This window comes from Microbacterium sp. ER1 (genome assembly GCF_023383675.1).
Lineage (GTDB): Bacteria > Actinomycetota > Actinomycetes > Actinomycetales > Microbacteriaceae > Microbacterium.
On sequence record NZ_QCXO01000135.1, the window covers coordinates 1 to 55,061 of the forward strand.

Consider the following 55,061-nt stretch of genomic DNA (forward strand, 5'->3'; position numbering starts at 1 on the left):
CCCCAGGAGGCCTCCCATGACGACGCCTGACCCCACCCGCACCCCTCCGGCCACCCTGCGCCGCGCACGACGGGCCTTCGTCCTCGTGGCGCTCGTCCTCCCGGTGCTCATCGTCGCGATCTCCGCTCTCGTGCTCACGGCCTGGCTGCCGTCGTTCCCCACCGACGTCGCGATCCACTGGGGCGTCGACGGGGCGGACGGTTTCGGCCCGGCCGCCACCTACCTCTGGGTGCTCCTCGGCGTCGGTCTCGGCCTCCCGGTGCTCCTGACCGTCACGACACTGGTCGCCGTCGGGGTGCACTGGGGCGCGACCGCCCGTCTGCTCGGAGCGACCGCGGCCGGCATGTCGGCGTTCGCGGGCGTGATCTGCCTGGGCTCCCTCGCGATCCAGCGCGACCTCCCGCCCTCCGGTGAGGTCCCGGGCATCGCGGGAGTGATGGCACTGGCCTGGGCGGCTCTCCTCGGCGTGGGCGCGATGGCGTGGTTCGTGCAGCCGCGCGTGCAGTCGGTGCCCGGCGCCGCTCTCGAGCCCCGCCACGACGTGCGGGTCGGCGACGGCGAGCGGGTCGTCTGGGTGGGCACCACGACCATGCCCACCGGTGCCCTCGTCTTCCTCCTGCTCGTGCTGCTCGGGCTCGTGGCGCTCGCCGTGGCGATGCTCATCACGGGCACCCCGCTGGCCTGGGTCTCGGGTCTGGTCGCCCTCGTCGTCGGGTTCGCGCTGGCGGCGACCGCCTCGTTCCGGGTGCGCGTCACGCCGGACGGCATCGACGCCCGTGCCGTGATCGGGTGGCCTCGGAAGACCATCCCGGTGGCGGAGATCGCGTCGGCCAGGGCCGTGCGCATCTCGCCCTTCGGCGAGTTCGGCGGCTGGGGGTGGCGTCTCGCTCCCGACGGCCGCAGCGGGATCGTGATGCGCCAGGGGCCGGCGATCGAGGTGCATCGCCGCGACCACGGACCGTTCGTCATCACGATCGACAGGGCGGAGGAGGCGGCGGCGCTCCTGCAGGCGTACGTGGACCGATCCGCGGGGCCTGCGCCCTCCGGAGGAACGGAGAGGACGGCATGATGAGCGCTCTGACGCCGACCCGCGTGCCCTGGCGCGCGGTCCTCATCTTCACCCTCACGGCCTGCGGGCTCGCGGCTCTCGTCTGCCTGCCCCTCTGGCTCGGCGACGGCCTCGCCGAACCCTTCGCGGGAGCGCTCCTCCCCGTGATGATGTTCACGCCCGCGGCCGCGGTGCTCGTCGTCATGCTCACCACGGGCGTACCGGAGAAGGGCAGTCGGGCGCGCTTCCTCGGGATGTGGCCGCTGCGGCCCGCGAAGCGCGTCGTCGGGCTGCTGGTCGCGGCCTGGCTCGTGCCGTCGCTGCTCGTCGCCCTCGGCGTCCTCCTCGCGGCCGCATTCGGGTGGGTGCGGCTCGACCTCACCTTCTCGACCTTCGCGGATCAGCTCGCCCAGGCTCTTCCCCCGGGGACACCGGTGCCGCCGGTCGGAGTGGTCGTGTTCGCGCAGCTCGCCGCGATCCCGGTCGGGGCGCTGGTGAACAGCGTGCTCGCCTTCGGTGAGGAGCTCGGCTGGCGCGGCTGGCTGCTCCCGGCGCTGCGTCCGCTCGGCACCTGGCCGGCGCTCCTGCTCAGCGGGGCGATCTGGGGGCTGTGGCACAGCCCCGTCATCCTCCTCGGCTACAACTTCGCCCGGACGGACGTCACCGGCGTGCTGTTCATGATCGGCGGCTGCGTGGCGTGGGGGGTCCTGTTCGGCTGGCTGCGGCTGCGCTCCGGCTCGCTGTGGCCGGCGGTCGTCGCGCACGGGGCGCTGAACGCCGCCGCGGGCCTGGTCCTGATCGTCGCCGCCGAGCAGCCCGACCTCGCCCTCGCCGGACCGCTCGGCGTCGCGGGCTGGATCGTCGCCGCCGTCGTGGCCCTCGTCCTCGTGCTCACGGGGCAGTTCCGCCGCCAGCCGGAGCTCGCCGCGCCGCGCACCCCGCCGACGCTTGACGGCCGGCCGGCGCCGGGGGTTGGCTGAGCACATGGAATCCACTCCCGCCGCCTGGGCCCGCGCCGACACCTTCCTCGCCGACATGCTCGTGGGCCCGGACCCGGCCCTGGCGTCGGCCTTGGAGGCGCAGCGGGCGGCGGGGCTGCCCGAGATCGAGGTCGCGCCGGTCGCGGGGAAGCTGCTGAATCTCCTCGTGCGGATGAGCGGTGCCCGCCGCGTGCTGGAGATCGGCACCCTCGGCGGCTACTCGACGATCTGGATGGCCCGCGCGGTCGGACCGGCGGGACAGGTCGTGACGATCGAGGCGGAGGCGGACAACGCCGCCGTCGCCCGGGCGAGCATCGACGCGGCCGGAGTGGGGGACCGCGTCGACATCCGGATCGGTCGGGGAGCCGACGTGCTGCCGACCCTCGCCGGCGCCTTCGACCTCGTCTTCATCGACGCCGACAAGGAGTCCAACACCGTGTACCTGGACTGGGCCGCGAAGCTCGGTCACCCGGGCACCGTTGTCGTGCTCGACAACATCGGCCGCGACGGCGAGATCGTCCGCGACGACTCGACGGACCCCAAGGTGAACGGCACGCGCGCGGGGCTGCGGATGCTCGGGGAGGACCCGCGCTTCGACGCCACGGCGCTGCAGACGGTCGGGATCAAGGGATGGGACGGCATCGCGCTCGCCCTCGTCGTCTGACGCGGGCGGATCCCCCCGGCTCGTCTCCGGGTGCGGTCCGACGCCGGGGATAGACTGGGCGCGGATCGACGACGCTCCACACACCCTTCCATCCTGAGCAAGGAGCACATCAGTGGCACTGATCGAGGCTGTAGGCGCACGCGAGATTCTCGACTCGCGCGGAAACCCGACCGTCGAGGTGGAGGTGCTCCTCGACGACGGCATCGTGCAGCGCGCCGCCGTCCCCTCCGGTGCCTCGACCGGCGCCTTCGAGGCGTACGAGCTGCGGGACGGCGACAAGAGCCGCTACGGCGGCAAGGGCGTGCTCAAGGCCGTCGAGGCGGTCATCGACGAGCTCGGGCCGGCCATCGAGGGCGTGGAGGCGAGCGAGCAGCGCATCGTCGACGAGATCCTCATCGAGGTCGACGGCACGGACAACAAGAAGCGCGTCGGCGCCAACGCCATCCTCGGCGTGAGCCTCGCGGTCGCGAAGGCCGCCGCGGACTCCGCCGACCTGCCGCTGTTCCGCTACCTCGGCGGTCCGAACGCGCACGTGCTGCCCGTGCCGCTGTTCAACGTCATCAACGGCGGAGAGCACGCTGACAACGGCATCGACATGCAGGAGTTCTTCCTCGCCCCGATCGGCGCGGAGACCTACTCCGAGGCGCTGCGCTGGGGCGTGGAGACCTACCACGTGCTGCGCGCGGAGCTGAAGGCCGCCGGTTACGCGACGGGTCTCGGCGACGAGGGCGGCTTCGCCCCCGACCTGCCCAGCAACCGCGAGGGCCTCGACTTCCTCGTCAAGGCGATCGAGAAGGCCGGCTTCACGCCCGGCACCGACATCGCCCTCGGCCTCGACGTCGCCGCGACCGAGTTCTTCAAGGACGGCGTCTACCGTCTCGACAACAAGGACTGGGACGCCGCCGCACTCACCGAGTACTACGTCGGGCTCGTCAACGACTTCCCGATCGTCACGATCGAGGACGCGCTCGCCGAGGACGACTGGGACAACTGGAAGCACCTCACCGAGGCCCTGGGCTCGAAGGTGCAGCTGGTTGGCGACGACCTGTTCGTCACCAACCCGCAGCGTCTCGCCGACGGCATCACCCGCGGCGTCGCCAACTCGCTGCTCGTGAAGGTCAACCAGATCGGCACGCTCACCGAGACGTTCGACGCCGTCAGCCTCGCGCAGCGCTCGGGCTACACGGCGATGCTCTCGCACCGTTCGGGTGAGACCGAGGACACGACGATCGCCGACCTCGTGGTCGCCACGAACTCGGGCCAGATCAAGGCGGGTGCCCCGGCGCGCAGCGAGCGCGTCGCGAAGTACAACCAGCTGCTGCGCATCGAGGAGGAGCTGGGCGACGCGGCGGTCTTCGCCGGCCGTTCCGCCTTCCCGCGCTACCAGGGCTGAGCGCCCGCGACAGCGACCACGCCGCATCCGCGGCACGACCGCGCCGCCCGGATGGCGGCTGACACGAAGGAGGAGCCGTGGCACGACGACCGGCTCCTCCTTCGCCGTCCCCCGGGGCGGCGACGACCCGATCGACGTCCTCGTCGCGACAGCCGCGGAGCGGCGCCCCCGCCGCACCCCGCGTGGACGTGCGCGAGTGGGCCTCGGGCATGCGGCTCTCGGCCTTCTCCGTGATCATGCTCTCCCTCGTGGTGCTGGGAGCCTGGGTGCTCGTGCCCACGCTGGGCACCTTCATCGACCAGCGGCAGAAGATCGCGGCGCTGGAGCAGTCCGTGCAGGTGAGCGAGGACGAGATCGCCGCGCTGACCGCGGAGCGCGAGCGCTGGGACGACCCCGCGTACATCACGACCCAGGCCCGTGAGCGCCTGTACTACGTCAAGCCGGGCGAGGTCGTGTACCTCATCGACAACGACCTCGATCCCTCCACCCTCCCGCGCGAGCAGGAGCCGGTGAGCGACACCCTCGAGGAGAAGCCCGCCGACTGGATGCCGCAGCTGCTGCGCACCCTCGTCTCCGCGGGACTGAGCGACACCGCCGTCCCCGCAGGCTGAACCCGGGCTCCGAGCATCCTCCCGGACGGCTCCCCTACGCTGGTGGGGTGACCACCCCGCCGTTCCCCGCGCCCACCTCCGCCGAGCTCGCCGTCGTCTCGACCCAGCTCGGACGCCCCGCCCGCGGTGTCGTCGGCATCGCGGCCCGCTGTCGGTGCGGGAACCCCACGGTGGTGGCCACCACCCCGCGCCTGCCCGACGGCACGCCGTTCCCCACGTTCTACTACCTCACGCATCCGGCGGCGACCGCCGCGATGTCGACGCTCGAGGCGAACCAGGTCATGCCCGAGCTCGCGGCGCTGCTCGCGGAGGACGAGACGGTGGCCGCCGCTTATCGGTCCGCCCACGAGGCGTACCTCGCCGACCGTGCGCAGTTCGGCGAGGTGCCCGAGATCGACGGGATCTCCGCCGGAGGCATGCCCACCCGGGTGAAGTGCCTGCACGCCCTCGCCGGACACGCCCTGGCGGCGGGAGCCGGTGTGAACCCGATCGGCGATGCCGCGCTGGCCCGCAGCTCGTGGTCTCCCGAGGTCTGCCGCTGCGAAGAGCCCGGCGCCGCGCTCCGCGACGATCCGGCACGTTCGGCATGACGCGGCGGCGGATGCTGCGCGGCGCCGTCGCCCTCGTGGCGGTGGCGGCATCCGTCCTGCTCCTCGGTTCCACGGCGACGCCGACGCCGACGCCACCTCCGGTCGCCGACGACCCGGCCGATCCGGTGCGGGCGGCGGAGTACTGGCTGGACGGTGCCCGCATCCGCGACGCCTGGCAGACGACCCGCGGGGAGGGCGTCACGATCGCCGTCATCGACACGGGCATCGGCAAGGTGCCGCAGGTCTTCGACGAGGCGGTCGTCGGGGGGACGGACGTGTCCGGAGCCGGGACGCCGGACGGACGCACGCCGCTCGGCGCCGTCGACGGCAATCACGGCTCGTGGGTGGCGTCGCTCGCGGCAGGCCGCGGCCAAGCCGACGGCACCGGCATGATCGGGGTCGCGCCAGAGGCGGAGCTCCTCTCGATCTCCGTGGGGTTCGGCGCCGCCGCGGCGGTGCCGTTCACCGAGCAGGTGGCCACCGGCATCCGCTGGGCCGTCGACCATGGCGCCGACATCATCAACCTCTCGTTCACGACGAACACGCTCGACTGGGATCAGAGCTGGGACGACGCCTTCCTCTACGCGTTCGAGCACGACGTCGTGGTCGTCGTCGCGGCCGGCAACCGGGGGAGCGGCACGAACATCATCGGCGCGCCCGCCACGATCCCCGGTGTGCTCACGGTCGGCGGCGTCGACCAGACCGGCACCGCGAGCATCGAGGCCTCGACGCAGGGCATCACCATCGGCATCTCGGCGCCGAGCGAGGGCCTGCTGGGGGTGTCGGCGGACGGCGAGGTCGTCTCCTGGAGCGGGACCAGCGGCGCGGCTCCGATCGTCGCCGGCGTCGCGGCGCTCATCCGCTCGGCGCACCCCGACATCTCCGCGAACGACGTCATCAACCGCATCATCAAGACGGCGATGCCGGTGGCGGATGCGAAGAAGCCGCGCGATCCGCTGTACGGCTTCGGCCTGGTGGACGCGGAGGCGGCGATCTCGGCGAACCTGCCGTCCGTGAGCGAGAACCCCATGGGCGATCTCGCGGAGTGGGTGCGGCTGTACCGCCGTGCCGACAGCGAGCCCACGCCCGAGCCGTCGCTCGCCCCCGTGGAGGTGCCGCCGCTGCCGGACGCGGATGCCCCTACCGACCCCGGTTCACCGCTGCTTCCCAGCGCCGACTCCCTGCGCTACGGTACCCTGCCGCTCATCGCCCTCACGGTCCCTGGTATCCTGGTAGCGCTTGGCGTCACCGCAGCTGCCCGGCGCATCCGATCGGCGCGCGTTCCCGTACGCCACAATCCCGACTCCGAGGAGTAGTTCTTCTGTGCCTCAGAACAGCACTGTGCCCAAGATCCTGATCGTCGGCGGAGGGTACGCAGGTTTCTACACCGCGTGGAAGCTCGAGAAGCATCTGCGCAAGGGCGAGGCCGACGTGACCATGGTCGACCCGCTGCCGTACATGACGTACCAGCCGTTCCTCCCGGAGGTCGCCGCCGGATCGATCGAGGCCCGGCACTCCGTCGTCGCGCACCGCCGTCACCTGAAGCGCACGCACGTGCTCACCGCCAAGGTGACGAACATCAACCACGCGCAGAAGGTCGCCACCATCACGCCGCCCGTCGGCGAGCCGTACGAGTTCGCGTACGACCAGATCGTCGTCACCGCGGGCGCCGTCTCGCGCACGTTCCCGATCCCCGGCATCGCCGACAACGCCATCGGGCTCAAGACGATCGAAGAGGCCGTCGCCATCCGTGACAAGGTCATGTCGAACTTCGACAAGGCCGCCTCCCTCCCGGCTGGCCCCGAGCGCGACCGCCTGCTGACCGTCGTCGTCGTCGGCGGTGGCTTCGCGGGCATCGAGGTCTTCGCCGAGCTCCGCTCGCTCGCCTCGTCGCTGGTGAGCAAGTACCCGCAGCTGACCTTCGACGACACGCACTTCCACCTCATCGAGGCCATGGGCCGCATCATGCCCGAGGTCTCGCTGAAGACGAGCGAGTGGGTCCTGAAGGACCTCGCCACGCGCGGCGCGAACGTTCACCTCGACACCCAGGTCACCGGTGCCATCGACGGCAACGTCGAGCTGTCGACCGGCGAGGTCATCCCGACGGACGTCATCGTCTGGACCGCGGGCGTCATGGCCAACCCGACCGTCGTGCGCGGCGGCGACCTGCCCGTCGAGGAGCGCGGTCGCATCCAGACCCGTGCCGACCTGCGCGTCGGTACCCCCGAGGCGTTCGTCGAGGGTGCCTGGGCCGCGGGCGACGTCTCGGCCGTTCCCGACCTCTCGGGCGGCGGCGTCGGCGGATTCTGCGTCCCGAACGCGCAGCACGCCGTCCGGCAGGCGAAGCTCCTGGCGAAGAACCTCGTCGCGGTGCTCCGCGGGGAGACCCCCAAGGAGTACTTCCACAAGAACCTCGGTGCCGTCGCCGGCCTCGGCCTGTACAACGGCGTTTTCCAGTCCGGCAAGATCGCGCTGAAGGGCTTCATCGCCTGGCTCGCGCACCGCGGCTACCACGGCTTGGCCATGCCGACGTGGGAGCGCAAGTGGCGCGTGCTCTGGGGCTGGTGGAACAACCTGTGGCTGGGCCGCGACCTCGTGAACCTGCAGACGGTGCAGAACCCTCGCTACGTCTTCGAGGAGTTCGCCGCCCGCCCGCGTCCCGCGGCACCCGCCGACGCCACCCCGGCCGCCAAGGCGCCGGCCGCTGAGAAGCCGGCCGCTGCGCCCGCGGCGGAGACGCCGTCTGAGATCAAGAAGCCGGCCGCCAAGCGGCCCGCAGCGAAGAAGGCTCCGGCCTCCGTTGCGAAGGACTCCGCGGAGACCGCTGCGGCGAAGTGACCGTCCGGTTCTGAGGAGAAGGCCCTGAGCGCGTGAGCGCCAGGGCCTTCTCCTATTGACCGGGGACGGGAGTTGGTCGCGTAACATCTCACATTGTACGCTCGCAGGGGTGCTCGGGAGGGGTGTGTGCGAGGCACCCCCGATGCGGGGAGGAGGTCCGGTGAGCGCGCACGGGGGAGAATCACCGACCGTCAGTGTGTCGATCCGGACGGGTCCGGGCGAGGACGCGCATGCGGCACAGCTCGCGGCACGGCTCGACGGCGCTCCCGTCCGCATCTGCCCGACGGGCGCCGCGGCATGGCGGCCCTGGACGCGACGAGCCACGCATCATCTCGTCCTCGACGCTGCGGTGCGCCCGCACCCTCACCTTCTCGCCCAGGTGCAGGAAGCCGTCGCCGCGCAGCCCCGGGCGGTCCTGAGGCTCTTCACCCGCAGTGACGGCTACGCCTCGCATGCGTCCCGGGTGGCGGCGTTCTCCGGGTGCTCGTGGTTCGTGCCGCCGGGCCCCGATCCGTCGTCCGTCGCCGTCGTGCTGCCGATTCCCGAGGCGGCGGAGTTCGCGCGTTCCGTCCCGGGTGCCGATCTCGAGCCCGTCGGGCTGCTGCTGCAGCGGTTCGCGGCGGAACAGGGCCTCAGCCTGCTCGCGAGCACGGCCGATCTCGTGCAGCTCGAAGGGGCGGGGGCGCACGCTCCGGCCACCGCCTTCTTGTCTGCGGCGATGGCGCCGGCGGACTGGTGGCGGCGGCCGTCGCTCGTGTCGCCGTCGTCGATCCCGGTGGTCCATCTCCGGGACGGCGAGCCGCTGTCGTACGAGTCCGTGCCGGGCACGCCGGATGGTTGGCGTCTCCGCACACGCCGGGAGGTGCCGACGCCGCACGCCCGACGGCTCGCACGAGTGATGCAGGAACGCCTTCTCGGCACGGAGGTGGCCCGCAGCCATCTGCGCGCAGCGGCCGTGCTCCTCGGGGTGGCGGGAGTGCTGCGCGACCAGCTCCTCCTCGCCGCGGGGTGGGGCCGGCCGTCCGATGAGTTCGGCACGGCGGTGGCGCGGGAGGCCGCGGCGACTCTCGCCCTCGGGACGCTGGCGGAGGCGGTCCCGGCTGCGAGTCGACCGGATGGTGCCGCAGAGCTCCGCGACGCCTTCCGGGTGCTGTACGACGAGATGACCGCGATCCTGGGCACGGCGCCTCCCCGGCCGCGCGTGGAGCCGATCCATAGGCCGCCTCGCTAGCGTGTCGACCGCAAGGGGAGTACTCCCGTCTGCAGCGACGTCGTCATGACGGGCATGTCATCGTGCCCCGGCCCGCTGGCCCGCGAGGGTGGAGGAGACCTTGGCACCCGAATCGCGGGCTGCCCGGAACCTTGCGTCGACAGAGGTCGCGGAGAACGGCGGTCCGTCCCACGAAGGGACCCCCATGTCAAAGCTCTCCCGCCTGATCCGCCTCGCCACCGACGCCATCGACGCGAAGGGGGGAAGCCCCGGGGTGCGCGGCGGCGAGGGCGCGCGTGCCTCCACCGACTGGAGCGGGATGATCCGCGGCGCGGTCGACGCCGTGCGGGGCACCGATCCTCAGGGGCAGCGCCCGACCGCGACTCCTCCCGCGTCCCCGGCGCCCACCCCTCCCGCCGGACGAGCATCCGCCGCAGGGGCGTACGCCCCGCCGCCCGCTCCCGCGTCCGGTGGTGCGTCGGACGTCTCCGCGGCGGACCGCGCGGCCATCGCCCGGTACGACTACCTCCTGCAGACAGCGGATCCGCATCGGATCGAGCAGATCCATCGCGAGGCCTTCGCGCGCCTCACGCCGTCGCAGCGCGCGCACGTCGACGCCCGCATGCGGGCGGAGCTTCCCGGTGGAGGAGCGACCGCGCTCGTCGTCTGCGGACGACCTGGCCCGCGCGGCCGGACGGGCCGAGGCGATGCAGCCCGGCCGCCTGCGCGGACTCCTCTCCCGCGCCCGCGGCGGCGGGGCCGCGGTCGCGGCGGGCGGCGCGGCGGTCGGTCTCCTCGGCGTGGTGGCCGGCGGAGCCGTCGTGAGCACCGTGGCCGCACCGCTCCTGGAACAGGCGGCGGGGCTCGGGGTGGACTTCGACGCGCTGGCGCAGGGCATCGACCTGGATGCGCTCGCCTCCGGCGTCGACATCGACGCGCTGGCCGGCGGCGCCGACGAGATGCTCGGCTCGGCCGGCGAGGCCGTCTCGGGTCTCGGCGAGACGGCGACCGGCTGGGGGGAGCGGCTCGGCGATCTCGGTATCCCCGGGATCGGCGACATCCTCGGCCGCTGACGGTGCCCCCGCTGGGACTCGAACCCAGACTGAGGCGATTTTAAGTCGCCTGCCTCTGCCATTGGGCTACGGGGGCTGCGCCGCCAGCCTATCGTCGGCGGGGTCGTGACCCGGCGGGGCTCAGGCCGTAGGGTGGGGGAGTGCTCGACCTCACCGACGAACTGAGCCCCGTCCCGGGTGGCCCCGCGGTCGCCCCCGAATGGGAGGACCCGGGCCGCTACTGGCCGCGCCTGTCGGCCGCGACCGGGCACCTTCCGGCGCCCGTGGCGGTTATCGATCGCGAAGCGCTGCGCTACAACGCCATGGACCTGCTCGTCCGTGCCGGCGGTCTGCCGATCCGCGTGGCGTCGAAGTCGGTGCGGGTGCGTGCGGTCCTGGATGCCGTGCTGCGACTCCCGGGTTTCCGCGGGATCCTCGCGTTCACGCTGGAGGAGGCGCTCTGGCTCGCGGAGACCCACGACGACATCGTCCTCGGCTACCCGACCGTGGACCGCGCGGGCATCGAACGGCTGTGCGCCGACGAGCAGGCGGCGCAGCGCATCACGCTCATGATCGACGACCCCGTGCACCTGGACCTCGTCGACAGCGTGGTGGCCCCGTCCGCGCGCCCCGAGCTTCGCGTGGCCATCGACGTCGACGCGTCCTGGCGATCCGCGCTGCTCGGTCACATCGGCGTCCGCCGATCGGCCCTCTTCTCCGCCGGGGAGGTCGCCGCGTTCGCGCGGACGGTCGTCGCACGCCCCGGCTTCCGCCTCGTGGGGCTGCAGATGTACGACGCCCAGATCGCAGGACAGGGCGATGCCGGTCCCGATGGACCGCTGATCCGTCGCGTCCAGGCCCGCTCGCGCGAGGAGCTGCGGGAGCGAAGGGCGGCGATCGTCGCCGCGGTCGGCGCCGTGACGCCGCTCGAGTTCCTCAACGGCGGGGGCACCGGATCCCTGGAGTTCAGCGGCAGCGACGAGTCGCTCACCGAGGCCAGCGCGGGCAGCGGTCTGCTCGGCGGACACCTGTTCGACGGGTACCGGTCCTTCCACCCGGCGCCGGCCGCGGCCTTCGCCTTCGACGTCGTGCGCCGTCCCGCTGCCGACATCGCCACGGTGCTGGGCGGCGGCTGGATCGCCTCGGGTCCGGCGCTGGCCTCGCGACAGCCGCGCCCGGTGTGGCCGGCGAACCTCCGCACGCTTCCGCGAGAGGCTGCCGGCGAGGTGCAGACGCCGCTGCAGGGGCCGACAGCGGCGACGCTCGGCGTCGGCGATCGTGTCTGGTTCCGTCACGCCAAGAGCGGCGAGCCGGCCGAGCGCATCGCCGCGTACCAGCTCGTGTCCGGCGACGAGGTCGTGGACGAGCTGCCGACGTACCGCGGCGAGGGGAAGGCGTTCCTGTGACGAGAATCGGCGGCACCTGGCAGAACTGGGGCCGGTCGGCGTCCGTGCGCCCCGTGCGGGTCGAGCGCCCGCGCAGCCCCGAGGGCGTGCAGCGTGCGGTGCGGGCAGCGGTGCGACAGGGGCTCACGGTCAAAGCCGTCGGCGCCGGTCACAGCTTCACCGGGATCGCCATCGCCCCCGGTGTGCTCCTGGAACTGGACGACCTGCAGGGGCTCGTGTCCGCGGACGTCGCGAGCGGACGGGTCACGCTCCTCGCCGGTACCCGGCTGCACCGCATCCCCGGGCTGCTCGCCCGCTACGGCCTCGCGATGGAGAACCTCGGCGACATCGACCGCCAGTCCATCGCCGGTGCGATCTCCACGGGCACGCACGGCACCGGCGCCGGTTTCGGCGGACTCGCCACCCAGGTCGTCGGGGTGACCCTCATCACCGCCGACGGGGAGTTCCTCCGCATCGACGAGGCGCACAGTCCGGAGCTCCTGCCCGCGGTCGCTCTGGGGCTGGGCGCGCTCGGCATCATCGTCGAGGTCACCCTGCAGTGCGTGCCCACGTTCGTGATGCATGCGGTCGACGAGCCGCTGCCGCTGGACGAGGTGCTCGGCACGATCGACGAACGCGTCCCCGCCGCCGACCATTTCGAGTTCTACTGGTTCCCGCATACCGACGTCGCGCTCACCAAGCGGCAGTCGCGTCTGCCGGAATCGACGCGACGGAGGCCGCTCCCGGTCGTGGGCCGGTGGGTGGATGAGACCCTGCTCGCGAACGGCGTCTATCGCGTCGTCTGCGCGGCGGGACAGGCGGTGCCGGCGATCACGCCGCCGTTCAACCGGCTCGCGGTGCGGCTCACCGGCGACCGTGAGTACACCGACCTCTCGAATCGCGTGCTCACCCAGAGCCGGACCGTGCGCTTCCGCGAGATGGAGTACGCGCTGCCGGCGGCCGAGGTGGTGCCCGCGTTCCGCGCCCTCCAGGAGCTCATCGCCGAGCGCGGCTGGCGGATCGAGTTCCCCGTGGAGGTGCGCTTCGCTGCCGCCGACGACCGCTGGCTCTCCACCGCGTACGGCCGCCCCAGCGCCTACATCGCGGTGCACCGGTACTGGCGCGCGGACCCGACGGCGTACTTCGGCGCGGTCGAGGAGATCATGCGGGCCCACGGCGGCCGCCCGCACTGGGGCAAGCTGCACACCATGACCAGGGAGACGCTGCGGGAGAGCTACCCCCGCTTCGACGACTTCGTGGCGCTGCGCGACCGCCTCGATCCGGATCGCCGCTTCACGAACCGCTATCTGGAGCGGGTGCTGGGACGCTGATCGGGGGCGCTGGTCCGTCGCATCCCCAGTCCACGTGCAGGCACCGCGTCTAGGATGAGAGAAATACGGGAAAGGGTGGGGCACTGATGGAATGGCTCGTGCCGGTACTGATCGTCGTCGGGGTGATCCTGCTCGTCGGCGTCTATCTCTGGGCGACGTACAACTCGCTGGTGCAGCTGAACGTCCGCGTGGACGAAGCCTGGAGCGGCATCACCGTCCAGCTCAAGCGCCGAGCCGACCTCATCCCGAATCTCATCGAGACGGTCAAGGGCTACGCCTCGCACGAGAAGGCGGTGTTCGAGAACGTCACCCGCGCCCGCGCCGAGACCCTCTCCGCCGGCAGCCCCGGCGAGGCGGGGATCGCCGAGGGGCACCTGCAGCAGGCCCTGCGCAGCCTCTTCGCGGTGGCCGAGGCCTACCCGCAGCTGCAGGCCAGCCAGAACTTCCTCCAGCTGCAGCAGGCCCTCGTCGACACCGAGGACAAGATCCAGGCCGCGCGGCGCTTCTACAACGGCGGCGTCCGCGAGCTCAACACCAAGATCAAGGTGTTCCCCAACAACCTCTTCGCCAAGGGACTCGGCTTCACCGAGCGCGAGTTCTTCGAGGTCGCCGACAGCGGCGCCATTTCCGAGCCGCCGCGCGTGCAGTTCTGATCCTCGCCCTCACCACACGGTGAGGGCGAGTTCGTCTGCGGTGATATCCACGCCACCGCGCACGCTCCACGCGGTGCTGCGGTAGGTGACGGTGCGCGCGGCGCCGTCCTGGCCGGTGCCGGTAACGGTCGCCTCGAGGATGCCGTCGTCCGCGGTGAACCCGCCGGCGGAGAGCGTCACCGCAGGGAACCGCTCGACGCGGAACGCCACGTGGGAGACGTCCCGGAACTCCGTGCCCCACGGGATCCGGATGCCGCAGTTGTCGGGAATCGCGTGGCCCTCGGCGGTGCAGGTCTCCAGGTAGCCGTCGAGCTGCGTCTGCGCGGCCTCCGTCGCCTCCGGGCGGAGTTCGGCGGTCACGCGTGCGGTGGCGTCGTCGCCGGGGAGGACGACGGCCTCGGTCGTGCCGGCCAGCAGCGCCCGCGGCGCGGCCGCGACCGGGTACACGCCAGGGAGCAGAGCGGTGTCTTCGGTCACCGGGAGGACCGCATCGCCGACCTGGACCGCCGTCCCGATCGTCGTCGTGGCGCGGAGGGCACCGAGTCCGGAGGCGTCGACGGTCCAGCGGCCGCTCTCCGGCGTCAGCCGGACGCGCGCCTGGTGCTCGTCCCCGTCGAGTCGGAAGCGCACCGTCGCGGACGCGTCACCGTCTCCCTCACGCACAGCGGTGACCTCGGCGTCCGCGATGGTCGACGAGGCTCCGGCGAACGCGGTGAGGGCGGCGTCGGACACCGCGGTCCCCGTCGCCGCGACCGCCTCGGGATCGCCCGACTCCAGCGCCCGGAGATAGGCCAGCGCTGCGTCCTCCGCGGTCGACGAGCGGAGCGCGGACAGCCCCCACCACACCGCCCCCGCGACAGCGACGGCCACGACGACACCGCCCAGGAGCCACCAGCGACGACGGCTCACGCGACGGCCTCCCGGACGTGGACGTGACGACGCACCGTGTCCGGGGCGGTGGAGGCGAGCGCGGTGTGCACGGCAGCGGTCGCATCGCCCCATCCGGAGACCGACACCTGTTCGAGACCCTGCCACCGCGCGGCGCGGAGGAGCTCCGCCGCGATCGCCTCGGCGTCGCCGGGACGCGCCTGCGGCTCCCACCACGCCGACTGCACCTGCAGCGTGGACGTGCCGCGGTCGGCCTTGAGGTCGACCCGCGCCACGATCCGGTCGCCGACGAGCACGGGCAGCGAGTAGTAGCCGTAGCGGCGCTTCGCCGCCGGCACGTAGATCTCGATGCGGTAGTCGAGCTCGAAAGTGCGCAGCGCCCGTTCCCGGAACCACACCACCGGATCGAACGGGGTCAGCAGGGCGGCGGTCTCGACCCGGCGCGGAAGAACCGCGTCGCGATGCCGCCAGGCGGGGAGGGGCCGGCCGCCCCGCTCCCAGCCGCGGACGGTCACGGGCTGCACTTCGCCGGCGTCGACGAGATCGGCGATCGCCCCGGTCACCGCGGCACGGTCGCGGAGGCGGTAGTAGTCGGCCAGGTCGGCCGCCGTCCCGACGCCGCTGGACCGCGCGGCGCGTCGGACGAGCTCGCGGATGGCGTCCTCGCGCGGGATCTCGCGGGACCGGATGCGCTCGGGGATGACCTGCTCGGCGAGGGCGTAGGTGCGCTCGAACCCCCGGCGCCCGCTCACAGCGACGTCGCCCGTGCGCCACAGATGCTCGAGGGCGAGCTTGACCTCGTCCCAGTCCCACCAGGTGCCGCGCTCGCGCGGGGCGTCGGCACGGAGGTCGACCGGGCGGAGCGGTCCGCGCGCACGGAGCTCGTCCTGCACCCACTGCACCGTCCGGGCGTTCGTACGGAGCCAGGAGTCCTCCGCGGACCAGCGCCGCCGGAAGTCGTCCATGCGGAACCGCCACAGGGGCCAGTCCTCGACGGGGATGAAGGTCGCCTCGTGGGCGAGGTACTCCACATAGTGCGTCGTGCGCGACAGGAAGAGGCGGTCGAGGAGTGCGGGATCGTAGGCGCCGAGCCGGGAGAACAGCGGGACGTAGTGTGACCGGGCGAACACGTTGACCGAGTCGATCTGCAGCACGCCGAGCCGGTCCATCACCCGGTGCAGATGGCGACCGGAGACGGTGGCCGGGCGTGCGCGGGTGAAGCCCTGAGCGGCGAGGGCGATCCGTCGTGCCTGGGCAGGACTGAGGGTGTCGGTCACGCCGCCAGCGTATCCCCGCTCTCCGACATCGTCCTGGCGTGCAGGATGCGTCGAACGGCATACGGCATGACCGTAGACTGAGGCGATGAGCGAGGACCAGCGACCCCGGCTGCGCGATCTGTTCCGTCCGCGCCCCGTGGTGACCGATCGGACCGTGACCACCGAAGCCGACGAGGCGGTGCCGCTGCCCCTGCGCATCACGGCGAGCTACGCCTGGCGCCTGCTGCTCATCGCAGCGGCGGCCGGCGTCTTCATCTGGTTGGTGATGCTGCTCAAGCTCCTCGTCATCCCGCTGATGGTGGGCATCCTCATCACCGCCCTGCTGTGGCCGGCGTTCTCCTGGATGCTGCGTCACGGATTCCCGCGCTGGCTCGCGATCGCTGTCTCCCTCATCGGCACGATCGCCATCGTCACCGGGCTGATGTGGCTCGTGGTCTGGCAGGTGCGCGCCCAGCTCCCGGACGTGCAGCAGCGCACGACCGAGGCCTTCGACCAGTTCCAGGTGTGGCTGCACGACGGTCCGCTGAACCTGTCGGACACGCAGATCGCGAACTACCTGCAGCAGGGCCTCGACTTCATCAGCGAGCAGGCGCAGGTCCTCTGGACGGGTGCCCTCGCGATCGGCACGACCGTCGGGCACGTCGCCACCGGCGCGTTGCTGTCGCTGTTCATCCTCATCTGCCTCCTCGCCGACGGCGCCGGCATCTGGCGCTGGACGCTGCGCATCTTCCCCCGGAAGGCCCGCCCCGCCGTCGACGGCGCCGCGCGCAACGGCTGGACGACGATCGTCAACTACGCCAGGACGCAGCTCTTCGTGGCGACGATCGACGCGATCGGCATCGGCCTCGGCGCCTTCCTGCTCCAGGTCCCGCTCGCGCTGCCCGTCGCCGTTCTCGTGTTCCTCGGCTCGTTCATCCCCATCGTCGGTGCGGTGGTGACCGGTGCCGTGGCCGTCTTCCTCGCGCTCGTCTACAACGGGCCGTGGATCGCCCTCTGGATGCTCGTCGTCGTCCTCGCCGTCCAGCAGATCGAGGGCCACATCCTGCAGCCGATCATGATGGGCTCCGCCGTCAAGGTGCACCCCCTCGCCGTCGTCCTCGTGGTCGCGGGCGGCGCGATGATCGCGGGCATCCCGGGTGCCCTGTTCGCCGTCCCGCTGGCCGCGTTCGTGAACGTGGCGGCGGTGACCATCAGCTCGGGATCCTGGCGCACCGGCGTCGGGCCGAGTGGAGATCTGATCTGGAGCACAGTTCCGCGTGAGCGGAGACGGAGGAATCGATGAGCGCAGTCCCCAGCCTGACCGAGTTCCAGGACGCGGCTCGAAGTCTGGCTGAGGTGATCTCGCACACCCCGACGCTGCCCTCCCGGGCGCTGTCCGACGCGCTCGGTGCCCCCGTGCTGCTGAAGATGGAGAACCTGCAGCGCACGGGGTCCTTCAAGATCCGCGGCGCGGCGTACCGGCTCTCCCGCCTCAGCGCGGAGGAGCGCTCCCGTGGCGTCGTGGCGGCCTCGGCCGGGAACCACGCGCAGGGCGTCGCTCTGGCCGCCCAGGCGCTCGGCATCCCCGCGACGATCTTCATGCCGCTCGGGGTCCCCGTGCCGAAGCTCCTCGCCACCCGCGGCTACGGGGCCGAGGTGGTGCTCGAGGGGGAGACCGTCGCCACGTCGCTGCGCCTGGCCGCCGAGTTCGCGGAACGCACCGGCGCCGTCCTCATCCACCCGTTCGACCACCGGGACATCGTGATCGGGCAGGGCACCCTCGGTCTGGAGCTGCTGGAGGATGCGCCCGAGATCGACACCGTCGTCCTCGGCATCGGCGGAGGAGGGCTGATCGCCGGCGTCGCCGCCGCGGTCAAGGCCAAGGCCGCCGAGCTCGGACGGACGATCCGCGTGATCGGCGTGCAGGCGGAGAACGCGGCCGCGGTGCCGCCGTCGCTCGCGGCCGGGGAGCCGGTCGACATCGTCACGCGCCCGACCATCGCCGACGGCATCCTCGTCGCGCGCCCGGGAGCTGTGCCGTTCGAGATCATCAAGGACCTCGTCGACGAGGTGGTGACCGTCTCGGACGACGACCTCGCGCGCGCCATGCTCGTCCTCCTGGAGCAGGCCAAGGTCGTCGTGGAGCCCGCCGGTGCGGCGGGCGTCGCCGCGATCCTCTCCGGACGTGTGTCGGCGACCGGCACGACGATGGCCGTGCTGTCGGGCGGCAACATCGACCCTCTCCTGCTGCAGCGCGTGGTGTCGCACGGCCTCGCCGCCTCGGGCCGGTACCTGACGATCCGCATCCCGCTGCCGGACCGTCCCGGCCAGCTGGCCCGCGTGTCCGAGCTCATCGCGGAGGCAGGAGCGAACGTCATCGAGGCGATGCACACGCGTCACGGCCACGGACTGCAGATCAGCGAGGTCATCCTCGAGCTCAGCGTCGAGACCCGCGGGGCGGACCACTCGGCCCACACGCTCGACACCCTCCGTCGCGCCGGCTTCGCCCCCATCGTCGTCCAGGACTGACCCCCGAACGCGCGACACCCCCTCGACCGTGGCGGTCGAGGGGGTGTCTCGTGAGGGCGCGTCAGCCCGTGTAGGTCTCCACCTTCACGATCTCGACGCTGATCGAGCGGCCGTTCGGTGCCTCGTACGACGAGGACTCGCCGACCTTGAGGCCGAGGATCGCCTGGCCCAGCGGGCTGGCCTCGCTGTAGACGTCGAGGTCGCTGCCGGCGGCGGCGATCTCGCGGCTGCCGAGGAGGAAGACCTCCTCGCCGCCCGCGACGATCGCGGTCACGACGGTGCCCGGCTCGACGATGCCCCGGCTGGCAGGGGCCTCGCCGACCTTGGCGGTCTTCAACAGCGCCTCCAGGGTGCGGATGCGGGCCTCCTGCTTGCCCTGCTCGTCCTTCGCCGCGTGGTAGCCGCCGTTCTCCTTGAGGTCGCCCTCCTCGCGGGCCGCCTCGATGCGCTTGGCGATCTCGTCGCGACCGACGGTGGAGAGGTGTTCCAGCTCGGCGACGAGCCGGTCGTAGGCTTCCTGCGTGAGGAAGGGGACCTGAGCATCGGTGGACATGACGAAGCTCCTTCTATCGGGATCCCGCCGAGATGCCGCGGGGGATATGCCAAGACGCCCCGGCACGGTGCCGGGGCGTCGTCTGTCTGGCATCAGTCTAGGCGACCCAGCAGGTGTTCACCAAACCTGTCGTGGCCTCCGCGACGGTCGGGATGCGCTCCGCACGGGTGAGCGCATGGGCGTCTCCCGCCGGGATCTCCACGATCTTCCAGCCCACGACGCCGAACTCCTCGTCGAGGGCCCCGAGCACGCACACGACGTCCTTGCCCTGGACGCCGGTCACCTGGAAGCGCACGTCGACGGCGTGCTCGTCCACGAGCTCGAAGCCCAGATCATCGGCGTCGACCGAGCTCAGCGACTGGCCGACGATGGACCACGCGAGGGCGGCGAGGAGGAGGAGCGCGACGGCCCCGGCGAGGAACCACGGCCACCGGCGGCGGCGGGTGCGGCCATAGCGTTCGTCGAGCTGGAGGGCGGTCGTCACAGGTGGGGTCTTCCGGTCGTTAGGCTGGTGATACCAGGTTATGCGACCTGCGTACGAAAGGCCGATTCATGCGCTTCCTCTCCGAGACCCCGATGCCGACACCGTCGATGACGGTGGCCCCGGAGTCGGTCACGCCGGGCTTCGCGGGCTTCGCGGTGATCGTCATCGTGCTCGTCGCCGTGATCCTGCTGATCTGGGACATGAACCGCCGGATCCGCCGGGTGCGGTACCGCGAAGAGGTGCGCGAGGAGCTCGACGCGGAAGAGGCCGCTCGCGCCGCCGAGAACGCCGCGGACGACGACCGCACCGCACCGGACGCACCGGCCGCGCCCGACGAGGAGCCGCGCGAGCGCTGACCCCCGCTCAGGGCGCGCCGAGCGACGGCGAGAGCGGGTGCAGGGCGATCAGCAGGCATGCGGTCCAGTGGCAGAGGAAGGCCAGGACCGTGCACACGTGGAAGATCTCGTGGAAGCCGAAGTGGCCAGGCCACGGATTCGGCCTCTTCAGCGCGTAGACGATGGCGCCGCCCGTGTAGAGCAGACCGCCGACGATCACGAGCACCATCATGGCGACGTTGGCCTGGAGCAGGTCGACGATGTACATCACCGCGGCCCAGCCGAGCAGCAGATACAGCGCGACGTAGAGCCAGCGCGGCGCATGGATCCAGAACACGCGGAAGAGGATGCCGAGCAGGGCCCCGCCCCAGACCAGGGTCAGCAGCAGGACGCCCTTGGCCGGCGGCAGCGCCAGGGTCGCGAGCGGGGTGTACGTGCCGGCGATGAGCAGCAGGATGTTGGCGTGGTCGATCCGCTTGAGGATGCCCTTCACCCGGGGCCGCCAGTTGAAACGGTGGTACAGGGCGGAGTTCCCGAACAGCAGCAGCGAGGTGGCCATGAAGACCACCGCCGCCCACTTGGCCGCCGCTCCTTGGGACAGGGTGACGAGGACGATGCCTGCGGCGATCGCGACGGGGAACGTGCCGGCGTGGATCCACCCGCGCCAGGTCGGTTTGATCTCGGTCGCCGCGTCGGCGGCGGCCGCTTCGAGCAGCGGCAGCTTCGGGAGGTCGGCGCCGGTCTGGTCGGAAGTGCTCACGTGCTCACTCTAGGCGGGAGCGCATGCCCGTCTCCGTACATGTCCCCAGGTTCTGCACCGGCGCGGACGGGCGGGGCAGGGTAGCGTAGGTGGGTGATGTCACGCGAGAGCCCGGGACGGGGACCGCTGTACCGGCTGTACACCAGCCGGCTGCGTCGCCACCTCGATCCGGCCTCGGTTCCGCACCACGTCGCCATGATGATCGACGGCAACCGCCGGTGGGCGCGCCAGCTCGGATTCGATACCCCGGCCGAAGGGCACCGTGCAGGCGCCGCCAAGATGCAGGAGTTCCTCGGCTGGTGCGACGAACTCGGTGTGCGTGTGGTCTCGCTCTACCTCCTCTCCAGCGACAACCTCCGCAAACGGGACTCGGCCGAGCTCGCCGACCTCATCGAGATCATCGCGGAGCTCGCCGAGGCGCTGTCCCAGAAGGGCAACTGGCGGGTCAAGCACGTCGGCCGCTCCGACATCCTCCCCGCGGAGCTGGCGCGCGTGCTCGCCGATGCGGAGGAGCGCACGAAGGACCACACCGGCCTGCACGTGAACCTCGCGGTCGGGTACGGCGGCCGGAACGAGATCGTCGACGCGGTGCGCAGCATCATCACCACACACGAGGCGTCGGGCGGGACGCTGGAGGACCTCGCGGCGCAGCTCACTCCGGAGATGATCGGGGAGCACCTCTACACGGGCGGCCAGCCCGATCCGGACCTCGTGATCCGCACGAGCGGCGAGCAGCGGCTGAGCGACTTCCTGCTGTGGCAGAGCGCGCACAGCGAGTTCTACTTCGTCGAGGCGCTCGGGCCCGATCTGCGACAGGTCGACTTCCTCCGCGCGATCCGCGACTACGCCGACCGCGACCGCCGCTTCGGTCGCTGATCCGGGAGCCGCGGGGCGTGGCACAATGACGCAGTGAGCGCTTTCGACGACTACCTGAGCACGTTCGACGCGGAGCCCGGCTATCTGAACTGGGCAGCATTCGGCCCCGTGTCGCCCTCCGTCCGTGCCGAGGTCTTCGCCGACGCGGACCTCCTCGGGAACGGCCGGCCGTCGTCGCTGGCGCTCGTGGGGGAGCGGATCGGACAGGCGCAGGAGGTCGTCGCCGAGCTCCTCGGGGCCGAGGCCGCGGAGGTCACGCTGCAGCCGTCGTCGACGCACGGCCTCATGCACGCGCTCTACGGGGTCTCCGGCGCGGTCGTCGCGAGCACGGCGGAGTTCCCGAGCGTGAGCCTCACCCTGGAGCGCGCGGCGGCCGCGTCACAGCACGCGGTCACGCCCCGCTGGATCTCGCCCGACGACGGACGCGTCACCCCCGACGACATCGCCGCCGTCCTCGACGACGATGTCGTGGCCCTGGCCGTCAGCCACGTCGACTTCCGCACCGGGTACCGGGTCGACCTCGCCGCGCTGCGGGACGTCCTCGGCCCGGACCGCCTCCTCATCGTCGACGCCGTGCAGTCCTTCGGCGTGATCGACGCCGACTACAGTGTCGCGGACGTCGTCGTCGGGCACGGCTACAAGTGGCTGCGCGCGGGCCGGGGCACCGGGTTCGCCTGGTTCTCGCCGCGGGCGCGTGAACGGATCGTGCCCGTGCTCTCCGGCATCACGGGGACGGCGGCGACCGGGCTGGTCGTCGACGAGCGCCCGGCCCCGGCACCGGACGCGCGGGCCTACACGATCAGCATGCCGGACACGCTCGCCGCCGGCCGGCTCGCGATCGGCGCTCGGGACGTCAGGGACGCCGGGGTCGCGGCGATCGAGGAGCGGCTGTCCGCGCAGGTGGACGCGGTCATCGCCACGGCCGACCACCACGGGATCGCCGTCGTCTCCCCACGCGAGCGCACCGAACGCGCCGGGATCGTCGCACTCGCACCGGAGGAACCGGCGCGGCTCGCCGCCGCTCTCGCCAACGCCGGTCTCGTCGTCACCGCTCGGGGCGGATCCATCCGCATCGCGCCGCACGCCGGAACCGACGCCGAGACCCTCGGCCTGCTCGACGAAGCGCTCGGGGCCTTCGGCAGGGAATCGTTCATCGTCCCGTAACGAATCGCTGGCGTGTCGAGGCCGGGAAAGACCCTCGGGCGGCCGTACCTTCAAGGCATCGGGCAAGGCGCCCGGTCGGGTCGGCCTCAGGTTCGCGACTCGTGACCCCCTGGTCGACTCGTTCGAATAGCCGGGAATCCCCGGGTCGGGAGTGGGTCGTGACCACACGTACAGCGCAGCAGTCCACCAGCACCGCGCAGCAGTCCACCCGTCAGACGCCGAGTCAGGCCGCGGCCGCAGAACCCGCTCAGGATCTGCGCACCTACGTCCTCGACACCTCGGTCCTGCTGAGCGATCCGCAGGCGCTCTTCCGGTTCGCGGAGCATTCCGTGGTGCTCCCGGTCGTCGTCATCACCGAGCTCGAGGGCAAGCGGCACGACCCGGAGATCGGGTACTTCGCCCGCCAGGCGCTGCGGCACCTCGACGATCTCCGCGTCGAGCACGGCCGCCTCGACTTCCCGGTGGAGGTCGGCGAGGGGGGCACGCTCCGCGTCGAGCTGGGCAACGCCGACCTCTCGGTCCTCCCGGCCGGCATCCGCCTCAGCGACAACGACAGCCGCATCCTCTCCGTCGCGATGCACCTCGCGCAGGACGGCCAGGACGTGACCATCGTCTCGAAGGACCTGCCGATGCGGGTGAAGGCCGCGTCCCTCGGGCTGCGTGCCGAGGAGTACCTCGCGGAGCAGGCCGTGGACTCGGGCTGGACCGGCATCGCCGCCCTCGATCTCTCCGGCGACGACATCAGCGACCTCTACGAGAGCGAGGTCGGGCTCAGCGAGGACGTGCACGGGCTTCCCGTCAACACGGGCCTCATCATCCACTCCGAGCGCGGGTCCGCCCTGGGTCGGGTCACCGGTGACGGCGAGTTCCGGCTCGTCCGCGGTGACCGGGACATCTTCGGCATGCACGGGCGCTCCGCCGAGCAGCGCATCGCGATCGACCTGCTCCTCGACCCCGAGGTGGGCATCGTGTCCCTGGGCGGGCGCGCGGGTACCGGCAAGTCGGCGCTCGCACTGTGCGCGGGGCTGGAGGCCGTGCTGGAGCGCCAGCAGCAGAAGAAGATCATCGTCTTCCGCCCGCTGTTCGCCGTGGGCGGCCAGGAGCTCGGGTACCTGCCGGGCGACCAGGGCGAGAAGATGAACCCCTGGGGTCAGGCGGTGTACGACACCCTCGGCTCCGTGGTCTCGGGGAACGTCATCGACGAGGTGGTCGAGCGCGGGCTCCTGGAGGTGATGCCCCTCACCCACATCCGGGGACGGTCCCTGCACGACGCGTTCGTGATCGTGGACGAGGCGCAGTCCCTGGAGCGGAACGTGCTGCTCACGGTGCTCAGCCGCATGGGCCAGAACTCGCGCGTGATCCTCACCCACGACGTCGGGCAGCGCGACAACCTCCGCGTCGGCCGGCACGACGGTATCGCGAGCGTCATCGAGACCCTCAAGGGACACGGTCTCTTCGGCCACGTCACCCTGACCCGCTCGGAGCGCTCCGCCATCGCCGCCCTCGTCACCGACCTCCTGGAGGGCGGCGAACTCAGCTGACCCGTCACCTGCACGGGACGGGGCCGGAGACGACGGATGCCGCGAGGACCGAGGTCCTCGCGGCATCCGTGTCGGGTGGGGATCAGCCCGGGTGGGTCATCGACAGGAGGTCGAGCTTCTCGTCCAGCTGCTCCAGCGTGAGCTCACCGCGCTCGACGTAGCCGAGGTCGATCACGGCGTCGCGCACCGTGATGCCCTTGGCGACGGAGTGCTTGGCGATCTTCGCGGCGGCCTCGTAGCCGATCAGCTTGTTCAGCGGCGTCACGATCGACGGGCTCATGCCCGCGAAGGCGGCGGCGCGGTCGAGGTTCGCCTGCAGGCCGTCGATGGTCTTGTCGGCGAGCACCCGGGAGGCGTTCGACAGCAGACGGATCGACTCGAGCAGCGCGGTGCCCATGACCGGGATGGCGACGTTCAGCTCGAACGAACCGGAGGCGCCGGCCCAGGCGACCGTGGCGTCGTTGCCGATGACGCGCGCGCACACCATGAGCACGGCCTCGGGAACGACGGGGTTCACCTTGCCCGGCATGATCGAGGATCCCGGCTGCAGGTCGGGGATGTGCAGCTCGCCGAGACCGGTGTTCGGGCCGGAACCCATCCAGCGCAGGTCGTTGTTGATCTTCGTGAGCGACACGGCGATGGTGCGGAGCGCACCGGAGGCCTCGACGAGACCGTCGCGGTTCGCCTGCGCCTCGAAGTGGTCCTTCGCCTCGGTGATCGGCAGCTCGGTCTCGGCCGCGAGCAGCTCGATGACCTTCTGCGGGAAGCCGAGCGGCGTGTTGATGCCCGTGCCGACGGCCGTGCCGCCCAGAGGCACCTCGGCCACGCGGGGGAGCGCCGACTGCACGCGCTCGATGCCCAGGCGGATCTGGCGGGCGTAGCCGCCGAACTCCTGGCCGAGCGTGACGGGCGTCGCGTCCATGAGGTGCGTGCGGCCGGACTTGACCGCGTCCTTCCAGAGCTCCGCCTTGGCCTCGAGCGCGACGGCGAGGTGGTCGAGCGCCGGGATCAGGGTGTCGATGAGTGCCTGGGTGACCGCGATGTGCACCGAGGTGGGGAACACGTCGTTCGACGACTGCGAGGCGTTCACGTGGTCGTTGGGGTGCACGGTCGAGCCGAGGATGCGGCTCGCGAGCGTCGCCAGGACCTCGTTCATGTTCATGTTCGACGAGGTGCCGGAGCCGGTCTGGTACGTGTCGACCGGGAACTCGCCGTCGTGGCTGCCCGCGGCGACCTGGTCGGCGGCCTGGGCGATCGCGTCGGCGATGGCGCCGTCGAGCGTGCCGAGCTCCTTGTTCGCCAGCGCGGCCGCCTTCTTGATGCGCGCGAGTGCGGCGATCTGCGTCGACTCCAGGCCCTTGCCGGAGATCGGGAAGTTCTCCACGGCGCGCTGCGTCTGCGCCCCGTAGAGCGCGTTCACGGGCACTCGCACCTCACCCATGGTGTCGTGTTCGATGCGGTACTCGGTGTCGGTCATTCCGAACCCTCCTTGGTTGCGGGGTCGATCCCCTCGGCTTCGATGCCGACCGTGATGACAGGCGCTGCCTCACCCTCGGCCAGACGATAGTTGGCGCCGACGATGCCGAGACGGCCTTCGGCGACGGCGTTGCTGATGATCTCGGACGACTGCAGCAGGTCGTTGACGGTGTTGCGCAGGTGCTCGCGTCCGACGAGCTCCGCATCGATGTCGGCCACCGTGCCGCCGCCGCTCTCCGCGAGGACCTTGCGCGCGGCAGGGACGATCGGCGCGATGAGCTTCCAGATGTGCGGGGGGAGCGGGTCGGCATCGATGGCGGTCCCGTCGATGGCGGCGCGCACCGCACCGCAGGAGTCGTGTGCGAGGACCACGATGAGCGGCACCTCGAGGACGGCGACCGCGTACTCCAGGCTCGCCACGATCGACTCGCCGATCACCTGCCCGGCGTTGCGCACGACGAAGAGGTCGCCGAGGCCGAGGTCGAAGATGATCTCGGCGGCCAGGCGGGAGTCCGAGCAGCCGAACAGCGTCGCGACGGGGTGCTGGGCCGCGGTGAGGTCCTTGCGGCGGTCGACGTTCTGGTTCGGGTGCTGGGGCTCGTCGCGGACGAAGCGACGGTTGCCGTCCTGCATCTGCTTCCAGGCGGCGGCGGGGGTCAGCGGGTGGGTCATCGGGCCTCCGAGACGGTGCGGATCTGGGGGATGAGCGACTCCGCGAGCTCGGCGGTGGAGTCGGCCGAGCGGGAGCCGTAGAGAAGCACGTAGTCGTCGCCGGCCTGGGTGCCGAGGGCATAGGTGACGTTCGCCTCCGCGCCGGCGGACCCGGGCCGATAGACGTCCCACTCCCGGCCGCCGATGCGGATGGTGTCGGTCGGGGCGACGCCGTTCAGGCGCTGCGGGGCCCACGAGGCGTCGGCGTCGAAGGCCTGGGCGAGCTTGATGAACCCGCGCTCGTCCTGGGCCGCGGGGGCGAGGGTGACCTCCCAGACGACGGGGGCTCCGCTCTGGAGCTCAGCGGCGTTCACCCGCCAGAAGTCGTCCGTCTCGGGGACGATCGCCGGGCTGCCCATGGACGACTCGACGTCCGCGGCGATGGCGGCGACGTCGATCGGCTTCGCCGCGACCGGCTCGCCCCGGGGGACGAGCGCGATGATGACGACGACGACCGCGAGGGTCACCACGAGCGCGGCGACGAGGTTGCGGACGGTCTGGCTCGACCGGTAGGCCTTGCTCGACGCGGCCTTGCGTGCGGCGGTCTCGTCGGGCGTCTCCGGTCGACCGAGGTCGGCGTTGATCGCGGGGCCCTTGCTCATGACGCGTCGCTCTCGTCGGTGGTGGCGGTGCGCGCGGCTTCGAGGCGACGCTTCGCGCCGAGCAGCCACTCCTCGCAGCGGGCGGCCAGGGCCTCGCCGCGCTCCCAGAGCGCGAGTGAGTGCTCGAGGGTGGGCGCCCCCTGTTCGAGCTCGGCGACGACCCGGACGAGCTCGTCACGGGCCGCCTCGAACGACAGCGTGTCCACAGGGGTGTCGTTCACGGCGCTCACTCCTCCATCCTACGTCGTGCCCCGGACGCCGCCCGCTCAGGCGCCTTCCGCGATCTCGCCCTCCGAGCGCACCGCGAGCGACCCTCGGTCCACCGTGAGGGTGAGCGCGCTGCCCGCAGGCGCATCGGCCGCATCGCGGAGGATGACGCCGCCCTCCAGATGCGCGATCGCGTAACCGCGGGCCAGAGTGGCGGCGGGGGAGAGGGCGCGCAGCGAGGCGCGCAGTTCACTGGTCCGCCGGCCGGCGTCGTCGAGCTGCCGGGTGACCGCGTCGCGACCGCGAGCGAGAAGCAGGAAGGTCTCCTGTGCGCGGCTGTCGATGATCGGATCGGGCGAGCGCAGCACCGGCCGGGACCGCAGCTGCTCGAGCTGGGCGATGTCGTGCGTGAGGCGCTGCGTGAGGCGGGTGGTGGCCCGGGACCGCAGCTGCGCGATGAGTGCGCGTTGCTCCCCGACGTCGGGGACGACGCGCTTGGCGGCATCGGTCGGCGTCGAGGCGCGGAGATCGGCGACGTCGTCGAGGAGGGGGTGGTCGTTCTCATGGCCGATGGCGCTGACCACCGGTGTGGAGGCGGCGGCCACGGCTCGGACGAGGCGTTCGTCGCTGAAGCCGAGGAGGGTCTGCGGGTCGCCGCCGCCGCGAGCGATGATGATGACGTCGACCTCGGGGTCGGCGTCCAGACGGGCGAGAGCCGCCAGCGTGTCCGGCACGCACCGATCGCCCTGCACCGCGGCGTACGCGGTCTTGAACCGCACCTGCGGCCAGCGCAGCTCGGCGTTGCGGTGCACGTCCTTCTCGGCGTCGGAGCGCTCGCCGGTGATGAGTCCGATGACATGCGGGAGGAACGGCAGGCGCTTCTTGCGGGCGGGATCGAAGAGGCCCTCCTGGCGGAGCTGCACCCGCAGCCGCTCCAGGCGCTCGAGCTGGTCGCCGAGCCCGACGTGCTTCATGGCCGAGACCGCGAAGCTGAAGTCCCCGGAGCGGACGAAGTAGTCGGCCTTCACGGCGGCGACCACGTGGTCGCCCACGCCCAGGTCGGCGGGGATGCGGCCGCGCACGCTCGACCAGACACGGATGGAGATCTGCGCGTCGGACCGGGTGTCCTTGAGGCGGGCGAAGACGTTTCCGGCGCGCACGTTCCAGGACGTGATCTCGCCCTCGACCCACACCGTGTTCCATCGCGCCACGAAGTCGCGGATGGTGGCGTTCAGTCGGGCGACCGACGTCGGTGCCTGGGCCGTGGAGTCGCGCGGGGCGACGGCATCCGCCGGCGGGGTCTCGCCCGGTCCCGTCGTCGCTTCGAAGACTGTCATCTGCTCCCGTTCCTGCCCGCGCACTCACCGGCCCCGCCCAGCCGCACGACGGTAGAATCGAGGGGTGACTTCGACTGCCGTTCATCTTCCCGCTCCTCGCATCCCACGAGTGCGCGCCGCGGCCGGGCGGCTTCAGGATAACCCGGTGCCCGGACACAAGCGCGTCCTGCTCGCCGCCCCCCGCGGCTACTGTGCAGGCGTGGACCGCGCCGTGGTCGCTGTGGAGAAGGCGCTCGAGCGCTACGGCGCCCCCGTCTACGTCCGCAAGCAGATCGTGCACAACATCCACGTCGTGACGGAGCTCGAGGCCAAGGGGGCCATCTTCGTCGAGGAGGTCGACGAGGTGCCCGAGGGCGCGCACGTCGTCTTCAGCGCGCACGGCGTCTCCCCGGCTGTCGTCAACGCCGCGTCCGACCGTGGCCTGCACGCGATCGACGCCACCTGCCCGCTCGTCACCAAGGTCCATCGCGAGGCCGTGCGCTTCGCGCGGGACGACTTCGAGATCCTGCTCATCGGCCACGACGGGCACGAGGAGGTCGAGGGAACGGCCGGAGAGGCACCGGATCACGTCACCGTCGTGAACTCCCCGGAGGAGGCCGACACCGTGCAGGTGAAGGATCCCTCGAAGGTGGTGTGGCTGTCGCAGACGACGCTCTCCGTGGACGAGACCATGGAGACGGTGAACCGGCTCCGCACCCGGTTCCCCGAGCTGCACAACCCGCCGTCCGACGACATCTGCTACGCCACGCAGAACCGGCAGGTCGCCATCAAGAAGGTCGCCCAGGGGGCTGATCTGGTGATCGTCGTGGGGTCCGCCAACTCCTCCAACAGCGTGCGACTCGTCGAGGTCGCGCTGGAGTACGGAGCCAAGGCCGCCTACCGCGTGGACTACGCCGAGGAGATCCGCCAGGAGTGGCTCGACGGCGTGGAGACGGTGGGCGTCACCAGCGGCGCGTCGGTCCCCGAGGTGCTCGTGCGCGAGGTGCTCGACGCGATCGGCGATGCCGGGTATCGCGACGTGGAAGAGGTCAAGACGGCGGAGGAGGACCTCATGTTCTCGCTGCCGAAGGAGCTCCGTCAGGACGCCACGGGCCAGCGCGACGCGCGCGCCCTCGGCGGCCGCGCCTCCGCAGGAGGGGGTGCGTAGCGGTGAACGCCGCGGAGGCGGAGCCGACCCTCATCGGGTCCGTGCAACGCGCTCTCCGCCTGGTCGACATCGTCGCGAACTCGCCGCGCCCGCTGCCGGCGAAGATGCTCTCGTCGATCACGGGCTTGACACCGGGTACCACCTACAACCTCGTGCGCACGCTCGTGCACGAGGGGTACCTGAGTGCGGAGCCCGACGGCCTCGTGCTGGGGAACCGGTTCCCGTCCTTCCAGCAGCAGATCGGCTCCCGAGGCGTGTTCCTCGCCCGCGTGCGCGCCGCCTTGCGCGCGGTGACCGAGGACGTCGGCGCCACGGCCTACCTGTCGCGGTACGCGGATGGGGAGATCCACCTCGTCGACATCGTGGACGCCGTGCGGAATCCTCGGATCGAACTGTGGGTCGGGCTGCACGCCAGCGCGCACGCGACCGCCCTCGGGAAGCAGATCCTCGCCGCCCTCTCGGAAGAGGATCGGCTGGACTACCTCGCCCGCCATCGGCTCGAGGAGCTCACGCCGCGGACGATCAGCGACCGGACAGCGCTCCTCACCCAGCTCGAGCAGACCCCGGGGTGGGCGATCGATCGCGAGGAGTACGCGATCGGCGCGACCTGTGTCGCGGTCCCGGTCATCGCCCCGGGCGTGACGGCATCGCTGGCCGTCTCCCTCCCGGCCGACCAGGCGGTGGTCAACCGGCGGCTCGTCTCGAACCTGCAACGCGCCGCCCGTCGGCTGTCGGTGCAGCTCGGGGCCGATGCGCTCGACACCGACGGGCCGGACGCCGAGTTCACCATCTGAATTCGTGACCCTGGTGCCCGCCACGTCGCTTATCTATGATCGAAGGCGTAGTGGCTGACAACGCCCTACTGATCGCCCATGGCGTCCCCAGCGCCGGCGACCGAACGGGATGAGGAGCGTCCCCAGCGCTCTCCGTCCGCGGCCCCGAGAAGTCCCCACTTCTCCGGGGCCGCTATCGGTTGGGCCCCCTTTTCCTGAACGGGCGGCTGAGCGCCGGCCGATACCATGGCGGCATGACCGACCAGCGCCCCCGCTACGGGGAACTCGCCACGCCCGAGGAGCAGCGGAGGGCCGCGGGGCTGCCGCCCGTGGCTGAGGTGGTCGCCCCGTCAGCTCCCGTCTCGGACCCCGCGCCCGCGGCTCCTGCTCCGGCGCGCCCCTCCTCGGTGGACCGCTTCGCGACGATCGCGCTGCTCGCCTACGGCCTCGTGAACGTCGTCGTCACCGGCCTGTCCTACCTCGACATCGTCCCGGTGATGAATCAGACCATGGGGATGCTGGGCATCGAGGGGGAGTTCACCAACTACGCCGCGGGCCGCACGTGGGGAACGATCGCGGCCGTCGTGCTGGCGGTCGGCTGGTGCGTCACGGCGGCCCTGTCGATCCGTCGCCTGCGTCGTGGCCGCCTCACCTGGTGGGTCCCGCTCGTCGGAGCCGTCATCACGCTGGGCATCGCCTCGTTCTGCCTCGTCGTGCCGATGATGGGCGACCCGGCCTTCATCGCCTACCTCGACCAGGCGGCCGGGGTGCGTTGACCCCGAGCACGCAGACGAAAGGGGCCCGGCATGATGCCGGGCCCCTTTCGTGTGTCTGGTGGTGTCAGCTCTTCGACTGGCCGTACGAGCCCAGCTGGCGGGTGGACTCGACCACGCGGGCGGCCATGGCCGACTCGGCGATCTTGCCCCAGGCGCGCGGGTCGTACTGCTTCTTGTTGCCGACCTCGCCGTCGACCTTCAGCACGCCGTCGTAGTTCTTGAACATGTAGTCGGCGATCGCACGGGTGTACGCGTACTGCGTGTCCGTGTCGATGTTCATCTTGATGACGCCGTTGGCGACCGCGAGGGCGATCTCCTCATCGGTCGAGCCGGAGCCGCCGTGGAAGACGAGGTCGAGCGGCTTCTCACCGGTGTTGTACCTCGCGGCGACCTCGGCCTGGATCTCGCCGAGCAGCTCCGGACGCAGCTTCACGCCGCCCGGCTTGTACACGCCGTGGACGTTGCCGAAGGTGAGCGCGGCGATGTAGCGGCCCTGCTCGCCGAGGCCCAGCGCCTGCACGGCCTGGTCCACGTCGGCGAACGTCGTGTAGAGCGCCTCGTTCGAGCCCTCGTGCTGCACGCCGTCCTCCTCGCCGCCGACGACGCCGATCTCGACCTCGAGGATGGCGTTGATGGCCTTCATGCGGGGGAGTAGCTCCTTGGCGATCTCGATGTTCTCCGCGAGCGGCACGGCCGAGCCGTCCCACATGTGGGACTGGAAGATCGGGTTGCGGCCGGCCTTGACCTCTTCCTCCGAGGCGGCGATGAGCGGCTCGACGAAGCCCGCGAGAGCGTCCTTCGGGCAGTGGTCCGTGTGCAGGGCGACGGTGACCGGGTAGTTCTTGGCGACCTCGGTGGCGTAGCGCGCGAAGGCGAGGGCGCCGGTCGCGCGGGCCTTGACCGTGTGGCCGGCGAAGTAGTCGGCGCCACCGGTGGTGACCTGGATGATGCCGTCGGAGCCGGCCTCGGTCAGGCCCTGGAGGACGGCGTTGATCGTCTGCGAGCTGGAGACGTTGAACGCGGGGTACGCGAAGCCGCCTGCCTTCGCGCGGTCGAGCATGTCGGCGTACTGATCCGGGGTGGCGACGGGCATGAGAACTCCTGCGGTAGGTGAAGCCGGGACAGCTGCCACTCTATCGGGGCGGGTGTCCGGCTCCGGCAGGAGGAGGCGCGCGTCGGTGGGCGCCGTCCTTCGGTGGTGTTAAGAACCGCGATTTCTTCCTGGCTTACGGGCGGAAAACGAGCCGATCGATCCCCTGCTCGCGGATAGGCTGGGGATCATGGTGAGTCTGACTGCCGACCTGAGCCCGCTGCGTCCCGACCGTAACCTCGCGATGGAGTTGGTGCGCGCGACCGAGGCGGCGGCGATCCGTGCCGTTCCGTTCATCGGTCGCGGTGCGAAGGAGGCTGCCGACGGCGCCGCCGTCGACGCCATGCGGGCGTTCCTCGGGACGGTCGACTTCCAGGGCCGCGTGGTGATCGGCGAGGGCGAGAAGGACAACGCCCCGATGCTGTTCAACGGCGAGGTCGTCGGCACAGGGCGCGGCCCGCTGTGCGACATCGCGGTCGACCCGATCGACGGTACGTCGCTGACCGCGGCCGGCCGGCAGAACGCGCTCTCCGTGATCGCCGTGTCCGACCGCGACACGATGCTCGACGCCTCCAGCGTCTTCTACATGGACAAGCTCGTGACCGGGCCCGCCGGTGTCGGCGTCGTCGACATCCGCCTGCCCATCGGCGAGAACATCCGCAAGCTCGCCGGCGCGCTGGACAAGCCGGTCGACGAGATCGTCGTCTCGGTGCTCAACCGCCCGCGGCACGAGCAGCTCATCCAGGAGATCCGCGACGCCGGTGCCGGTACGCGTCTCATGAGCGACGGCGACGTCGCCGGTGGCATCAACGCCGCCCGCCACGACGCTCGCACCGACATGTGCGTCGGCATCGGCGGCAGCCCCGAGGGCATCGTCACCGCGTGTGCGATCAAGGCCCTCGGCGGCCACATCCAGGGACGGCTCTGGCCGCGCGATGACGACGAGCGCCAGCGCGGTATCGACGCGGGGCTCGACATGGACAAGGTCTACGAGGCGGACGACCTCGTGCAGGGGAACAACACGATCTTCGTCGCGACCGGCGTCACGGACGGCCAGCTCGTGGCCGGCGTGCGACGCGAGCGTGGCTACGTGTACACCGAGAGCGTGGTGCTGCGCGGAGCCTCCGGAACGCTGCGCCGCATCGCGTCGGAGCACCTCGTCTCGAAGTGGCTGTGACGGCTCTCCCGCCGGCATGATCGCGGGGAGGACTCTCGCCATCGTTACCGACCCGGTATCGCCTCCTGCACGGGTCGGGCCCGGTTCGGCGAGCCGCCGTGTCACAATTGTCACTGGGTTTGTCGCCGTCGACGGAGCCGCCAGGCACCGCAGGCACAGGAGGGCGAACGCATGACAACGCAGCACACGACCGGCTCGAAGAGCGCCGCGCCGACGAAGATCATCACCACGAACACCGGACGCATCCTCCGGGTGAGTGCCGATGCCGAAGCGGCCGCCGTGGCCCCGCCGGCACCCGTCGCTCAGCCGGCCGTCGATCCGGCTCGCCGCGCCGACGTGCTGTTCCGCGTCCGTCGCGCCGAGGGGCACGAGGTCAGCGCCTGGTGGATGATCGGTGCCTTCCTCGCGACGAGCGGCCTCGTCATCCTGCTGCTCAGCGGCGTGCCCGGCGTCGCCTGACGCTCCCGCGGTCGGAGGATCCGGTCGCTCCCGTCGTCACTGCTCCCGGTCGTGGAGCGCGGCGGCGTGGTCGAGACGCGTGCGCACCTCGCCGACGTCGGCCAGCATCGCATCGGCGGCCTCTTCGGCCTCGGTCGGGGCCAGGAGCTCCGGAGCGGTGAAGCGCCGCCCGTCCGCGGTGATCGGCGACGCCGGCGCCAGGGCCTCCGCATCGACGCCGGGGAACTGCCGGGCGGTCACGAGCACCCGGGACTCCAGGGATCCCGCGAAGCGGTTGTAGCTGTCGACCGTGCGCTCGATCGCCCGGCGCAGGTCGTCGGCGTGACCCGCGAGCGTGCCGAGGCGCTCGTACAGCTGCGTGCCGAGCGCCAGCAGACTCCGGGCCTCGGTGGACACCTCCTGCTGGGTCCATGTGTAGGCGACCGTCTTGAGGACCGCCCAGAGGTTGACGGGGGAGGCGAGGGCCACACGGCGGCTGAATGCGTAGTCGAGCAGCGTCGGATCCTCGTCGATGGCCGCCGCCAGCAGCGACTCGCTCGGCAGGAAGCAGATGACGAACTCGGGGCTCGCGTCGAGGCCCGACCAGTAGGCCTTCTTGGCGAGGGCGTCGACGTGGGCGCGGACGGCGCGGACGTGCTTCTGCATGTGGGCGCGACGCTGGGGTTCGTGGGCATCGCCGAGGGGGAGCGCCGAGGCCTCGAGGTAGGCGTCGAGGGGAACCTTCGCGTCGACGGCGATCGACGTGCCCCCCGGGAGGCGGACGACCATGTCGGGGCGCCCCTGGCCGCGGTCGGAGGTGATCGTCGCCTGGAGGTCGAAGTCGACGTGTCTGGTCAGCCCCGCCGCCTCGACGACGCGCCGCAGCTGGGTCTCGCCCCAGACGCCGCGCGTGGACGTGGAGCGCAGCGCACCCGCCAGTGACTCGGTCGTCGCGCGGAGTGCCTCATCCGACTCCTGGGCACGCCGGAGCTGCTCGGCGAGCGTGCCGAACTGTGCCTGCCGCTCGCTCTCGATCGCGGCGACCTTGGACTGCATCTGCTGGAGACTCTCGCGGACCGGCGCCAGAGCCTGTAGCACGGCGTTCTGCTGCTGGACGCGCTGAGCCTCCGCCCGCTGCTCGGAGCGGGCGTGCTCGACCGCGTCCCGATAGAGGTCGTACTGGCGATCGCGGTCGTCTCGTGCGGCCGCGAGCTCCGCCTGCGTGCGTGCGATGTCGGCGGCGCTGCGACCGGCTCGCAGGAACCACCCGAGAGCGACGCCCGCGGCGAGGGCCACGAGCAGGAGAACGATCGACAGGGCATCCATGGCTCCATGATGCCGGGGGCGTCCGACATCGCGGGGAGGACGCGAGGTGCGTCAGGCGACGGCGCGCTCCAGTGCCGGCACGGCGGGCTCGGTCACGCGGAGGCCGAGGACATCGGCGAGCGCGAAGACATCCGCGGCTCCGGCCCGCGCGGCCGCGTCCACGATGATCTGAGCGCAGGCGAGGGCATCCGCCAGCGCGTCGTGATGCGAGAACTCCGCGTATCCGGCCGCCGCGGCGGCGAGAGGCAGACGGTAGGAGTCGAGCTGGTAGGTCTTCCGCGCCACCTGGAGGCTGCACAGCGACCGGTACGGCGGACAGATCTGACCGGTGACCTCGGTCGCCCGTCGCAGGACGTTCAGGTCGAAGCCGGCGTTGTGGGCCACGAGCACGTCGGCACCCGCGAAGCCGCACAGACGGTCGAACTGATCGACCCACGTCGCCGCCGACAGCACGTGCTCGGGGCGGATGCCGTGGATGCGGACGTTCCACTCCTGGAACTCGTCATGGCCGGGCGGGGGCTGGATCAGCCAGTTCGCGGTGGCGACGACCTCCCCGTCCCGCACCCGCACGAGTCCCACGGAACACGCGGAGGCCGGGCTGGAGTTCGCGGTCTCGAAGTCGATCGCAGTGAAGTCCAGTGGCACGTCCTCACTCTCTCCCGGGCCTCCGACGTCGCTGTGCAGGCTCGCCGTATGCTGGCCACATGGCGGACGAACTCGCGAGATCCTTCGGCGCGGCGGCCGGAAGCTACGAGGCCGGACGGCCCGAGTACCCCTTCGAGGCCGTCGCCTGGATGCTGGAGCCGATGGCGGACGGTGCTCGGCGGGTCGCCGATGTCGGCGCCGGTACCGGCAAGCTCACGCGGGCGCTCGTCGCGGCTGCCGACGCCGAGGTGGTGGCGATCGATCCGGACCCCGCGATGCTCGTGGCCCTTCGCGACGCCGTCCCCGGGGTGCCCACGTTCGTCGGGACCGCCGAGGGGCTGCCGCTTCCGGACGCGAGCGTGGACGCCGTCGTCCTGGGTCAGGCGTGGCACTGGGTCGAGCCGGTCGCCGCCTCGGCGGAGATCGGTCGCGCGATGCGCCCGGGCGGTGTGCTCGGGCTCGTCTGGAACCTCCGCGACGAGCGCGTGGACTGGGTGCGCCGGCTCACCGACATCATGCACGGCAGCAACGCCGAGATCATGCTCGCTGCGGGCGACCCCGTGGTGGCGGAGCCCTTCGGCGCCCTGGCGCAGGAGCGCTGGGAGTGGTCGCGCCCCATGACGCGGAAGCTCCTGCACCGCATGGCCGCCTCCCGCAGCGCCGTGATCACCGCCGACGAGGCCGAGAAGGCACGGATCCGCCGCGAGATGGACGCCCTGTTCGACGGGCTCGGTCTGCACGGGGACGACGCGATCGAGGTGCCCTACGTGACGAGGGCGTTCCGCGCGGTCCGCGACTGAACAGGCGTCCGCGCCGCATCAGGCACTTTTCCCACCCTGCCGCCTGACTCCGCGTGGGCGCCTGCCCTCGCGAGGGTGAGGTGGGGGAGAGCGGCGCAGGTAGACTCATACCCCGTGGCTCTCACTATCGGAATCGTCGGCCTGCCCAACGTCGGCAAGTCCACCCTCTTCAACGCTCTCACCAAGAACGACGTGCTCGCGGCGAACTACCCGTTCGCGACGATCGAGCCGAACGTCGGCGTGGTGAACCTTCCCGACCCGCGGCTCCAGAAGCTCGCGGAGATCTTCGGGAGCGAGCGCATCCTGCCCGCCGCCGTGTCGTTCGTTGACATCGCCGGCATCGTGCGCGGGGCGAGCGAGGGGGAGGGGCTGGGCAACCAGTTCCTCGCGAACATCCGCGAGGCCGACGCGATCGCCCAGGTGGTGCGCGGGTTCTCCGACGACGACGTGGTGCACGTGGACGGTGCCGTGAACCCGGCGTCGGACATGGAGACCATCAACGCCGAGCTCATGCTCGCCGACCTGCAGACCGTCGAGAAGGCGATCACGCGGTACGAGAAGGAGGTGCGGGGCAAGAAGATCGACCCGTCGGTCCTCGAAGCCGCGAAGGCCGCCAAGGACGCCCTGGAGCGCGGGATCCTGCTCTCCACGAGCGGCCTCGACCTCGAGCCGATCCGCGAACTCGGGCTCCTGACCGTCAAGCCCGTCATCTTCGTCTTCAACGTCGACGAGTCCGTGCTGACCGACGACGCCCGCAAGGCCGAGCTCGCCGCCCTCGTCGCGCCGGCGCAGGCGATCTTCCTCGACGCGAAGATCGAGTCCGAGCTCAAGGACCTCGACCCCGAGGACGCCGCCGAGCTCCTCGCCTCGACGGGACAGGACGAGTCGGGCCTCGACCAGCTCGCCCGCATCGGCTTCGACACGCTCGGTCTGCAGACCTACCTCACCGCCGGCCCCAAGGAGGCCCGCGCCTGGACCATCCCCAAGGGATCGAAGGCCCCGCAGGCCGCCGGCGTGATCCACACCGATTTCGAGAAGGGCTTCATCAAGGCCGAGATCGTGTCGTTCGACGACCTCGTGGAGACCGGTTCCGTGCAGGAAGCCCGTGCGAAGGGCAAGGCGCGCCTGGAGGGCAAGGACTACGTCATGCAGGACGGCGACGTCGTGGAGTTCCGCTTCAACAACTAGGTATTCGGAGAGCGATGATCGATCACGACAGAGCAACGCTGGCGATTTACAGCGAGTCGCGCACTGTCGCGGAGATCACCGCCTCGCTCCAGCTCGAACCCACCGACGCTGCGAACATCGGCGAACAGACCCGGTCCGGCCGAGCAGGACGAGCGTACAAGCCCGAGTATCTGACCTATCAGCGGACGACGTGGCTTCTTGACGTGACCGCACGTTCAACGGGCGACGACGAAGGTGTCAATGCGAGCCTGATCACGGACCTCGCCGCCATCGGATGTGAGGTTCGTGGGACCGTCTTCCTCGATGATCACGATGCAGGACGTGACGGAGTGGAGTTCCGCTTCGACGACTGATAGGTTCCGGCTTATCGGAAGGCGGGCTATGTCTCGATCGACAGCACGAACGGCAGCGCTCGCGTCCGTGGGGGTGGTGGCCCTGCTCTTGGTCGGGTGCGGCGCAGAAGGAGCCGGGGACACGTCGAGTGCTCCATCCCCGCCCGCGACCCGCGGGCCCGAGCCCGAGCCCGTGACGGCGGAGGCACCGGAGCCGACCACGACGGACCGCTGCGTCCGGATGTCCGAGGTCGTCAGCTACACCGACGACTGGCGGTGGGAGCGTCGGCAGCCGCTCGTGGACCTCGGCGCCAGGGAGTTCGCGCAGGGGGAGGTGACCCTCGATGACGACGGTCATGTCGTGACGTACACGGTCGCGCCCGGCGACGTCGAGGCGGTGATCGCCGAACGGCTCTGCGCCTACCCGTCCCTCGCTTCGCTGAATCACGTGCGCGATCTCTCCCCGGGGCAGGTGCTCTGGCTCACCCCGGATCCCGACTCGCCCTGGGTGCCGTACTTCAGCCCGCTGGACGCCGAGGCCGGATTCGCACAGATCCCCTACCAGAACGCCATGACCGCGGCGGGTCTCGCGGTCGACGCGGGGGACATCGACGGCGTGCGTGCGATCTGGAACGACACCCTGGCGGGCATGTTCACCGACCCCGCCACCATCGAGGCCATCCAGAAGGTGGTCGACGCCGGGGACCCCGACGCGCTGCGCCAGCTGTTCTCCTAAGTCCGCCGAACCCGCGGCCGGAGCGAGGTCTGGATCTCACTCGGTCCGCCTGGGAGAGTGGTGGGATGCAGCAGGCAGAGACGAGTCGACCGCGGCTCCTGAGGAGAGCCCTGCCGGCGGTCGTCGTCGTGCTCGTGACATGGCTGCTCCTCTGGCTGGCTCAGGGAGTGCCGACCGTGTGCGCCCTCGCGTTCCCCTGCCCCACGCCGGACGTCCGTGTCGCCCCGGCCCTGCTCTTCGGCGGGCTGTTGCTCGTGCCGACGGTCGTCCTGCTTCTCACGTCCGGATCGCGCCACGGGCGGAGCGGGGTCCGCGCTGTCGCGTGGGTGCTCCTGGTCGGCATGGCCGTCGTGGGCCTCGGCGCGGTGCTGTTCTCGGGCGGCTTCAGCATCGGTCTCGGTCGCTGACGTGCGACGGCTCAGCGCCGTACACCCGCGTCCGGCCCATGGCGATCCTCGAACGCACGGAGCGCGCGCCTCGCGCGGCGGGTCTCGACGATACCGACGACGACCCCGGCGGCGAACACGATGATGCTGAGAACGCGCCACAACCCGGCGGGCGCATCGAGGAGGAACGCGACCGTCCAGCCGACCGTCATCACCGAGGAGAACACGATCGCGTAGACGCCCCAGTTCCGCCGCCGTTCCAGCGCCATGCGCTGCTGGATGAGCGACGGCTCCGGTCCGCCCGCGGGCCCGCTCATACCCGGAGGGAGGAACCCTCGTCGCTCGCGGCCGGAATCGGGACCGCAGCGCCGGAGCGGGTGCGGAACCACAGGGTGAGCTCGAACAGGGCGCGCTCCATCGTGGAGGCGTCCGCACCCTCGACGAGGTCGTCGAAGGAATCGCGGAAGCCCGCGGGGGCGGCGGTGCTCCCCGTGCGGAACGACCGATAGCCCATCGACCAATCGGAGAAGAGCCGGGCGGTGATCGGCGTCTCCAGCAGGATGCGCATCGCGCGGTGACGCGGATCGTCGGCGATCGCGTCGACGAGTCGGCGCACGGCCTCGACCGGTCCTTCGAGGACCTGGAGGAAGCGCCCCTGGCGGAAGAGGAGGAGGCCCGTGATGTCGCGGGCCGCGTTCGACCGGCGGCACTGCTCGAGCAGCTGCTCCAGAGCGGTCTCCCGGAACGGCTGCGCCGCCGTGCTGGTGTAGACGAGGCGGAGCAGCCCGTCGGCCCTGGCCGCCGTCACCCCTGCACCAGCTCCGGAGCGCCGAGGGCGGCGTCGCCCTCCGAGGGGCCGGCGTGGGCGACGACCTCCGTGGTCGCGTCGCTCAACGTGGCGTGCAGACCGAGCGGCTGCGCGGACGCGGAGAACGCGGCGAAGCGGCCGTCGGGCTGACGGTCGACGTAGCCGAGGAAGTCTCCGCCGCGGCTTCCGACATGGAAGCCGTCCTCGACGCACGCCCAGAGGACATCCGATGCGGGGTGGGGGGAATCAGGCACGGCTCCACCCTACGGCGGGCGGCCGACATCGCCGCGGGCCTTGCGCTGACCCGCCTCGATATGGCACACGCACCGAACGCCGCCTCAGTCGCCGGCGCGCGGTCGTCCCGGCTCCCGCCAGCGTGGCGGCACCGGGGTCGGAGTGATCGGCTCGACGCGGTCCGGCGTCGGCAGTCCCGACGGAACGCCGGCGTGCAGGACGAGCTCCTCGCCCGCGTGCCGGATCGTCACCGGATCGCCAGCGCTCAGCCGGTAGGTCGTCTCCGCCGGCGTGATGTCGACGTGCAGGATGCAGCCGTGCAGCCGCACGCCGAACGCGAGACGGGTCACCCCATCCGGGAGCTGCGGCCGGAAGGACAGGCCGTCGTCTCCCTCCCGCATGCCCCCGTAGCCGGCCGTGACTCCCGTCCAGATGCCGGCGAGGGCCGCGATGTGGAGTCCCTCGTCCGTGTTGCCGTGGAGGTCGTCCAGGTCGAGGGCCGCGAGCTCCGCGAGGTACGCCGATGCGAGCTCGAGATGACCCACCTCGGCGGCGATCACGGCCTGCGCGGCCGCGGAGAGCGAGGAGTCACGCACGGTGAGGGCGTCGTAGTAGGCGAACGCCCTGGCCTTCTCCTCCCACGTGAACTCCTCGTGCGCGGTGTAGAGCGCCAGCACGAGGTCGGCCTGTTTCAGCACCTGCTTGCGATAGAGGTCGAAGTAGGGGAAGTGACTGTGCAGCGGATAGTCGTCGGGGCCGGTGGCGTCGAAATCCCACCGGGCGTGCGCGGTGAACCCCGCCGACTGCGGGTGCACCTTCCGCTCCTCGTCGTAGAGCACGGTCATGCCGTCGGCGGCGGCCTCCCACGCGGAGATCTCGTCGTCATCCACGCCGAGCCGGGCGGCGACGTCCGGATGCCGCCGGACGGCTGCCGCGGCTCCGCGGAGGTTCCGGCGGGCGGAGAGGTTGGTGTAGACGTTGTCGTCGACCACGGCGGTGTACTCGTCGGGCCCGGTGACCCCGTCGATGTGGAAGCCGCCGTCGTCCTCCCGGCGCCCGAGGGACAGCCAGAGGCGCGCGGTCTCGACGAGGATCTCCGTGCCCGCCTCCCGCTCGAAGTCCTGGTCGCCCGTCGTACGGACGTAGTGCATCACGGCGCCCGCGACGGCGGCGTTGATGTGGAAGGCCGCCGTGCTCGCGGGCCAGTACCCGGAGCTCTCGCGTCCGTCGATCGTGCGCCAGGCGAAGGACGCGCCGCGCAGGCCGAGCGTGCGCGCCCGCTCCCTGGCGTGATCCAGCGTCGCATGCCGCCAGCGCAGTGCCTGGAGCGCGGCATCCGGAGCGGTCGAGGTGAGCACGGGGAGCACGAACGCCTCGAAGTCCCAGAACGTGTGGCCCTCGTAGCCCGAGCCGGTGAGACCCTTGCCCGGCACGGATCGAGCCTCGGCTCTCGCCGATGCCTGGAACACCTGGAACAGCGCGAAGCGCACGGCCTGCTGCAGCCGGGCATCGCCGTCGATACGGACGTCGCCGCACTCCCAGTACCGATCGAGGACGGCACGCTGTCCCGCCACGAGCGCGTCCCACCCCAGGCGAGCCGCTTCCTCCACGGCCTCCTCCGCGCGGTCACGCAGCGTCTGCGGTGCGAGGGACGCCGACCACTCGTGTCCGACGAGCTTGACGACCTCGAGCTCCTCGCCGGGGGAGAGATCGACGCGGATGCGCGTGCGCGCCAGATCGTCGTCCACCTCGGTCGTCACCTCCGGCGTCCCGTCTCCCGAGACCTGGACGAGATGGTCCGCGCTCACCGCCACACGCAGACCGCTGCGGCGGGTGCGGTGCAGCAGCGTGCTCCGCGCGCCGCGCTCCGATGCCGCGACGGCCTCCAGCGGACGGGCGAGGAGCTCCTGCACCCGCGGATCGTCATGGGTCACGGGAAGCGGCTCGTTCGCGAGCACCTCGGACAGCACGGTCACCGCGAGCGGAGCGTCGAGCGCCTGCACGCGGTAGCGCACGGCGGCCAGCGACCGGTGCTCCAGGGAGACCAGACGGGTCGAGTTGATGTGCACCCGACGTCCCTCCGCTGACTCCCAGTCCACCTCCCGATGCAGGGTGCCTTCGCGCAGGTCGAGGCGGCGGGTGTGCGCATGGACGGTCCCGTGCTCGACGTCGAACGGCTCGTCGCCGACCAGCAGGCGGATGAGCTGCCCGTTCGGCACGTTGATCACCGTCTGCCCCGTCTCGGGGTAGCCGTATCCGTCCTCCGCATACGGCATCGGATGCTCTTCGAACACGCCGTTCAGGTAACTGCCCGCCACACCCCGCGGATCGCCTTCGTCGAGATTGCCCCGCCAGCCGATGTGGCCGTTGGAGAGACCGAAGACGGACTCCTCCTGCGCGAGATGGGCCGGGTCGACGCTCTCGATGCCGACGGCCCACGGCTCGACCGTGAAGCGCGCCGTCATCGGCGCGCCCCGGCCCCGAGGCTTCTGTCCGCGGAGGAGCTGAGGATGCCGAGGAGCATGGAGTTCCCTTCTGCCGGAGACCGTGTGCCTCGACGGTATCCGCGCCGATGCACCGGCACGAGGGAGTTGCGCCGCGTCGACCCGGTCAGGTAGGCGGTCGGCGACGCGAGCGGCGCCAGGGCGAGAGCACCGCGCCGAGGAGGGCGACGACCGCTGCGGTCCGCCACCCCGGGTGCACCCGTGCCCAGGTGCTGACGCTGCCGCGTCCGCGGTGCGGCAGCCCGGCGCGCTGGTCGGTGTCGCGGAGCGGAGCGACGAGGTTCCCGAACTGCGCCGGAGCGGCGTCGGCCGTGCGCATCATCCGCGGACCGAACCGGCCGAGGGCGGCATCGAGCACGCCCGGCGTGACGCGCTGGACCCCGGTGAGCAGGAGAGCGCCGCCACCGACGTGGATGGTGCGTGCGGGGTGCACGGCGGCATGGAGGATCGCTCGTGCCACGGACCGCGGACGGTAATGCGGATGCGGCCCGCTCGGCCGAAACGCCATCCGGCTGCGGGCATGACGGTAGATCGGTGTGTCGATGACGGCGGGTCGGACCACCGTGATCGTGACTGGCGCGCGCTCGGCACGCAGTTCACGGCGCAGCGCGTCGATCGCTCCTTCCAGCGCGTGCTTGGAGGCGGCATACGCGCCATGCCACGGCATCGCCACCACGGCCTCGGCCGAGCTCACGACGATGATCGTCCCTCCCGAACGCCGGAGCGCCGGCAGTGCCGCCTGGACGCCGTTGAGCTGTCCGATGACGTTGATGTCGAGGACGCGACGGAACTCCTCGGGCGAGGTGTCGGCGACCGGGGCATAGAGGAGCACGCCCGCGTTGCCGACCCAGGTGTCGATCCGCCCGAACGCGTGCGTGATCTGGTCGACCGCGTCCTGCACGGCCCGGCGGTCGGAGACGTCGCACACGATCCCGCGGACGTCCCCGCCTTCCGCGGCGATCTCCTCGACCGTCTCGGTCAGCGCCTGCTCACCGCGGGCGAGCAGGACGACGGATGCCCCCGCTCGCGCGAAGCCGAGGGCCGCCTCCCGGCCGATGCCGCGGGAGCCGCCGGTGACGACGACCACCTGGGCGCCGAGGGGCGGCCGCCGTGCGCGTGTGCGCGGCGACCGCCCCTTCCGCGAGACCGATGGCGGCATCTCACTCCTTGTGGAGCGCGTCCTGCGCGGCGCCGGCCACCTTCTCCACGACGTTCGGCAGCTCGGTCGTGCCGTAGAAACGCGCGTCGGGGTGGGTGGGCGGAGGCATCTCGGCCGTGGTCGTCGGGCCCTCGTGGTAGCTGAACTCGCCATGTCCGTCCGGCGTCGGTCCGGAGGCCCACGTGCCTTCCGCGGCGGCAGGACCGTCGCTGAAGTTGAGGTACTGGTACGACACGTCGCGGTGCTCCTTCGACAGCGGGAAGTTGCTGGGCACGGGCAGCTTCTCGGCGCCCTCGGCCTTCAGCTCCTCCGCGGCGGCGAGCCACTGGTTCTGGTGCATGGTGTCGCGCGCCAGCAGGAAGCTCAGCAGATCGCGCACGCCGTGGTCGTCGGTCATGTGGTAGAGCCGGGCGACCTGCACCCTGCCCTGCATCTCGGCGTTCGCATTGGCCATGAAGTCGGCGAGGAGGTTGCCGCTCGCGGTGATGTACGAGCCCTGCCACGGGTTGCCGTTGCTGTCCACCGGGCGGGCGCCGGCACCGGCGACGATGCCCTGCTGCACGTCCGTGCCGCCGACGATCGCGGCGACCGTCGGGTCGTCCTGCACGGCGTCCTCCGTGATGCCGAGCGGAGACTTCTCGAGGAGTTGCGCGATCATGACCGCGAGCATCTCGACGTGGCCCATCTCCTCGGCCCCGATGCCGAAGACGAGGTCGCGGTACTTGCCGGGGATGTGCATGTTCCACGCCTGGAACTGGTACTGCAGGGCGACGGTGATCTCGCCGTACTGCCCGCCGAGGACCTCCTGCAGCTTGCGGGCGTACACGGCGTCCGGGGCCTCGGGCGTCGCGGAGAATTGGAGCTCCTGTCGATGGAAGAACATATCGAGCCTTTCTCTTCTGGGGATGGGCTGGCCATGCAACGCCCGGTCGGCCGATCCACTCAGGGCCTTTCCGAACCCGGAGTCGCCTGGGACAATCACTCTCGGCCCGCTGCGCCGCGACGACCGTTAGCGGGTGCGCCGCGACGGCGTCAAGCCCCGTCCGGAGAACCGGTCCTCCGGGCAGGCTGTCCTCCATGACGGAGGAGACGGCGGCAGCGCAGGATGCGATCGGCGCCTTCCTCGGGTCCCACGTCGACGAGATGGTCGAGCGTCTGTCGGCCTGGGTCGGGATCCCCTCCGTGTCCGCGGACGCCGAGCGTCGCATGGACGGTGTGCGGTCTGCGCACTGGATCGCCGGAGAGCTACGCGATGCCGGCTTCACGACGACGCTGCTGTCGGCGGGTGACGCGATCACCGTGTTCGCCGAGCGGTCGGGCGCGCCGGGAGCGCCGACGGTCCTCGTCTACACACACCACGACGTCCGCCACGCCAAGCCGGAGGAGTGGAGCGAGACGGCGCCTTTCACTCCGGTGCTCCGCGACGGGCGGCTCTACGGTCGCGGTGCGTCGGACGCGAAAGGCCAGGCGCTCGCGCACGTCTGGGCCCAGCGCGCGCTCGCCGCCGCGGACGGACCTGATGCGGGGGTGCACCTCAAGCTGCTCATCGACGGCGAAGAGGAGATCGGCTCGCCTCACCTCCAGGGGCTGCTGGAGGGAGACCCCGCACGGTTCGCGTGCGACCTCGTGGTGTTCTCGGACACCCTCCAGTGGGAGGTCGATTCCCCGGCCCCGGTCACCACCATGCGCGGGACGCTCACGGCGACCCTCACGGTGCAGGGCGCCGACCGGGACGTGCACAGCGGTGCCGCGTCGGGCGTGACGGTGAACCCCGCGCTGGTGTTGTCCCGCGTGCTCGCGCAGCTGCACGCCGAGGACGGAGGCATCGCGATCCCCGGCTTCCACAACGGCGTGGCTCCGCTCAGCGACGAGCGGGCCGCGGAGCTCGACGCGCTGCCGTTCGATCCCGACGAGTGGACGCGGCGCACCGAGACCAGGGTCATCGTGGGGGAGAAGGGGTTCACCCCGAAGGAGCGCCTGTGGGTGCGCCCGGCCATAGAGGTGATCTCGCTGCTCGCCGGTGACCCGGAGGGCATCGAGCGCTCCGTCATTCCGCGGGAGGCCATGGCCTCGCTGAGCATCCGGACCGTCGCCGACCAGCGCAACCATGACGTCGCCGACGCGCTCCGCGCCTTCATCGCCGACGGCATGCCCCCGGAGGCGACGTACCGTCTCGAGGTCGACGAGGACATCGCGCAGGAGCCGTATGTCTCTCCTCCGGGGCCGTACCGGGATGCGCTGGAGCGCGCTCTCGCGCTCGGGTACGGCCGACCGATCCAGGGGAGGATGGGCAATGCCGGGGGAGGGCCGGCCGAGCTGCTGTCCCGGGAACTCGATGCCCCGGTCGTCTTCCTCGGAACGGCTCTGCCCGAAGACCACTGGCATGCGAGCGACGAGAGCATCGATCTGCGCATGCTCGTCCGCGGCGCCGCGACGCTCGCGCATCTGTGGCGCGAGCTCGCCGCCGCCTCATGACTCCGCCGGGGGATGCGAGGAGGAGGCTCGTCCCCCGGCGGGCTACGCTGGACGCAGGCGCCACCGCCCGGTGCCCGGTCGCAGGAGCCCGGCGCGGACGACGCCTGCGAACCTGACACCGACGGCTTGAGGAGAACGACGCCGATGACCGACACCCAGATCTTCGAGCCCGAGGGCCGCGCCATCCCCTTCGTCGACGAGGGTGACGGGCCGGTCAAGCTCGTGCTCATCCAGGAGCGCGGCCTGGCCGCCGACGTGCTCGGAGTGGTCGGTCACTACCTCGCCGAGGAGGCCGGATTCCACGTGGTGCGGATCGGTCATCGCGCGGATGACGCCGACATCTCGATCGACGACCGCGTCGCGGACGCGCTCGCCGTCATCGACCACCTCGGCCTCGGCGACACGTGGATCGGCGGACACGGCTTCGGCGGCACGATCGCACGGTCATTCGCGCTGGCTCATCCGGAGCGCGTGAACGGTCTCGCACTCCTCGGCGTGGAAGACGTGGAGACGCCCCTCGCCCCGGTGATCCCGGTGCTGCTGATCCAGGGGACGGCCGACAAGGTCACCCCGCCCGCGAACGCCGAGAGCCTGCGCGCCACGGCTCCGGAGCGCGCCAGCATCAAGGTTGTCGAGGGCGGGGATCACCTCTTCCCGATGACGCACCCCATCGAGACGGCCGTCGTGCTCGAGGAGTACCTGGACTGGGACTGAGGGTGACGCCGCGGGTCAGAGGTCGCTGAAGTCGTTCGCGGGGACCATGATCTGCGTGACGGTGTCGCCGTCGAGCACGAACATCGTGTAGATGATCCCGGTGGAGCCCGGGCGGGTCAGGGACTCGGTGTCCGGCACCTCGCGGCCGCCGAGCCCGAGTTCGCTCGCCGTCTCCGGGTCCTCCGCATCCGTCAGCGCCCAGGCATCGGCGGCGCGGAGCTCGGCGCGGGTGCTGCCGACGCGGAATCCGTCCTCGGTGACGACGGGGAGGCCCGCCACCTCGGCCGCGGTGACGGAGACGCTCGCCGGGGCCTCGCCGGTGCTGTCGGCCAGGACGCGCAGGCCCTCCCAGTCGTACGCCTCCAGCGTGGAGGCTTCGCCGGGGAAGATCTCCACGCTCTCCGGCTCGGGAAGCTGGCCGGTGACCTCCTGGAGGAGCTCGAGAAGGGCGGCGGCGTCCGTGTAATCGGCGCTCCGGTCTTCCGCGCCGGTGACCGTCAGACCGTCCAGCGTCACCACGATCTGCGCGGACGTGGTCTCCGTCGGCGTCGGCGATGCGCTGGTGGTCTCCGAGGGACGAGGAGACGCGGACGGCTCGGCCGAGTTCGCGGGAGCACAGGCCGTCACCGCGAGCGCGGTGGCGGCAAGGGCGAGAAGAAGAGAAGCAGGTCGTCGCATGCTCCGATGCTAGAGCGTTTGCGGCCGGGTGCCCCGAAGGCGCGGACCTCGTTATCAGAGCGTGCTCGGAGACGGACGGACGCCGCGGCCGGGGCGGCCGCGGCGTCCGAAGTCTGAGGTCTCAGGCGACCTGAGGGAGCACGGCGAAGGACACGGAGCCCTCGTCGTCCACGCCCGCGTCGAGGACCTTGTCGTCGAGCGCGGAGGCGGCGGCCTCGTCGAGGAACAGGCGCGTGCCCGACAGCTCGACGACCTGATCGGCGGGCTCCGGGTCGGCGGTCACGGCGACGGCGAGCCGGGCCGCGCCCGAATCGTCCTGCGCATCGGCGGTGTGGATGCGCAGCCCGGCGGCCGGCGCGTCGTTCTGTCGACTCACAAGGGTCGACACGATGGCGGTGGCGTTGTCGGTGAGGGTGAGCACGAGCTCTCCTTTCCGGTTGGGGCATGACGCGGTCGCGACATGTCCCGGCTACGATTCCCCATCGCCCCGGATCCCCTCGACCCCCTTGCGCCGACGGGGGCGCTGCCCTTAACCTCGCAGCCGCTTGCGGAGGAAGACCTGGGCGGTGCCGTCGCCCTGCGGCACCCGTTCGCGCTCCTCGTATCCGCAGGACTCGTACAGCCGGATGTTCGCCTCGCTGAGGCTTCCGGTGAAGAGCTCGGACTCGCGGGCGTCGGAGGCCTGCTCGGCCGCCTCGAGGAGCTTCCGGCCGATGCCCTCGCCCTGCATGTCGGGGGCGATCGCGATCCGTCCGATCAGGAGCAGGTCGTCGTCCTCGACGAATCGGATGGCTCCGACCAGGCGGCCGTCGATCCGGGCACCCAGGCCGCGCTCCGAGGTGAGCTCGGCCTCCATCTCGGCGAGCGTCTGGGTCAACGGCGGCATGTCGACGCTCCCGTAGATCGCCGCCTCCGACACGAAGGCCGCCCGCTGGATCGTGAGCACCTCGCCGGCATCCGCCGCGGTCAGAGGGGCGATGACCACCTCGGGTCGATCCTCCTGTGCTGCTGTTCCCACTGTTCCGCCTCTCGTGATGGCCGTGTCGCCTCCCTCACGTTCGGGGGTGCGCCCGGTGGGTGTCAACCCCCTCGAATCGGCCGCGTGGCGGGGTTACCGTGACGGCAGGAGGTCACACCATGGCAGACACGAAGTCCAAGAAGACCAGCAGCTCCCGCAGCAAGGACGGGGCGGCGAAGGCCGGCGTCAAGACCACGCGCCAGCAGAACGCGGAGAAGGGGTTCACGGCATCCCCGACCCTCGCGGCGAACCTGCAGGCCGTGCTCGTCGATCTGCTCGAGCTCTCGCTGCAGGGCAAGCAGGCGCATTGGAACGTCGTCGGACGGAACTTCCGCGACACCCACCGGCAGCTCGACGAGATCATCGAGGACGCCCGGACGTTCAGCGACACCATCGCGGAGCGCATGCGCGCGCTGCACGCCGTCCCCGACGGCCGCAGCGCCACGATCGCGAAGACGACCACGCTGCCGGAGTTCCCGACCGGCGAGGTGTCCACGACGGAGACCATCGACCTCGTGACCGCGCGCCTCGAGGCCGCGGTCGGGACGATGCGCGACGTGCACGACGCCGTCGACGAGGAGGACCCGACGTCCGCCGATCTGCTGCACGCCGTCATCGAGCGGCTGGAGCAGTTCGCCTGGATGGTGAGCGCGGAGAACCGCAGTCCCGCCGGTCGCTGATCGAACCGCTGTCCGACCGCCGCCCTCGTCGCGCTCACGCCGACGGGGGCGGCGGTCCGTCGTGTGATCGCGCCCGCGCTCGGGCGCGCCGCAGCAGGCCGGGCAGCGCCATCCACAGTCCGACCACGAGCACGAGGGACGCGACGAGCGCGATGATCCCGGCGGTCCGGCTGACCGTGAAGTCGATGATGAGGGTCGTGACGCCGATCGTGAGGGCGCCGATCACGAACAGGTCGATCTTCACCAGCCGCGCCGCCGTCCGGACGAGCTCGGGCTTCAGCCGGCTGCCGAACAGGGCCCGGTGGATGCCGACGGGGGCGAGGGCGAGGATCGTCGCGAGAGCGGCGAGGGCCACGAGGACGACGTACAAATCGCGCTGGAACTCGTCCATGTCGGTGAAGCGCGGCTGGAAGGCCACCGCCAGAAGGAATCCGGTGAGGATCTGGGTGCCGGTCTGCATGACCCGCAGCTCCTGCAGCAGCTCCTCCCAGTTGCGGTCCGCGCGCTCGTTCGGGGTCTCGTCGCGGCCGTCGTCGCGGTCGTCGCGCTCGTCCGCGGCGCCACGGGGTTCTGCTCTCATGGCGATAGTCTCGTGGGCACGATCCGCCGCTGTCCAGGACCTTGCGCGGCCCGGCGGAGACGCCTCAGGAAAGGACCCCGGATGACGCTGCCCCCGATCGACGAATGGTGGCCCGAGCTGTCCGACGAAGCGCGCCGAGCGGTCATCGGCAGCGGCTCGCGGCACCTCGATGAGGATGTCCGCGAGGAGATCAGGGAGATCACCGGAGCGGTGGTCGGGATGATCGAGTCGCTGTCCGACGACGACCTCGCCTACGCCCGAGACCACGCGCCCGCGGAGGAGTGAGGCGTCAGCCCTCCGGCCGCTCGGCCGTCTCCTCGCGCAGCCGCGGCTCCGTGCGGCGCTCCGGACGCACGCCGTGCTTGTCGGCGTAGAACGCGCGGATCCGGTCCATGTCGGCGGCCACGTCTCCCGTGAGGTCGATCGTCGGCCCGAGGCCGGTCGTCATCGTGTGGCGGTCGACGAAGCCGAGGGTGACCGGCATGCCGGTGGCACGCGCGATCCGGTAGAAGCCGCTCTTCCAGTACTCGTTGCCGCCGCGGGTGCCGTCGGGGGTGACGACGAGGCCGAACACGGTCCCGGCGTGCACCTGGTCCACGACCTCGCCGACGATGCGCGCCGGATCCGCCCGGTCGACGGCGATGCCGCCGAGGCCGCGCATGATCGGGCCGCGCCAGCCGCGGAACAGGCTCTTCTTGCCCAGCCAGTGCACCTCGATGCCCAGCCGCCAGGCGATCGCGAGCATGAGCACGAAGTCCCAGTTCGAGGTGTGCGGGGCGCCGATCAGGACGGTCGGCCGCGTGGGGGCGGCGTCGGCGACGAGGGTCCACCGGCTGACGGCCCAGTACACGCGGGCGAGGAATCGTCGGAGCATCCGTCCAGATTAAGGGGAGCGGCCTATCGATCACCTGGCGGCTCGGCCGCGGAGGCGTGCGTGAGCGCCGCGGCGAGAGTGGGGTCCAGCCCGGAGACCTCCTCGACGGGGACGGCCAGCGCGAGCAATGCCCTGCTGAAGTAGTTGCGCGCCGCCGCCGCCAGGGTGATGTCCACGATCTGCCGGTCGCTGAACCCCGCCTCGCGCAGCTCCTGCGTGTCCGCATCGGTCATCGCCGACGGATCCGTCGACAGGCGTGCGGCGAAGCGGATCACGACCTGCTCCTGCTCCGTGAAACCGCGGTCGTCTCCGGCGGCGAAGGCGGCGAGTCCCGCCTCGTCGACGACTCCGGCGCGGAGGGAGCGGCGGCCGTGGGCGAGCAGACAGTGCGCGGAACCGAGGGCCCGCGCCGCACCGAGGGTCGCGGCTTCGTAGACTCCCACGCCGATCGACGGGACGACCGCGCGGACGAGCGCCTCGAAGGCGGCGTGGGCTTCGGGGTTCACGGCCATGGCCCGGGTGTGTGCGAACACGATCCCGTCGTCGGCGAGGTCGCTCTCGTACATCGCCGCGACATGCCCGGTCGCGGTGGCCCGTTCGGGCGGGTGGATGATCATGGCGCCTCCTCGGCTCCGGGGCGCGCGGCGAGGGCGTGCACCCCCCGCCGGGAACGATACGCCGCTGTCGCCTCCCAGAGAAGAGCGTGCGGCGCCCGGTGCTCCTGGCAGGCGTACGATCGAGGGATGACCGAATCGAAGCAGGAGAGCACCGGGCAGGACGCGCCGCTCGGGCTGCAGCCGCTGCCGGGCGCGATCGAGCTGCTCGACGGCGGTGCCGCCGGCTACTGCAGCAACGGCGTCTGCCACATCCCCGCCCCGAAGGAGCGGTGAGCAGCAGACGCCGTCGGTGTCTCTGCGCGGTCAGTGACCGCCGTGCGCCGCGTCGCCGATGTCGTCGGCGGGCTTGCGCACCAGCGGGCTGAGCGCGACCGCGGCGAGCGAGATGATCGCCGCGATGAGGAAAGCCGTCCGCGCACCGGGAGCACCCGCCACCGCCCGCGACAGGCCCTCGTCCTCGCCGGCGTGCAGGATGGCCGAGTACGTGACCGTGAGCAGCGCGACGCCGGCCGCGCCGCCGACCTGCTGCAGCGTGTTCAGCACGGCCGAGCCGTGCGAGTACAGCGAACGGTGCAGCGACCCCAGCGACGAGGAGAAGAGGGGCGTGAACGACATCGCGAGGCCGACCGACATGGCCGCCTGCACGATGATCAGCAGCCACCACACGGTGTGCTCGCCGACCGTCGAGTAGAAGAAGAGCGACGCCGAGACGAGGATCGTCCCGGGGATGAGCAGCGGTCGGGTGCCCTTCGCGTCGTACACGCGACCCATGATCGGTCCGAGGAGACCCATCAGCACCGAACCGGGGAGCAGGATGAGGCCCGACTCCAGAGCGCTGAGTCCGGCGACGTTCTGCAGGTACTGCGGCAGCAGCGTGAGCGTGCCGAACATCGACAGCGCCAGGATCGTCATGATGATGACGGCCAGCGAGAAGTTCGCCGAACGGAACACGCGCAGGTCGAGCAGCGCGTCGTCCACCCGCTGCAGCACGAGCTGGCGCCAGACGAAGAGGGCGAGCGCGACGGCGCCGACGACCAGGGCGATGACGCCGGTCGTGCCGCCCGCACCGCCTTCGCCGCCGAACTGGCTGAGGCCGAAGACGATGCCGCCGAAACCGAGCGCCGCGAGCGGGATGGACAGCACGTCGAGCGGAGCCTTGCGGGTCTCGCCGAGGTTCGTCATCCACTTCGCGCCCATGCCGAGCGAGATCAGGGCGATGGGCAGCACGATCGCGAACAGCGCACGCCAGTTGAACGCGTCCAGCACGGCGCCCGCGAGCGTCGGGCCGATGGCGGGCGCGAGCGAGATGACGAGGCCGACGCGGCCCATCATGCGGCCGCGCGACTGCGCGGGCACGACGTTCATGATCGTCGTCATCAGCAGCGGCATCATGATGCCGGTGCCGGCGGCCTGGATCACGCGACCCACGAGCAGCACGGAGAACCCGGGCGCGACGAGCGCCACGAGCGTGCCGAGCGAGAAGGCCGTCATCGCGGCGATGAAGACCTGTCGCGTCGTGAAGCGCTGCAGGATGAAGCCGGTGGTCGGGATGACCACCGCCATGGTGAGCATGAACGCGCTCGTCAGCCACTGCCCGAGCTCGGGCGGGATGCCGAGATCGGTGTTCAGGTGCGGGATCGCGATGCCCATCGTCGTCTCGTTGAGGATGGCGACGAAGGCGGCGACGAGCAGCAGCCAGATGACCCGCATGTCCTTGCGGGGGATGCCCCCGCTCGATGCGGGGGGCGTCGTGATGGAGCCGGTATCGACGGCAGACATGGGCGGCCTCCAGGGCATCGGAGAGAAGAGGAAGGTGCGAGAGTTCGCGAGAGTCATTCAGCGTAACGGGTCGGACGGACATTTCATTCCGAAATCTGGGATATCGCTGAACGCCGAGACAGCGGAGCCGGTGTCCTGGGGGGTGAGTACGCTGGCGCCATGAGCATGGGCGGGATGGGCGGTGGTCCGCGGGGCGGTTTCCGCGGCGTGGACGAGGACGCCCAGCGTCGGCTCAACGCGGAGGCTCCGAAGATCGACGGACTCGGCACCCGGGTCGTCGCCCTGTTCAGCGCCTACCGGTGGCGCATCCTCTTCACCGGTGTCCTCGTGGTGCTCGGCGCGGGCATCGCGGTCATCCCGCCGCTCCTCGTGCAGCGCATCTTCGACGACGCGCTGTTCCCCGTCGACGGCGGCGGCCCCCACCTCTCGCTGCTCGGCGTGCTCGTCGGCGCGATGGTCGGCCTCTTCCTCTTCTCGGCGGTCCTCGGCGTCGCACAGACCTGGCTCACGGCCACGGTCGGCAACAGCGTCACGGGCGATCTCCGGGTGCGGCTGTTCGAGCACCTGCAGGCCATGGAGCTCGGCTTCTTCACCCGCACGAAGACCGGCGTGATCCAGTCCCGGCTGCAGAACGACGTCGGCGGCGTCTCGGGCGTGCTGACGAACACGGTCACCAGCATCCTCGGCAACGCGGTCACGGTGATCGCCTCACTCGTAGCGATGATCCTCATCGACTGGCGCCTCACCCTCATCGCCGTCGTGCTCATGCCGTTCCTCGTGCTCGTGCAGCGACGCGTGGGACAGGTGCGCGCCCGCATCGCGGGGGAGACCCAGGAGTCGCTGTCCGAGCTGACCTCCATCACCCAGGAGACCCTGAGCGTCTCGGGCATGCTGCTGTCCAAGGCGTTCAACCGCCAGCGCACCGAGTCCGAGCGCTATCAGCAGGAGAACCGCAACCAGGTGCGCCTCCAGGTGCGGCGGGCGATGAGCGGTCAGGGCTTCTTCGCGGTCGTCCAGGTCATCATGGCCAGCGTCCCCGCCGTCATCTACCTCGTCTCCGGATACCTCATCGCGGGCGGCACGGGAGCGATCACCGCGGGGACGATCGTGGCCTTCACGACGGTCCAGGCGCGGCTGCTCATGCCGCTCATGGGTCTCATGCGGGTCTCGCTCGACCTGCAGACCTCGTCGGCGCTGTTCGCCCGCATCTTCGAGTACCTGGACCTCGTGCCCGAGATCACCGACGCCCCCGATGCGATCGCCGTGGCGCAGGCCCCCGGGCCGCGTGGACGCATCGAGTTCCAGGACGTCGTGTTCCGGTATCCGGATGCCGCGGCCGACTCGCGTCCCACCCTGCACGGGGTCTCCTTCGTGGCCGAGCCCGGGCAGCACGTCGCCTTCGTCGGCCCCTCCGGCGCGGGCAAGACGACGATCCTGTACCTCGCACCGCGCCTGTACGAGGCCAAGGGCGGCGCGGTGCTGTTCGCGGGGGCCGACGTGCGCACCCTCACGCAGGAGTCGATCATCGACGACGTGGGCATCGTCTCTCAGGAGACCTACCTGTTCCACGCGACCATCCGGGAGAACCTCCGCTACGCGAAGCCCGACGCGACGGACGAGGAGCTGGTCGCCGCCTGCACCGCGGCCAACATC

Annotated in this window: 61 protein-coding genes and 1 tRNA gene (1 of these 62 running past the window's edge); 35 read left to right on the forward strand and 27 right to left on the reverse strand. The window is 71.3% G+C overall.

The window, feature by feature from the left end; all coding sequences use genetic code 11:
* Positions 1-16: 16 nt before the first annotated feature.
* The 10 genes from BV453_RS09495 (at position 17) to BV453_RS09540 (ending at position 10,407) form a co-directional block, all read left to right on the forward strand.
* On the forward strand, positions 17-1,069 hold the full coding sequence (locus BV453_RS09495) for a DUF1648 domain-containing protein (RefSeq protein ID WP_249521457.1): 1,053 nt from the start codon (positions 17-19) through the stop codon (positions 1,067-1,069).
* Positions 1,069-2,028, forward strand: a complete 960-nt coding sequence (locus BV453_RS09500) for a CPBP family intramembrane glutamic endopeptidase (RefSeq protein WP_249521458.1) — start codon at positions 1,069-1,071, stop codon at positions 2,026-2,028. The genes BV453_RS09495 and BV453_RS09500 overlap by 1 nt, the downstream gene beginning before the upstream one ends.
* A gap of 4 nt (positions 2,029-2,032) precedes the next feature.
* Complete coding sequence (locus tag BV453_RS09505) at positions 2,033-2,692, forward strand: O-methyltransferase (RefSeq protein ID WP_025103923.1); 660 nt, start codon at positions 2,033-2,035, stop codon at positions 2,690-2,692.
* A gap of 112 nt (positions 2,693-2,804) precedes the next feature.
* Positions 2,805-4,085 (forward strand): phosphopyruvate hydratase, encoded by a 1,281-nt coding sequence (gene eno, locus BV453_RS09510; RefSeq protein ID WP_126894567.1) that lies wholly within the window; start codon positions 2,805-2,807, stop codon positions 4,083-4,085.
* A gap of 77 nt (positions 4,086-4,162) precedes the next feature.
* Positions 4,163-4,696, forward strand: coding sequence for a septum formation initiator family protein (locus BV453_RS09515; RefSeq protein ID WP_174235403.1), 534 nt, complete (start codon positions 4,163-4,165; stop codon positions 4,694-4,696).
* A gap of 47 nt (positions 4,697-4,743) precedes the next feature.
* Positions 4,744-5,286, forward strand: coding sequence for a DUF501 domain-containing protein (locus BV453_RS09520; RefSeq protein ID WP_062633538.1), 543 nt, complete (start codon positions 4,744-4,746; stop codon positions 5,284-5,286).
* Positions 5,283-6,602 (forward strand): S8 family serine peptidase, encoded by a 1,320-nt coding sequence (locus BV453_RS09525; protein ID WP_249521459.1) that lies wholly within the window; start codon positions 5,283-5,285, stop codon positions 6,600-6,602. The genes BV453_RS09520 and BV453_RS09525 overlap by 4 nt, the downstream gene beginning before the upstream one ends.
* Before the next feature lie 25 nt (positions 6,603-6,627).
* The gene (locus tag BV453_RS09530; protein ID WP_025103928.1) at positions 6,628-8,124 is read left to right on the forward strand and encodes an NAD(P)/FAD-dependent oxidoreductase; all 1,497 of its coding nucleotides are present in this window, start codon (positions 6,628-6,630) and stop codon (positions 8,122-8,124) included.
* A 196-nt stretch (positions 8,125-8,320) separates the two neighbouring features.
* Positions 8,321-9,355: a hypothetical protein gene (locus tag BV453_RS09535; RefSeq protein WP_249521460.1), complete on the forward strand. Its 1,035-nt coding sequence runs from the start codon at positions 8,321-8,323 to the stop codon at positions 9,353-9,355.
* 620 nt (positions 9,356-9,975) lie between these two features.
* Positions 9,976-10,407 carry a hypothetical protein gene (locus BV453_RS09540; RefSeq protein ID WP_249521461.1) on the forward strand — a complete coding sequence of 144 codons (432 nt, stop codon included), beginning with the start codon at positions 9,976-9,978 and terminating at the stop codon, positions 10,405-10,407.
* Between the two features lie 3 nt (positions 10,408-10,410).
* Here BV453_RS09540 and BV453_RS09545 read toward each other — a convergent pair.
* Positions 10,411-10,483, reverse strand: a tRNA-Leu gene (locus BV453_RS09545).
* A gap of 64 nt (positions 10,484-10,547) precedes the next feature.
* Between BV453_RS09545 and BV453_RS09550 the strand changes: the two genes are divergently transcribed.
* The 3 genes from BV453_RS09550 to BV453_RS09560 all read left to right on the forward strand — a co-directional run bounded on the left by BV453_RS09550 (position 10,548) and on the right by BV453_RS09560 (position 13,755).
* Entirely contained in the window at positions 10,548-11,792 is a 1,245-nt protein-coding gene (locus BV453_RS09550; protein WP_062633548.1) for an alanine racemase, read from the forward strand.
* Complete coding sequence (locus tag BV453_RS09555; RefSeq protein WP_126893971.1) at positions 11,789-13,102, forward strand: D-arabinono-1,4-lactone oxidase; 1,314 nt, start codon at positions 11,789-11,791, stop codon at positions 13,100-13,102. Before BV453_RS09550 ends, BV453_RS09555 begins: the two co-directional genes overlap by 4 nt.
* Before the next feature lie 86 nt (positions 13,103-13,188).
* Complete coding sequence (locus BV453_RS09560; protein ID WP_025103933.1) at positions 13,189-13,755, forward strand: LemA family protein; 567 nt, start codon at positions 13,189-13,191, stop codon at positions 13,753-13,755.
* 9 nt (positions 13,756-13,764) lie between these two features.
* Here BV453_RS09560 and BV453_RS09565 read toward each other — a convergent pair whose 3' ends face one another.
* Entirely contained in the window at positions 13,765-14,664 is a 900-nt protein-coding gene (locus BV453_RS09565) for a hypothetical protein (protein ID WP_249521462.1), read from the reverse strand.
* On the reverse strand, positions 14,661-15,920 hold the full coding sequence (locus tag BV453_RS09570; protein WP_249521463.1) for a winged helix-turn-helix domain-containing protein: 1,260 nt from the start codon (positions 15,918-15,920) through the stop codon (positions 14,661-14,663). Before BV453_RS09570 ends, BV453_RS09565 begins: the two co-directional genes overlap by 4 nt.
* An 85-nt stretch (positions 15,921-16,005) precedes the next feature.
* Between BV453_RS09570 and BV453_RS09575 the strand changes: the two genes are divergently transcribed.
* Both BV453_RS09575 and ilvA read left to right on the forward strand, forming a co-directional pair.
* A complete protein-coding gene (locus BV453_RS09575) occupies positions 16,006-17,202 on the forward strand; it encodes an AI-2E family transporter (RefSeq protein ID WP_025103936.1) in 1,197 nt (398 codons plus the stop codon).
* A complete protein-coding gene (gene ilvA / locus BV453_RS09580; protein ID WP_025103937.1) occupies positions 17,199-18,428 on the forward strand; it encodes a threonine ammonia-lyase in 1,230 nt (409 codons plus the stop codon). Before BV453_RS09575 ends, ilvA begins: the two co-directional genes overlap by 4 nt.
* A gap of 61 nt (positions 18,429-18,489) precedes the next feature.
* Here ilvA and greA read toward each other — a convergent pair whose 3' ends face one another.
* Both greA and BV453_RS09590 read right to left on the reverse strand, forming a co-directional pair.
* Positions 18,490-18,981, reverse strand: a complete 492-nt coding sequence (gene greA, locus BV453_RS09585; RefSeq protein WP_025103938.1) for a transcription elongation factor GreA — start codon at positions 18,979-18,981, stop codon at positions 18,490-18,492.
* A 97-nt stretch (positions 18,982-19,078) separates the two neighbouring features.
* Positions 19,079-19,465 (reverse strand): DUF4307 domain-containing protein, encoded by a 387-nt coding sequence (locus BV453_RS09590; RefSeq protein ID WP_249521464.1) that lies wholly within the window; start codon positions 19,463-19,465, stop codon positions 19,079-19,081.
* A gap of 68 nt (positions 19,466-19,533) precedes the next feature.
* On the opposite strand from BV453_RS09590, the gene BV453_RS09595 reads away from it, so the two are divergent.
* A complete protein-coding gene (locus BV453_RS09595) occupies positions 19,534-19,821 on the forward strand; it encodes a hypothetical protein (protein ID WP_249521465.1) in 288 nt (95 codons plus the stop codon).
* 7 nt (positions 19,822-19,828) lie between these two features.
* Here BV453_RS09595 and BV453_RS09600 read toward each other — a convergent pair whose 3' ends face one another.
* On the reverse strand, positions 19,829-20,560 hold the full coding sequence (locus BV453_RS09600) for a hemolysin III family protein (protein WP_249521466.1): 732 nt from the start codon (positions 20,558-20,560) through the stop codon (positions 19,829-19,831).
* Positions 20,561-20,656: 96 nt separating this feature from the next.
* On the opposite strand from BV453_RS09600, the gene BV453_RS09605 reads away from it, so the two are divergent.
* The 3 genes from BV453_RS09605 to BV453_RS09615 all read left to right on the forward strand — a co-directional run bounded on the left by BV453_RS09605 (position 20,657) and on the right by BV453_RS09615 (position 24,141).
* Positions 20,657-21,436, forward strand: a complete 780-nt coding sequence (locus BV453_RS09605) for an isoprenyl transferase (protein ID WP_025103942.1) — start codon at positions 20,657-20,659, stop codon at positions 21,434-21,436.
* Positions 21,437-21,469: 33 nt separating this feature from the next.
* Complete coding sequence (locus BV453_RS09610) at positions 21,470-22,600, forward strand: aminotransferase class V-fold PLP-dependent enzyme (RefSeq protein WP_025103943.1); 1,131 nt, start codon at positions 21,470-21,472, stop codon at positions 22,598-22,600.
* Between the two features lie 158 nt (positions 22,601-22,758).
* Positions 22,759-24,141 (forward strand): PhoH family protein, encoded by a 1,383-nt coding sequence (locus tag BV453_RS09615; RefSeq protein ID WP_025103944.1) that lies wholly within the window; start codon positions 22,759-22,761, stop codon positions 24,139-24,141.
* A gap of 82 nt (positions 24,142-24,223) precedes the next feature.
* Here BV453_RS09615 and BV453_RS09620 read toward each other — a convergent pair whose 3' ends face one another.
* From BV453_RS09620 to xseA, 5 genes are read right to left on the reverse strand one after another with little or no spacing between them, the layout of a single operon-like run.
* Entirely contained in the window at positions 24,224-25,618 is a 1,395-nt protein-coding gene (locus tag BV453_RS09620) for an aspartate ammonia-lyase (RefSeq protein WP_062633568.1), read from the reverse strand.
* Positions 25,615-26,289, reverse strand: a complete 675-nt coding sequence (locus tag BV453_RS09625; RefSeq protein WP_025103947.1) for a carbonic anhydrase — start codon at positions 26,287-26,289, stop codon at positions 25,615-25,617. The genes BV453_RS09620 and BV453_RS09625 overlap by 4 nt, the downstream gene beginning before the upstream one ends.
* Entirely contained in the window at positions 26,286-26,930 is a 645-nt protein-coding gene (locus BV453_RS09630) for a DUF4245 family protein (protein WP_025103948.1), read from the reverse strand. The genes BV453_RS09625 and BV453_RS09630 overlap by 4 nt, the downstream gene beginning before the upstream one ends.
* Positions 26,927-27,160 (reverse strand): exodeoxyribonuclease VII small subunit, encoded by a 234-nt coding sequence (locus BV453_RS09635; protein ID WP_060922691.1) that lies wholly within the window; start codon positions 27,158-27,160, stop codon positions 26,927-26,929. Before BV453_RS09635 ends, BV453_RS09630 begins: the two co-directional genes overlap by 4 nt.
* 36 nt (positions 27,161-27,196) lie before the next feature.
* Positions 27,197-28,474, reverse strand: a complete 1,278-nt coding sequence (gene xseA, locus BV453_RS09640) for an exodeoxyribonuclease VII large subunit (protein WP_249521467.1) — start codon at positions 28,472-28,474, stop codon at positions 27,197-27,199.
* A gap of 100 nt (positions 28,475-28,574) precedes the next feature.
* On the opposite strand from xseA, the gene BV453_RS09645 reads away from it, so the two are divergent.
* The 3 genes from BV453_RS09645 to BV453_RS09655 all read left to right on the forward strand — a co-directional run bounded on the left by BV453_RS09645 (position 28,575) and on the right by BV453_RS09655 (position 31,170).
* Positions 28,575-29,621 (forward strand): 4-hydroxy-3-methylbut-2-enyl diphosphate reductase, encoded by a 1,047-nt coding sequence (locus BV453_RS09645; RefSeq protein ID WP_164498174.1) that lies wholly within the window; start codon positions 28,575-28,577, stop codon positions 29,619-29,621.
* A gap of 2 nt (positions 29,622-29,623) precedes the next feature.
* On the forward strand, positions 29,624-30,415 hold the full coding sequence (locus BV453_RS16745; protein WP_025103952.1) for an IclR family transcriptional regulator: 792 nt from the start codon (positions 29,624-29,626) through the stop codon (positions 30,413-30,415).
* Positions 30,416-30,648: 233 nt separating this feature from the next.
* Positions 30,649-31,170, forward strand: coding sequence for a DUF6264 family protein (locus tag BV453_RS09655; protein ID WP_249521468.1), 522 nt, complete (start codon positions 30,649-30,651; stop codon positions 31,168-31,170).
* 64 nt (positions 31,171-31,234) lie between these two features.
* Here BV453_RS09655 and fbaA read toward each other — a convergent pair whose 3' ends face one another.
* Positions 31,235-32,263 carry a class II fructose-bisphosphate aldolase gene (fbaA, locus tag BV453_RS09660; protein ID WP_249521469.1) on the reverse strand — a complete coding sequence of 343 codons (1,029 nt, stop codon included), beginning with the start codon at positions 32,261-32,263 and terminating at the stop codon, positions 31,235-31,237.
* A 187-nt stretch (positions 32,264-32,450) separates the two neighbouring features.
* Here fbaA and glpX point away from each other — a divergent pair, with 187 nt between their 5' ends.
* A complete protein-coding gene (gene glpX / locus BV453_RS09665; RefSeq protein ID WP_025103955.1) occupies positions 32,451-33,437 on the forward strand; it encodes a class II fructose-bisphosphatase in 987 nt (328 codons plus the stop codon).
* Between the two features lie 171 nt (positions 33,438-33,608).
* A complete protein-coding gene (locus BV453_RS09670; RefSeq protein ID WP_025103956.1) occupies positions 33,609-33,896 on the forward strand; it encodes a hypothetical protein in 288 nt (95 codons plus the stop codon).
* A gap of 36 nt (positions 33,897-33,932) precedes the next feature.
* Here BV453_RS09670 and rmuC read toward each other — a convergent pair whose 3' ends face one another.
* Entirely contained in the window at positions 33,933-35,201 is a 1,269-nt protein-coding gene (gene rmuC / locus BV453_RS09675; protein ID WP_249521470.1) for a DNA recombination protein RmuC, read from the reverse strand.
* A gap of 51 nt (positions 35,202-35,252) precedes the next feature.
* On the reverse strand, positions 35,253-35,846 hold the full coding sequence (locus BV453_RS09680) for an exonuclease domain-containing protein (protein ID WP_025103958.1): 594 nt from the start codon (positions 35,844-35,846) through the stop codon (positions 35,253-35,255).
* A 59-nt stretch (positions 35,847-35,905) separates the two neighbouring features.
* Between BV453_RS09680 and BV453_RS09685 the strand changes: the two genes are divergently transcribed.
* From BV453_RS09685 to BV453_RS09705, 5 genes are all read left to right on the forward strand, one after another.
* The gene (locus tag BV453_RS09685; RefSeq protein ID WP_249521471.1) at positions 35,906-36,646 is read left to right on the forward strand and encodes a class I SAM-dependent methyltransferase; all 741 of its coding nucleotides are present in this window, start codon (positions 35,906-35,908) and stop codon (positions 36,644-36,646) included.
* A 114-nt stretch (positions 36,647-36,760) separates the two neighbouring features.
* A complete protein-coding gene (gene ychF, locus BV453_RS09690; RefSeq protein WP_062766410.1) occupies positions 36,761-37,834 on the forward strand; it encodes a redox-regulated ATPase YchF in 1,074 nt (357 codons plus the stop codon).
* Between the two features lie 14 nt (positions 37,835-37,848).
* Positions 37,849-38,187, forward strand: coding sequence for a hypothetical protein (locus BV453_RS09695; RefSeq protein ID WP_249521472.1), 339 nt, complete (start codon positions 37,849-37,851; stop codon positions 38,185-38,187).
* 172 nt (positions 38,188-38,359) lie between these two features.
* Entirely contained in the window at positions 38,360-38,902 is a 543-nt protein-coding gene (locus BV453_RS09700) for a hypothetical protein (RefSeq protein WP_249521473.1), read from the forward strand.
* Between the two features lie 65 nt (positions 38,903-38,967).
* Positions 38,968-39,309 carry a hypothetical protein gene (locus BV453_RS09705; RefSeq protein WP_217584990.1) on the forward strand — a complete coding sequence of 114 codons (342 nt, stop codon included), beginning with the start codon at positions 38,968-38,970 and terminating at the stop codon, positions 39,307-39,309.
* An 11-nt stretch (positions 39,310-39,320) separates the two neighbouring features.
* On the opposite strand, the gene BV453_RS09710 is transcribed toward BV453_RS09705, so the two are convergent.
* The 6 genes from BV453_RS09710 to BV453_RS09735 all read right to left on the reverse strand — a co-directional run bounded on the left by BV453_RS09710 (position 39,321) and on the right by BV453_RS09735 (position 44,876).
* The gene (locus tag BV453_RS09710; protein ID WP_249521474.1) at positions 39,321-39,605 is read right to left on the reverse strand and encodes a hypothetical protein; all 285 of its coding nucleotides are present in this window, start codon (positions 39,603-39,605) and stop codon (positions 39,321-39,323) included.
* Entirely contained in the window at positions 39,602-40,096 is a 495-nt protein-coding gene (locus BV453_RS09715; protein ID WP_249521475.1) for a BLUF domain-containing protein, read from the reverse strand. Before BV453_RS09715 ends, BV453_RS09710 begins: the two co-directional genes overlap by 4 nt.
* Positions 40,093-40,350: a hypothetical protein gene (locus BV453_RS09720; protein WP_025102908.1), complete on the reverse strand. Its 258-nt coding sequence runs from the start codon at positions 40,348-40,350 to the stop codon at positions 40,093-40,095. The genes BV453_RS09715 and BV453_RS09720 overlap by 4 nt, the downstream gene beginning before the upstream one ends.
* A gap of 84 nt (positions 40,351-40,434) precedes the next feature.
* Entirely contained in the window at positions 40,435-42,795 is a 2,361-nt protein-coding gene (locus BV453_RS09725) for a glycoside hydrolase family 65 protein (protein ID WP_249521476.1), read from the reverse strand.
* 145 nt (positions 42,796-42,940) lie between these two features.
* Positions 42,941-43,993 (reverse strand): SDR family oxidoreductase, encoded by a 1,053-nt coding sequence (locus tag BV453_RS09730; RefSeq protein ID WP_249521477.1) that lies wholly within the window; start codon positions 43,991-43,993, stop codon positions 42,941-42,943.
* 1 nt (position 43,994) lies between these two features.
* Entirely contained in the window at positions 43,995-44,876 is an 882-nt protein-coding gene (locus BV453_RS09735) for a manganese catalase family protein (protein WP_085606628.1), read from the reverse strand.
* Between the two features lie 194 nt (positions 44,877-45,070).
* Here BV453_RS09735 and BV453_RS09740 point away from each other — a divergent pair, with 194 nt between their 5' ends.
* On the forward strand, positions 45,071-46,468 hold the full coding sequence (locus BV453_RS09740; protein ID WP_249521478.1) for a M20/M25/M40 family metallo-hydrolase: 1,398 nt from the start codon (positions 45,071-45,073) through the stop codon (positions 46,466-46,468).
* A gap of 144 nt (positions 46,469-46,612) precedes the next feature.
* The gene (locus BV453_RS09745) at positions 46,613-47,182 is read left to right on the forward strand and encodes an alpha/beta fold hydrolase (RefSeq protein WP_249521479.1); all 570 of its coding nucleotides are present in this window, start codon (positions 46,613-46,615) and stop codon (positions 47,180-47,182) included.
* 15 nt (positions 47,183-47,197) lie between these two features.
* Here the strand turns inward: BV453_RS09745 and BV453_RS09750 are convergent, their stop codons facing one another.
* The 3 genes from BV453_RS09750 to BV453_RS09760 form a co-directional block, all read right to left on the reverse strand.
* Positions 47,198-47,860: a hypothetical protein gene (locus BV453_RS09750; protein WP_025102914.1), complete on the reverse strand. Its 663-nt coding sequence runs from the start codon at positions 47,858-47,860 to the stop codon at positions 47,198-47,200.
* Positions 47,861-47,981: 121 nt separating this feature from the next.
* Positions 47,982-48,281, reverse strand: coding sequence for a Fe-S cluster assembly protein HesB (locus tag BV453_RS09755; protein ID WP_025102915.1), 300 nt, complete (start codon positions 48,279-48,281; stop codon positions 47,982-47,984).
* A 108-nt stretch (positions 48,282-48,389) separates the two neighbouring features.
* Complete coding sequence (locus BV453_RS09760) at positions 48,390-48,845, reverse strand: GNAT family N-acetyltransferase (protein ID WP_025102916.1); 456 nt, start codon at positions 48,843-48,845, stop codon at positions 48,390-48,392.
* Between the two features lie 152 nt (positions 48,846-48,997).
* Between BV453_RS09760 and BV453_RS09765 the strand changes: the two genes are divergently transcribed.
* A complete protein-coding gene (locus BV453_RS09765; protein WP_085606617.1) occupies positions 48,998-49,558 on the forward strand; it encodes a Dps family protein in 561 nt (186 codons plus the stop codon).
* 34 nt (positions 49,559-49,592) lie between these two features.
* On the opposite strand, the gene BV453_RS09770 is transcribed toward BV453_RS09765, so the two are convergent.
* Complete coding sequence (locus BV453_RS09770) at positions 49,593-50,138, reverse strand: DUF6328 family protein (protein ID WP_085606615.1); 546 nt, start codon at positions 50,136-50,138, stop codon at positions 49,593-49,595.
* An 81-nt stretch (positions 50,139-50,219) separates the two neighbouring features.
* Between BV453_RS09770 and BV453_RS09775 the strand changes: the two genes are divergently transcribed.
* Entirely contained in the window at positions 50,220-50,423 is a 204-nt protein-coding gene (locus BV453_RS09775; protein WP_025102919.1) for a hypothetical protein, read from the forward strand.
* Between the two features lie 4 nt (positions 50,424-50,427).
* On the opposite strand, the gene BV453_RS09780 is transcribed toward BV453_RS09775, so the two are convergent.
* A complete protein-coding gene (locus tag BV453_RS09780; RefSeq protein WP_025102920.1) occupies positions 50,428-51,012 on the reverse strand; it encodes a 1-acyl-sn-glycerol-3-phosphate acyltransferase in 585 nt (194 codons plus the stop codon).
* Positions 51,013-51,035: 23 nt separating this feature from the next.
* Complete coding sequence (locus tag BV453_RS09785; RefSeq protein ID WP_085606611.1) at positions 51,036-51,629, reverse strand: carboxymuconolactone decarboxylase family protein; 594 nt, start codon at positions 51,627-51,629, stop codon at positions 51,036-51,038.
* A gap of 126 nt (positions 51,630-51,755) precedes the next feature.
* Between BV453_RS09785 and BV453_RS09790 the strand changes: the two genes are divergently transcribed.
* Positions 51,756-51,902, forward strand: coding sequence for a hypothetical protein (locus BV453_RS09790; RefSeq protein ID WP_164498172.1), 147 nt, complete (start codon positions 51,756-51,758; stop codon positions 51,900-51,902).
* 30 nt (positions 51,903-51,932) lie between these two features.
* Here BV453_RS09790 and BV453_RS09795 read toward each other — a convergent pair whose 3' ends face one another.
* Positions 51,933-53,408 (reverse strand): MDR family MFS transporter, encoded by a 1,476-nt coding sequence (locus BV453_RS09795; protein ID WP_249521480.1) that lies wholly within the window; start codon positions 53,406-53,408, stop codon positions 51,933-51,935.
* 165 nt (positions 53,409-53,573) lie between these two features.
* Between BV453_RS09795 and BV453_RS09800 the strand changes: the two genes are divergently transcribed.
* Positions 53,574-55,061, forward strand: the 5' portion of a protein-coding gene (locus BV453_RS09800) for an ABC transporter ATP-binding protein (protein ID WP_249521544.1). It continues 588 nt past the right edge of the window; only the first 1,488 of its 2,076 coding nucleotides appear in the window; its start codon is at positions 53,574-53,576; the stop codon falls past the right edge of the window.

What these genes read in the sequence shown, in the direction of transcription:
- BV453_RS09695 (WP_249521472.1), top strand. Translation starts at nt 37,849, where the DNA reads ATGATCGATCACGACAGAGCAACGCTGGCGATTTACAGCGAGTCGCGC.
- BV453_RS09575 (WP_025103936.1), top strand. Translation starts at nt 16,006, where the DNA reads ATGAGCGAGGACCAGCGACCCCGGCTGCGCGATCTGTTCCGTCCGCGC.
- glpX (WP_025103955.1), top strand. Translation starts at nt 32,451, where the DNA reads ATGGTGAGTCTGACTGCCGACCTGAGCCCGCTGCGTCCCGACCGTAAC.
- BV453_RS09560 (WP_025103933.1), top strand. Translation starts at nt 13,189, where the DNA reads ATGGAATGGCTCGTGCCGGTACTGATCGTCGTCGGGGTGATCCTGCTC.
- BV453_RS09730 (WP_249521477.1), bottom strand. Translation starts at nt 43,993, where the DNA reads ATGCCGCCATCGGTCTCGCGGAAGGGGCGGTCGCCGCGCACACGCGCA.
- BV453_RS09740 (WP_249521478.1), top strand. Translation starts at nt 45,071, where the DNA reads ATGACGGAGGAGACGGCGGCAGCGCAGGATGCGATCGGCGCCTTCCTC.
- BV453_RS09790 (WP_164498172.1), top strand. Translation starts at nt 51,756, where the DNA reads ATGACCGAATCGAAGCAGGAGAGCACCGGGCAGGACGCGCCGCTCGGG.
- BV453_RS09500 (WP_249521458.1), top strand. Translation starts at nt 1,069, where the DNA reads ATGAGCGCTCTGACGCCGACCCGCGTGCCCTGGCGCGCGGTCCTCATC.
- BV453_RS09630 (WP_025103948.1), bottom strand. Translation starts at nt 26,930, where the DNA reads ATGAGCAAGGGCCCCGCGATCAACGCCGACCTCGGTCGACCGGAGACG.
- BV453_RS09505 (WP_025103923.1), top strand. Translation starts at nt 2,033, where the DNA reads ATGGAATCCACTCCCGCCGCCTGGGCCCGCGCCGACACCTTCCTCGCC.
- BV453_RS09780 (WP_025102920.1), bottom strand. Translation starts at nt 51,012, where the DNA reads ATGCTCCGACGATTCCTCGCCCGCGTGTACTGGGCCGTCAGCCGGTGG.
- BV453_RS09525 (WP_249521459.1), top strand. Translation starts at nt 5,283, where the DNA reads ATGACGCGGCGGCGGATGCTGCGCGGCGCCGTCGCCCTCGTGGCGGTG.
- BV453_RS09685 (WP_249521471.1), top strand. Translation starts at nt 35,906, where the DNA reads ATGGCGGACGAACTCGCGAGATCCTTCGGCGCGGCGGCCGGAAGCTAC.
- BV453_RS09625 (WP_025103947.1), bottom strand. Translation starts at nt 26,289, where the DNA reads ATGACCCACCCGCTGACCCCCGCCGCCGCCTGGAAGCAGATGCAGGAC.
- BV453_RS09705 (WP_217584990.1), top strand. Translation starts at nt 38,968, where the DNA reads ATGCAGCAGGCAGAGACGAGTCGACCGCGGCTCCTGAGGAGAGCCCTG.
- BV453_RS09785 (WP_085606611.1), bottom strand. Translation starts at nt 51,629, where the DNA reads ATGATCATCCACCCGCCCGAACGGGCCACCGCGACCGGGCATGTCGCG.
- ilvA (WP_025103937.1), top strand. Translation starts at nt 17,199, where the DNA reads ATGAGCGCAGTCCCCAGCCTGACCGAGTTCCAGGACGCGGCTCGAAGT.
- BV453_RS09595 (WP_249521465.1), top strand. Translation starts at nt 19,534, where the DNA reads ATGCGCTTCCTCTCCGAGACCCCGATGCCGACACCGTCGATGACGGTG.
- BV453_RS09765 (WP_085606617.1), top strand. Translation starts at nt 48,998, where the DNA reads ATGGCAGACACGAAGTCCAAGAAGACCAGCAGCTCCCGCAGCAAGGAC.
- BV453_RS09745 (WP_249521479.1), top strand. Translation starts at nt 46,613, where the DNA reads ATGACCGACACCCAGATCTTCGAGCCCGAGGGCCGCGCCATCCCCTTC.
- BV453_RS09735 (WP_085606628.1), bottom strand. Translation starts at nt 44,876, where the DNA reads ATGTTCTTCCATCGACAGGAGCTCCAATTCTCCGCGACGCCCGAGGCC.
- BV453_RS09795 (WP_249521480.1), bottom strand. Translation starts at nt 53,408, where the DNA reads ATGTCTGCCGTCGATACCGGCTCCATCACGACGCCCCCCGCATCGAGC.
- BV453_RS09605 (WP_025103942.1), top strand. Translation starts at nt 20,657, where the DNA reads ATGTCACGCGAGAGCCCGGGACGGGGACCGCTGTACCGGCTGTACACC.
- xseA (WP_249521467.1), bottom strand. Translation starts at nt 28,474, where the DNA reads ATGACAGTCTTCGAAGCGACGACGGGACCGGGCGAGACCCCGCCGGCG.
- rmuC (WP_249521470.1), bottom strand. Translation starts at nt 35,201, where the DNA reads ATGGATGCCCTGTCGATCGTTCTCCTGCTCGTGGCCCTCGCCGCGGGC.
- BV453_RS09670 (WP_025103956.1), top strand. Translation starts at nt 33,609, where the DNA reads ATGACAACGCAGCACACGACCGGCTCGAAGAGCGCCGCGCCGACGAAG.
- BV453_RS09495 (WP_249521457.1), top strand. Translation starts at nt 17, where the DNA reads ATGACGACGCCTGACCCCACCCGCACCCCTCCGGCCACCCTGCGCCGC.
- BV453_RS09775 (WP_025102919.1), top strand. Translation starts at nt 50,220, where the DNA reads ATGACGCTGCCCCCGATCGACGAATGGTGGCCCGAGCTGTCCGACGAA.
- BV453_RS09725 (WP_249521476.1), bottom strand. Translation starts at nt 42,795, where the DNA reads ATGACGGCGCGCTTCACGGTCGAGCCGTGGGCCGTCGGCATCGAGAGC.
- BV453_RS09620 (WP_062633568.1), bottom strand. Translation starts at nt 25,618, where the DNA reads ATGACCGACACCGAGTACCGCATCGAACACGACACCATGGGTGAGGTG.
- BV453_RS09750 (WP_025102914.1), bottom strand. Translation starts at nt 47,860, where the DNA reads ATGCGACGACCTGCTTCTCTTCTTCTCGCCCTTGCCGCCACCGCGCTC.
- BV453_RS09710 (WP_249521474.1), bottom strand. Translation starts at nt 39,605, where the DNA reads ATGAGCGGGCCCGCGGGCGGACCGGAGCCGTCGCTCATCCAGCAGCGC.
- fbaA (WP_249521469.1), bottom strand. Translation starts at nt 32,263, where the DNA reads ATGCCCGTCGCCACCCCGGATCAGTACGCCGACATGCTCGACCGCGCG.
- greA (WP_025103938.1), bottom strand. Translation starts at nt 18,981, where the DNA reads ATGTCCACCGATGCTCAGGTCCCCTTCCTCACGCAGGAAGCCTACGAC.
- BV453_RS09770 (WP_085606615.1), bottom strand. Translation starts at nt 50,138, where the DNA reads ATGAGAGCAGAACCCCGTGGCGCCGCGGACGAGCGCGACGACCGCGAC.
- BV453_RS09655 (WP_249521468.1), top strand. Translation starts at nt 30,649, where the DNA reads ATGACCGACCAGCGCCCCCGCTACGGGGAACTCGCCACGCCCGAGGAG.